The sequence below is a fragment of the Rhizobium sp. F40D2 genome, from assembly GCF_051810745.2.
In the GTDB taxonomy this organism is placed as follows: Bacteria; Pseudomonadota; Alphaproteobacteria; order Rhizobiales; family Rhizobiaceae; genus Rhizobium.
On sequence record NZ_CM131436.1, the window covers coordinates 2065001 to 2121957 of the forward strand.

Annotated in this window: 49 protein-coding genes, 1 tRNA gene, 2 rRNA genes, 1 pseudogene and 1 riboswitch (2 of these 54 running past the window's edge); of the genes and pseudogenes, 28 read left to right on the forward strand and 25 right to left on the reverse strand. The window is 61.5% G+C overall.

What is annotated here, in order from left to right; all coding sequences use genetic code 11:
• The 6 genes from ACS4RS_RS09970 to ACS4RS_RS09995 form a co-directional block, all read left to right on the forward strand.
• Positions 1 to 1279 (forward strand): 23S ribosomal RNA (locus ACS4RS_RS09970); it begins 1662 nt to the left of the window's first position.
• A 197-nt stretch (positions 1280 to 1476) separates the two neighbouring features.
• Positions 1477 to 1591 (forward strand): 5S ribosomal RNA (gene rrf, locus ACS4RS_RS09975).
• Positions 1592 to 1719: 128 nt separating this feature from the next.
• Positions 1720 to 1796: transfer RNA gene (locus ACS4RS_RS09980), tRNA-Met, on the forward strand.
• A 401-nt stretch (positions 1797 to 2197) separates the two neighbouring features.
• The gene (locus ACS4RS_RS09985; protein WP_439011097.1) at positions 2198 to 2992 is read left to right on the forward strand and encodes a hypothetical protein; all 795 of its coding nucleotides are present in this window, start codon (positions 2198 to 2200) and stop codon (positions 2990 to 2992) included.
• A 204-nt stretch (positions 2993 to 3196) separates the two neighbouring features.
• Positions 3197 to 3985, forward strand: a complete 789-nt coding sequence (locus ACS4RS_RS09990; protein WP_439011096.1) for a DUF2092 domain-containing protein — start codon at positions 3197 to 3199, stop codon at positions 3983 to 3985.
• Entirely contained in the window at positions 3982 to 4311 is a 330-nt protein-coding gene (locus ACS4RS_RS09995) for a hypothetical protein (RefSeq protein ID WP_439011095.1), read from the forward strand. The genes ACS4RS_RS09990 and ACS4RS_RS09995 overlap by 4 nt, the downstream gene beginning before the upstream one ends.
• A 14-nt stretch (positions 4312 to 4325) precedes the next feature.
• Here the strand turns inward: ACS4RS_RS09995 and ACS4RS_RS10000 are convergent, their stop codons facing one another.
• From ACS4RS_RS10000 to ACS4RS_RS10045, 10 genes are all read right to left on the reverse strand, one after another.
• Positions 4326 to 7508 carry a multidrug efflux RND transporter permease subunit gene (locus ACS4RS_RS10000; protein ID WP_439011094.1) on the reverse strand — a complete coding sequence of 1061 codons (3183 nt, stop codon included), beginning with the start codon at positions 7506 to 7508 and terminating at the stop codon, positions 4326 to 4328.
• A 41-nt stretch (positions 7509 to 7549) separates the two neighbouring features.
• On the reverse strand, positions 7550 to 8746 hold the full coding sequence (locus ACS4RS_RS10005; RefSeq protein WP_439011093.1) for an efflux RND transporter periplasmic adaptor subunit: 1197 nt from the start codon (positions 8744 to 8746) through the stop codon (positions 7550 to 7552).
• A 242-nt stretch (positions 8747 to 8988) separates the two neighbouring features.
• On the reverse strand, positions 8989 to 9753 hold the full coding sequence (locus tag ACS4RS_RS10010) for a bestrophin-like domain (protein WP_439011092.1): 765 nt from the start codon (positions 9751 to 9753) through the stop codon (positions 8989 to 8991).
• 130 nt (positions 9754 to 9883) lie between these two features.
• Positions 9884 to 11017, reverse strand: coding sequence for a calcium:proton antiporter (locus tag ACS4RS_RS10015; RefSeq protein ID WP_439011091.1), 1134 nt, complete (start codon positions 11015 to 11017; stop codon positions 9884 to 9886).
• A gap of 344 nt (positions 11018 to 11361) precedes the next feature.
• Positions 11362 to 12069 carry an SDR family NAD(P)-dependent oxidoreductase gene (locus ACS4RS_RS10020; RefSeq protein ID WP_439011090.1) on the reverse strand — a complete coding sequence of 236 codons (708 nt, stop codon included), beginning with the start codon at positions 12067 to 12069 and terminating at the stop codon, positions 11362 to 11364.
• A gap of 158 nt (positions 12070 to 12227) precedes the next feature.
• Positions 12228 to 12578: a ribbon-helix-helix domain-containing protein gene (locus ACS4RS_RS10025; protein WP_439011089.1), complete on the reverse strand. Its 351-nt coding sequence runs from the start codon at positions 12576 to 12578 to the stop codon at positions 12228 to 12230.
• 22 nt (positions 12579 to 12600) lie between these two features.
• Positions 12601 to 13197 (reverse strand): DJ-1/PfpI family protein, encoded by a 597-nt coding sequence (locus ACS4RS_RS10030; RefSeq protein WP_439011088.1) that lies wholly within the window; start codon positions 13195 to 13197, stop codon positions 12601 to 12603.
• Positions 13198 to 13335: 138 nt separating this feature from the next.
• On the reverse strand, positions 13336 to 13728 hold the full coding sequence (locus tag ACS4RS_RS10035) for a DUF779 domain-containing protein (RefSeq protein WP_439011087.1): 393 nt from the start codon (positions 13726 to 13728) through the stop codon (positions 13336 to 13338).
• 215 nt (positions 13729 to 13943) lie between these two features.
• Positions 13944 to 15452, reverse strand: a complete 1509-nt coding sequence (gene adh / locus ACS4RS_RS10040) for an aldehyde dehydrogenase (RefSeq protein WP_449313959.1) — start codon at positions 15450 to 15452, stop codon at positions 13944 to 13946.
• Between the two features lie 169 nt (positions 15453 to 15621).
• Positions 15622 to 16581 (reverse strand): helix-turn-helix domain-containing protein, encoded by a 960-nt coding sequence (locus ACS4RS_RS10045; protein WP_003590057.1) that lies wholly within the window; start codon positions 16579 to 16581, stop codon positions 15622 to 15624.
• 210 nt (positions 16582 to 16791) lie between these two features.
• Between ACS4RS_RS10045 and msrB the strand changes: the two genes are divergently transcribed.
• Positions 16792 to 17274: a peptide-methionine (R)-S-oxide reductase MsrB gene (gene msrB / locus ACS4RS_RS10050; RefSeq protein WP_439011086.1), complete on the forward strand. Its 483-nt coding sequence runs from the start codon at positions 16792 to 16794 to the stop codon at positions 17272 to 17274.
• Positions 17275 to 17319: 45 nt separating this feature from the next.
• Here the strand turns inward: msrB and ACS4RS_RS10055 are convergent, their stop codons facing one another.
• Positions 17320 to 18528, reverse strand: coding sequence for a TIGR03862 family flavoprotein (locus tag ACS4RS_RS10055; protein ID WP_439011085.1), 1209 nt, complete (start codon positions 18526 to 18528; stop codon positions 17320 to 17322).
• A 67-nt stretch (positions 18529 to 18595) separates the two neighbouring features.
• Entirely contained in the window at positions 18596 to 19018 is a 423-nt protein-coding gene (locus ACS4RS_RS10060; RefSeq protein ID WP_439011084.1) for a MerR family DNA-binding protein, read from the reverse strand.
• Between the two features lie 71 nt (positions 19019 to 19089).
• On the opposite strand from ACS4RS_RS10060, the gene ACS4RS_RS10065 reads away from it, so the two are divergent.
• From ACS4RS_RS10065 to ACS4RS_RS10090, 6 genes are all read left to right on the forward strand, one after another.
• A complete protein-coding gene (locus ACS4RS_RS10065; protein WP_449313960.1) occupies positions 19090 to 21366 on the forward strand; it encodes a heavy metal translocating P-type ATPase in 2277 nt (758 codons plus the stop codon).
• A gap of 203 nt (positions 21367 to 21569) precedes the next feature.
• A riboswitch (cobalamin riboswitch) is annotated at positions 21570 to 21796 on the forward strand.
• 262 nt (positions 21797 to 22058) lie between these two features.
• Positions 22059 to 22280, forward strand: coding sequence for a glutaredoxin-like protein NrdH (gene nrdH / locus ACS4RS_RS10070; RefSeq protein WP_439011082.1), 222 nt, complete (start codon positions 22059 to 22061; stop codon positions 22278 to 22280).
• Positions 22281 to 22295: 15 nt separating this feature from the next.
• The gene (gene nrdI / locus ACS4RS_RS10075) at positions 22296 to 22700 is read left to right on the forward strand and encodes a class Ib ribonucleoside-diphosphate reductase assembly flavoprotein NrdI (protein ID WP_439011081.1); all 405 of its coding nucleotides are present in this window, start codon (positions 22296 to 22298) and stop codon (positions 22698 to 22700) included.
• 59 nt (positions 22701 to 22759) lie between these two features.
• Positions 22760 to 24883: a class 1b ribonucleoside-diphosphate reductase subunit alpha gene (gene nrdE, locus ACS4RS_RS10080; protein WP_439011080.1), complete on the forward strand. Its 2124-nt coding sequence runs from the start codon at positions 22760 to 22762 to the stop codon at positions 24881 to 24883.
• Between the two features lie 16 nt (positions 24884 to 24899).
• Positions 24900 to 25874: a class 1b ribonucleoside-diphosphate reductase subunit beta gene (nrdF, locus tag ACS4RS_RS10085; protein WP_439011079.1), complete on the forward strand. Its 975-nt coding sequence runs from the start codon at positions 24900 to 24902 to the stop codon at positions 25872 to 25874.
• A gap of 101 nt (positions 25875 to 25975) precedes the next feature.
• The gene (locus tag ACS4RS_RS10090; protein ID WP_439011078.1) at positions 25976 to 27199 is read left to right on the forward strand and encodes an adenylate/guanylate cyclase domain-containing protein; all 1224 of its coding nucleotides are present in this window, start codon (positions 25976 to 25978) and stop codon (positions 27197 to 27199) included.
• A 125-nt stretch (positions 27200 to 27324) separates the two neighbouring features.
• Here ACS4RS_RS10090 and queE read toward each other — a convergent pair whose 3' ends face one another.
• The 3 genes from queE to queC are packed head-to-tail and all read right to left on the reverse strand — an operon-like array spanning position 27325 to position 29116.
• Positions 27325 to 28053 carry a 7-carboxy-7-deazaguanine synthase QueE gene (queE, locus tag ACS4RS_RS10095; RefSeq protein ID WP_439011077.1) on the reverse strand — a complete coding sequence of 243 codons (729 nt, stop codon included), beginning with the start codon at positions 28051 to 28053 and terminating at the stop codon, positions 27325 to 27327.
• Positions 28050 to 28406: a 6-carboxytetrahydropterin synthase QueD gene (gene queD, locus ACS4RS_RS10100; protein ID WP_439011076.1), complete on the reverse strand. Its 357-nt coding sequence runs from the start codon at positions 28404 to 28406 to the stop codon at positions 28050 to 28052. Before queD ends, queE begins: the two co-directional genes overlap by 4 nt.
• Positions 28406 to 29116, reverse strand: coding sequence for a 7-cyano-7-deazaguanine synthase QueC (gene queC, locus ACS4RS_RS10105; protein WP_439011075.1), 711 nt, complete (start codon positions 29114 to 29116; stop codon positions 28406 to 28408). The genes queD and queC overlap by 1 nt, the downstream gene beginning before the upstream one ends.
• 478 nt (positions 29117 to 29594) lie before the next feature.
• On the opposite strand from queC, the gene ACS4RS_RS10110 reads away from it, so the two are divergent.
• The 4 genes from ACS4RS_RS10110 (at position 29595) to ACS4RS_RS10125 (ending at position 34027) form a co-directional block, all read left to right on the forward strand.
• A complete protein-coding gene (locus ACS4RS_RS10110; protein WP_439011074.1) occupies positions 29595 to 30854 on the forward strand; it encodes an extracellular solute-binding protein in 1260 nt (419 codons plus the stop codon).
• A 132-nt stretch (positions 30855 to 30986) separates the two neighbouring features.
• A complete protein-coding gene (locus ACS4RS_RS10115) occupies positions 30987 to 31940 on the forward strand; it encodes a carbohydrate ABC transporter permease (protein ID WP_179610742.1) in 954 nt (317 codons plus the stop codon).
• Positions 31937 to 32908: an ABC transporter permease subunit gene (locus ACS4RS_RS10120; protein WP_439011073.1), complete on the forward strand. Its 972-nt coding sequence runs from the start codon at positions 31937 to 31939 to the stop codon at positions 32906 to 32908. Before ACS4RS_RS10115 ends, ACS4RS_RS10120 begins: the two co-directional genes overlap by 4 nt.
• 3 nt (positions 32909 to 32911) lie before the next feature.
• Positions 32912 to 34027, forward strand: a complete 1116-nt coding sequence (locus ACS4RS_RS10125; protein ID WP_439011072.1) for a sn-glycerol-3-phosphate ABC transporter ATP-binding protein UgpC — start codon at positions 32912 to 32914, stop codon at positions 34025 to 34027.
• Positions 34028 to 34033: 6 nt separating this feature from the next.
• Here the strand turns inward: ACS4RS_RS10125 and ACS4RS_RS10130 are convergent, their stop codons facing one another.
• The 3 genes from ACS4RS_RS10130 to ACS4RS_RS10140 form a co-directional block, all read right to left on the reverse strand.
• Positions 34034 to 36280, reverse strand: coding sequence for a glycoside hydrolase family 2 TIM barrel-domain containing protein (locus ACS4RS_RS10130; RefSeq protein ID WP_439011071.1), 2247 nt, complete (start codon positions 36278 to 36280; stop codon positions 34034 to 34036).
• A gap of 139 nt (positions 36281 to 36419) precedes the next feature.
• Positions 36420 to 37418 carry a substrate-binding domain-containing protein gene (locus ACS4RS_RS10135; protein ID WP_439011070.1) on the reverse strand — a complete coding sequence of 333 codons (999 nt, stop codon included), beginning with the start codon at positions 37416 to 37418 and terminating at the stop codon, positions 36420 to 36422.
• A 6-nt stretch (positions 37419 to 37424) separates the two neighbouring features.
• Entirely contained in the window at positions 37425 to 38432 is a 1008-nt protein-coding gene (locus ACS4RS_RS10140; RefSeq protein ID WP_439011069.1) for a Gfo/Idh/MocA family oxidoreductase, read from the reverse strand.
• Positions 38433 to 38636: 204 nt separating this feature from the next.
• Here ACS4RS_RS10140 and ACS4RS_RS10145 point away from each other — a divergent pair, with 204 nt between their 5' ends.
• The 5 genes from ACS4RS_RS10145 (at position 38637) to ACS4RS_RS10165 (ending at position 43704) form a co-directional block, all read left to right on the forward strand.
• Positions 38637 to 39929: an extracellular solute-binding protein gene (locus ACS4RS_RS10145; protein ID WP_439011068.1), complete on the forward strand. Its 1293-nt coding sequence runs from the start codon at positions 38637 to 38639 to the stop codon at positions 39927 to 39929.
• A 102-nt stretch (positions 39930 to 40031) separates the two neighbouring features.
• On the forward strand, positions 40032 to 40919 hold the full coding sequence (locus ACS4RS_RS10150) for an ABC transporter permease subunit (protein WP_439011067.1): 888 nt from the start codon (positions 40032 to 40034) through the stop codon (positions 40917 to 40919).
• Position 40920: 1 nt separating this feature from the next.
• On the forward strand, positions 40921 to 41832 hold the full coding sequence (locus ACS4RS_RS10155) for an ABC transporter permease subunit (protein ID WP_439011066.1): 912 nt from the start codon (positions 40921 to 40923) through the stop codon (positions 41830 to 41832).
• A gap of 18 nt (positions 41833 to 41850) precedes the next feature.
• Entirely contained in the window at positions 41851 to 42933 is a 1083-nt protein-coding gene (locus tag ACS4RS_RS10160) for a sn-glycerol-3-phosphate ABC transporter ATP-binding protein UgpC (RefSeq protein ID WP_439011065.1), read from the forward strand.
• Positions 42934 to 42954: 21 nt separating this feature from the next.
• Entirely contained in the window at positions 42955 to 43704 is a 750-nt protein-coding gene (locus tag ACS4RS_RS10165; protein WP_439011064.1) for a ThuA domain-containing protein, read from the forward strand.
• A 3-nt stretch (positions 43705 to 43707) separates the two neighbouring features.
• On the opposite strand, the gene ACS4RS_RS10170 is transcribed toward ACS4RS_RS10165, so the two are convergent.
• The 3 genes and pseudogenes from ACS4RS_RS10170 to ACS4RS_RS10180 form a co-directional block, all read right to left on the reverse strand.
• Positions 43708 to 44619, reverse strand: a complete 912-nt coding sequence (locus ACS4RS_RS10170) for an SMP-30/gluconolactonase/LRE family protein (RefSeq protein WP_439011063.1) — start codon at positions 44617 to 44619, stop codon at positions 43708 to 43710.
• Between the two features lie 93 nt (positions 44620 to 44712).
• On the reverse strand, positions 44713 to 45534 hold the full coding sequence (locus ACS4RS_RS10175; RefSeq protein WP_439011062.1) for an SDR family oxidoreductase: 822 nt from the start codon (positions 45532 to 45534) through the stop codon (positions 44713 to 44715).
• A gap of 82 nt (positions 45535 to 45616) precedes the next feature.
• Positions 45617 to 46803 (reverse strand): annotated as a pseudogene (locus tag ACS4RS_RS10180) (phytanoyl-CoA dioxygenase family protein).
• Between the two features lie 92 nt (positions 46804 to 46895).
• Here ACS4RS_RS10180 and ACS4RS_RS10185 point away from each other — a divergent pair.
• Both ACS4RS_RS10185 and ACS4RS_RS10190 read left to right on the forward strand, forming a co-directional pair.
• Positions 46896 to 47921, forward strand: coding sequence for a substrate-binding domain-containing protein (locus tag ACS4RS_RS10185; RefSeq protein ID WP_439011060.1), 1026 nt, complete (start codon positions 46896 to 46898; stop codon positions 47919 to 47921).
• Between the two features lie 64 nt (positions 47922 to 47985).
• Positions 47986 to 49203, forward strand: coding sequence for an adenylate/guanylate cyclase domain-containing protein (locus tag ACS4RS_RS10190; RefSeq protein WP_439011059.1), 1218 nt, complete (start codon positions 47986 to 47988; stop codon positions 49201 to 49203).
• Between the two features lie 18 nt (positions 49204 to 49221).
• On the opposite strand, the gene ACS4RS_RS10195 is transcribed toward ACS4RS_RS10190, so the two are convergent.
• The 4 genes from ACS4RS_RS10195 to ACS4RS_RS10210 all read right to left on the reverse strand — a co-directional run bounded on the left by ACS4RS_RS10195 (position 49222) and on the right by ACS4RS_RS10210 (position 52537).
• On the reverse strand, positions 49222 to 50001 hold the full coding sequence (locus ACS4RS_RS10195; RefSeq protein ID WP_439011058.1) for a 3-oxoacyl-ACP reductase FabG: 780 nt from the start codon (positions 49999 to 50001) through the stop codon (positions 49222 to 49224).
• An 82-nt stretch (positions 50002 to 50083) separates the two neighbouring features.
• A complete protein-coding gene (locus ACS4RS_RS10200; protein ID WP_439011057.1) occupies positions 50084 to 50479 on the reverse strand; it encodes a DoxX family membrane protein in 396 nt (131 codons plus the stop codon).
• 97 nt (positions 50480 to 50576) lie between these two features.
• Positions 50577 to 51725, reverse strand: coding sequence for a galactonate dehydratase (dgoD, locus tag ACS4RS_RS10205; RefSeq protein WP_439011056.1), 1149 nt, complete (start codon positions 51723 to 51725; stop codon positions 50577 to 50579).
• A 56-nt stretch (positions 51726 to 51781) separates the two neighbouring features.
• Positions 51782 to 52537, reverse strand: coding sequence for an FCD domain-containing protein (locus ACS4RS_RS10210; protein WP_439011055.1), 756 nt, complete (start codon positions 52535 to 52537; stop codon positions 51782 to 51784).
• A 211-nt stretch (positions 52538 to 52748) separates the two neighbouring features.
• Between ACS4RS_RS10210 and ACS4RS_RS10215 the strand changes: the two genes are divergently transcribed.
• The 4 genes from ACS4RS_RS10215 to ACS4RS_RS10230 form a co-directional block, all read left to right on the forward strand.
• Positions 52749 to 53732: an arabinose ABC transporter substrate-binding protein gene (locus ACS4RS_RS10215; RefSeq protein WP_439011054.1), complete on the forward strand. Its 984-nt coding sequence runs from the start codon at positions 52749 to 52751 to the stop codon at positions 53730 to 53732.
• 65 nt (positions 53733 to 53797) lie between these two features.
• Positions 53798 to 55303 (forward strand): L-arabinose ABC transporter ATP-binding protein AraG, encoded by a 1506-nt coding sequence (gene araG, locus ACS4RS_RS10220; protein WP_449313961.1) that lies wholly within the window; start codon positions 53798 to 53800, stop codon positions 55301 to 55303.
• 145 nt (positions 55304 to 55448) lie between these two features.
• Positions 55449 to 56399 (forward strand): L-arabinose ABC transporter permease AraH, encoded by a 951-nt coding sequence (araH, locus tag ACS4RS_RS10225; RefSeq protein WP_439011052.1) that lies wholly within the window; start codon positions 55449 to 55451, stop codon positions 56397 to 56399.
• Positions 56396 to 56957, forward strand: the 5' portion of a protein-coding gene (locus tag ACS4RS_RS10230) for an aldose 1-epimerase (protein WP_449313962.1). It continues 329 nt past the right edge of the window; the window shows 562 of its 891 coding nt (coding positions 1–562); it begins with the start codon at positions 56396 to 56398; the stop codon falls past the right edge of the window. Before araH ends, ACS4RS_RS10230 begins: the two co-directional genes overlap by 4 nt.

A 56957-nucleotide genomic window follows, 5' to 3' on the forward strand; every position in this document is an offset into this window, starting at 1 on the left:
GCTCCACCGTATAGACCGTACCCGAAACCGACACAGGTGGTCAGGTAGAGTATACCAAGGCGCTTGAGAGAACTATGTTGAAGGAACTCGGCAAATTGCACGCGTAACTTCGGAAGAAGCGTGACCCCATTTTACGCAAGTATGATGGGGTGGCACAGACCAGGGGGTAGCGACTGTTTATCAAAAACACAGGGCTCTGCGAAGTCGCAAGACGACGTATAGGGTCTGACGCCTGCCCGGTGCTGGAAGGTTAAGAGGAGAGGTGCAAGCTTTGAATCGAAGCCCCAGTAAACGGCGGCCGTAACTATAACGGTCCTAAGGTAGCGAAATTCCTTGTCGGGTAAGTTCCGACCTGCACGAATGGCGTAACGACTTCCCCGCTGTCTCCAACATAGACTCAGTGAAATTGAATTCCCCGTGAAGATGCGGGGTTCCTGCGGTCAGACGGAAAGACCCCGTGCACCTTTACTATAGCTTTACACTGGCATTCGTGTCGGCATGTGTAGGATAGGTGGTAGGCTTTGAAGCGGGGACGCCAGTTTCCGTGGAGCCATCCTTGAAATACCACCCTTATCGTCATGGATGTCTAACCGCGGCCCGTCATCCGGGTCCGGGACAGTGTATGGTGGGTAGTTTGACTGGGGCGGTCGCCTCCGAAAGAGTAACGGAGGCGCGCGATGGTGGGCTCAGACCGGTCGGAAATCGGTCGTCGAGTGCAATGGCATAAGCCCGCCTGACTGCGAGACTGACAAGTCGAGCAGAGACGAAAGTCGGTCATAGTGATCCGGTGGTCCCGCGTGGAAGGGCCATCGCTCAACGGATAAAAGGTACGCCGGGGATAACAGGCTGATGACCCCCAAGAGTCCATATCGACGGGGTTGTTTGGCACCTCGATGTCGGCTCATCGCATCCTGGGGCTGGAGCAGGTCCCAAGGGTTTGGCTGTTCGCCAATTAAAGCGGTACGTGAGCTGGGTTCAGAACGTCGTGAGACAGTTCGGTCCCTATCTGCCGTGGGTGTAGGAATATTGACAGGATCTGTCCCTAGTACGAGAGGACCGGGATGGACATATCTCTGGTGGACCTGTTGTCCTGCCAAGGGCATAGCAGGGTAGCTATATATGGACGGGATAACCGCTGAAGGCATCTAAGCGGGAAACCCACCTGAAAACGAGTATTCCCTATCAGAGCCGTGGAAGACGACCACGTTGATAGGCCGGGTGTGGAAGTGCGGCAACGCATGAAGCTTACCGGTACTAATAGCTCGATCGGCTTGATCGTTCTCATTGACTGTGCTCATCAGCCAAAGGCTGCTGAAGTCAGTAGTGAATAGATGGTAGTGAGTAGCGGGAATCGCTGCTCATATCGCCATCCACTCATCAGCCAAAGACGTGTTCAAAACTAATCACTAACGACTAGTCACTAATCACTAGTCGCCCGTGAACCAGCTTCTCAAACATAAAGTTGCGCTTTGCCGACCTGGTGGTTATGGCGGGGTGGCTGCACCCGTTCCCTTTCCGAACACGGCCGTGAAACGCCCCTGCGCCCATGGTACTTCGTCTTAAGACGCGGGAGAGTAGGTCGCTGCCAGGTCTGCAAAACGCAACTTCATAAAAAACAATCTTCTCGCACAATACTAACGGCCAAGGCCGTCAAAAGGCCGCTCGCAAAGCGGCCTTTCGTGTTACAATACTTCAGCAAGTCCAATCGACTTGCGCTGGCGCGGGGTGGAGCAGCCCGGTAGCTCGTCAGGCTCATAACCTGAAGGCCGCAGGTTCAAATCCTGCCCCCGCAACCAAATCTTCCAAACACAACACGCAAAAACCCGCCTCATGGCGGGTTTTTGCGTTCTGCGGATGTCGCGAAGGTACTCAGCGCGCGGAAGCGGGGTTCTTCAGTTGACAGAAAACAACCAAATCCTGAACCCGAAACCAACACTTCCATAATACAATACCCCAAAGCCCGCCTCATGGCGGGTGTCGGCGTTGCTGGGCGGCTGTAGCTATTCGGTGAGTTGCGAGCGATTTTCTTGCGGCGACAGGATAGTTGCTAAATGAATAATATTCTAATATACGTAATTCAGTCGCATCTTGTATTTTTGTAGTAGCAAGGAACGTCCGTCCATTCGGCGGCGCCTATTATCCTATTTAGAGGGCAGTTAGATTTCATGATGTAGATCAGAAATTTATGGGGGGAATCATGCGAAAATGGGGGTCTTCTCTAATGATGTCTCCATATAGGAGGCATCGTCTTCTATCGGCAATTTCCGCGTTGTCTGCGTTCTGTGCAGTAGTGTTCTTCGCCGGGATTGCGTCCGCGCAAGCGCCGACCTACGAGCAGCGCGATGCGATCAGGGCAGAGTGCCGCTCCGATTTCATGGCGAAATGTTCCGGGGTGACGCCGGGAGGGATCGAGGCACTCACCTGCCTGCAGCAGCATAGCGCGACACTTTCGGCAGGTTGCCAGAAAGCGGTGTCGGCGGTGAACGTCAAACCCAAATCGACATCCGCGGAGCCAGCGCCGGCTGCACCTGCAAATACTGCGGCGGCTCCCCCGGCGCCCGCGACCGGCACGCCGGCTCACCAGGCGACCCAAGCGCAGCGCAATGCGGTCAAATCGGCCTGTCAGCGCGATTTCATGGCGCAATGTTCCGGTGTCACCCCGGGCGGCGCGGCGGCCCTCAGCTGCCTGCAACAGCATAATGCCGCCCTATCGGCGCCATGTCAGCAAGCCGTTGCGGCATTGGGGGGATCGGGGGCGCCGGCGGCCGGCGATGCGGCTGCCACCGGTGCGATCACGCCGGCCCCTCGGGCAATGATGCCAGCCTTCTCCCCGCGTGAGGAAGTGATGATCCTGCGGGAAACCTGCGGAGCGGACTTCCGGGCCTTGTGCCGCATGGTGCCTTTAGGGGGAGGGCGGGGCATCGCCTGCCTGCGTGATAATCTGCAGCGGGTATCACCAGCGTGCCACCGCGTGCTGACTTCGGGATTGTAGCGCCCGCTGGTAATTCGCTCTCATTAGAAGGACGTCGCGCTCCAGCGAGAAATTCGGTGCGCGATCCTGCAAAGGCCGGCAAGCGGCCGTTTGCCCGTCTGCCTGCATTGCATCTCTCACATGTCATGTCCGGCTGCGGAACGTCCGGCAGCTGCCATCTGCAATTCGATGAAATCAATGACGACACGAACGAAAGGCATTGCCATGTCATCGACTTTCCCTTTCCCGCGACTGAAGCGGATCCTCCTCTATGCCTCGCTTGCCGCAAGCCTCGCACCGCCGACGAGTGCGTGGGCGGATGATGCGAAGGCTCTCCTGAAGACAATGTCCGATTTTCTGACGACGCAGAAGACGATCTCCTTCACCTACCAATCGTCGCTCGAAGCAGTGACTCCCGCCTTCGAGAAACTCCAGTTCGTCAGTTCGGGGACAGCCAACCTGACGCGCCCCGATAAGCTGCGCGTCACGAGGACCGGCGGCTTTGCCGATCTCGACGTGAGCTTCGACGGTTCGTCGCTGACGGTTCATGGCAAGAACCTCGACGCCTATGCCAAGATCGACGGCAAGGGTTCGCTCGATGATCTGATCGACAGGCTGATGACCGCAGGCGTCGAAGCGCCGGGTGCCGATCTTTTATCCTCCAACGTCTATGACGAACTCATGTCCGATGTGACGGAGGCCAAGCATATTTCCAGCGCGTTCGTGGATGGGGTCGAATGCGAATATCTGGCCTTCCGGACGCCTGAGATCGATTGGCAGATCTGGATACAGAGCGGCCCGCAACCGATACCCCGCCGTTACGTCATCACCAGCAAACACGTCGTCCAGGCGCCGCAATACACGCTCGAAATCAGCGATTTCAAAAGCGGAGCGGATGTCGCGGCCGTTTCCTACACGATCGAGGTTCCGGCCAGCGCAAAGACGGTCGATCTCAGTGAGCTGCAATCGCTCGACGAACTGCCTGAGGCGGCCGATATGGGAGAGGTAAAATGACCTATAGGAAGCTGTTCTTCGCCCTCGGCCTGGCCGGCGTTTTGACATTCACCGGCTTTCACATCGAGGCGCAGGGATCGATGCCTCTGTCGATCGGCTTTGCCACGCCGGCGGGCGCCGTCATCGGCAGGCCGCTGACGCCGCTCTCTTATGCCGGCGTGGCCCGTCGGACGACGCGGCGGGTCGTCACACGGACGACGACGACCATCGCCGTGCTTCCGGCAGGCTGCCGTTACGGTCCCTATTACGGCGGCTATTATTATCGATGCGGCGGTTATTATTACGCCAAGAGCGGCAACGTCTATGTGCAGGTGATCGTGCAATAATTGCCGCGATCGCCTTACCCGACGTTCGATATTTCCGCTTCCGCCACGCTCGCGGCCGTGTTTGCTGGCGCTCCGCGCCGCTTCCAGTATTCCTCGAGCCGCTGCAGCAGCACGTAGAAGGAGGGGACGAAGAGGATGGCGAGGCAGGTCGAGGCGATCATGCCGCTGAAGACCGATATGCCGATCGATTTGCGCGCGGATGCGCCGGCGCCCGTTGCCAGCACTAGCGGCAGCACACCGAGGATGAAGGCGAAGGACGTCATCAGGATCGGCCGGAAACGCAGGCGGGCGGCCTCGACGGCCGCGTCCAGAATTTCCATGCCCTCCGCCCGTTTTTCGCGGGCATATTCGACAATCAGGATGGCGTTTTTGGCCGCGAGCGCAATCAGCAGGATGAGGCCGATCTGCGTATAGAGATTGTTGGCGACGCCCGCTGCCATGAGCGCGGCCACCGTGCCGAGCAGGGCGAGCGGCACGGCTGATATGACCGCCAGCGGCAGGATCCAGCTTTCATATTGGCCGGCGAGCACGAAATAGACGAGCAGCATGGCGAGCGCGAAGATGAAGTAGATCTGCCCGCCGACCGCCTTCTCCTGATAGGAGAGCGCCGTCCATTCGAAACCGGTTCCCGTCGGCAATGTATGATCGGCGATCTGCTCCATGACCTCGAGCGACTGGCCGGAGCTGAAACCGGCCGCCGGCCCACCGACGATGGTGGCGGTGGGATAGAGATTGTAAAGGCTGATCAGCGAGGGACCTTGTGTCGTGGTGACATCGACGACCGTGCCGAGCGGCACCATCGTGCCGTCGCCGGCCTTGACCTTCAGATTGCGGATATCGTCAGGGCTGACACGGAAATCGGAAGCGGCTTGCGCATAGACCTGGAAGGTGCGGCCGAATTTATTGAACTGGGTGACATAGCTCGATCCGACATAGCCGGAGAGGGCGGAGAAGACCTGGCCCACGGTAATTCCCAGAGTTTCCGCCTTGATGCGATCGACGGAGACCGCAAGCTGCGGCACGTTCGAACGGAAAGGCGTGCTCAACCTCTGCAACGATGATTGCGCATTGCCGTTCCTGACAATCGTATCGGCAAGCGATTGCAGCAGCGGATAGTCGGCTACGCCGTTCCGGAGTTCGACCTGCATGGTAAAGCCGTTGGCATTGCCGACGCCCTGGATCGGAGGCGGCACGACGACCAGTGTTTTGGCGCTCAGCACATGCTGCAGCGCATCGTTCAAATGCTGGTAGATGGACAGCAGGTCCTGCCCCTTCTCCTTGCCGCGCTCATCCCAATCTTTCAAAACGACATAGGCGACGCCGGCATTCTGCAGGCTGGCACTGTTGTCGAGAACGGAAATGCCACTGATGGTCAGCACCTGATCGACGCCGGGCGTGGCTTCGGCGATCTTGCCGACCTCTTCCATGACGGCATCGGTGCGTTCCTTCGAGGCGCCATCGGGCAGTTGTGCACTGATCAGCACATAGCCTTGATCTTCGACGGGCAGGAAGGCGGTCGGCAGACGGGAGAGCCCCCAGACTGCGACCCCGATCAGCGCAAATGCCGCTATGGCCATGATGCCGCTGTGGCGGGTCATCGATCCGATCAGTCCGGCATAGCTGCGTTCGCCTCGATCGTAGACCCTGTTGAAGCCGCGATAAAGGGCGTTACGTTGCTCCGGCGGAACCGGCGGGCGCAGCCAAAGGGCACATTGCGTCGGTTTCAGCGTGACGGCGTTGACGGCGCTGATCAGCGCGGTCGCGGCAATGACGAGGGCGAACTGCCGATAGAGCTGGCCGGTCAGGCCAGGCAGGAAGGCGGCCGGAATGAAAACGGCCATCAGCACCAGCGTGATCCCGATGACCGGACCGAGCAATTCCTCCATCGCCTTCTCGGCGGCCTTTCGGCCTGACATGCCGGCCTCGATGTGCCGGGCCACACCTTCGACGATGACGATGGCATCATCGACGACAATGCCGATGGCGAGAACGATGGCAAAGAGCGTCGACAGGTTGACGGTGAAACCCAAGGCCGCCATGGCCGCGAAGGCGCCGATGATGGTGACGGGAACGGTGGTCGCCGGCACGAGCATCGCCCGCCAGTCCTGCAGGAAGACCAGAATGACGATGAGAACGAGAACCCCGGCCTCGATCAAGGTGACGTAGACCTCGTCGATGGAGGCCTCGACAAATTTCGTCGTGTCGAACGGCAGATGATATTCGAGGCCAGGCGGGAAGCTCGTCGAGAGCTCATCCATTTTCGCGCGCACCGCCTGCGCCACGGCAATGGCGTTCGCTTCCGGCAATTGGAATATGCCGATGCCGGCCGCCGGCCGGCCGTTCTGCATGAAGGATTGGCTGTAAGTCTGGGCGCCGAGTTCGACGCGGCCAATATCACGCACACGCGTGATGCGGCCGCCCTGTCCACTTTCGACCTTGACGACGATGTTCTCGTAGTCGGCGGCCTCGTTCAGCCGGCCATTCACATTCAGCGTATATTGGAAGATCTGCCCTTTCGGCACCGGCGGAATGCCGATCTGGCCGGCGGCGACCTCCTGGCTCTGCTGCTGCACGACACTGACGACATCCTGCGGCGTCAGGCCGCGGGCCTGGAGCAGGTTCGGATCCATCCAGATCCGCATGGCATATTGGCCGGCGCCGAACACCGTCACATTGCCGACACCAGGCAGGCGGGCGAGTTCGTTCTGCAGATTGATGACCGCGTAGTTCGACAGGAACAGGCTGTCATAGCCGCTGTCGGATGAGGTCAGGCTGACGAAGCCGAGGATCGCCGTCGATTTCTTCTGCGTCGTCACGCCTTGAAGCTGCACCGCTTCGGGAAGCGACGACATTGCGATCGCGACACGGTTCTGCACCAGAACCTGGGCCTGATCCGGATCCGTTCCGATTGCAAAGGTTGCGATCAGCGAATAGGTGCCGTCGCTGGCGCTGGTCGACTGCATGTAGAGCATATCCTGCACGCCGTTGACCTGCTGCTCGATCGGCAGCGCCACGGTGTCGACGAGGGTCTGCGCGCTGGCGCCGGGAAAGCGTGTCGTCACCTGCACCGTCGGCGGGACGACATTCGGATATTGCGCCACCGGCAGCTGGTACAGGGCAACCGCGCCGACGAGCACGAAGACCAATGCCAGGACGTTGGCGAGTACCGGCCGCTCGATGAAGAAACGCGAGATCATGCTGTTGTCCTCAGACGTTCAGATGAAGCGTGGTGACGAATTCATTGCGTGGTGGTGTTGGCCTTGGCATCGTCGGCGGCGTTGGCCGTCGGGTTCATTTCGATCTTCTCGGGCGTGACCTTGCTGGCGGGAATGGCCTGCTGGATCCCTTGGGTCACCACCCAGTCGGCCGGATCGAGGCCGGATTGGATGACGCGGAGCGCGCCTTCCCGCTGCCCGGTCTTGACCTGTTTCTGCTCGACCACATCGTCCTTGCCGAGAACGAGCACGTAGCTGCCGAGCTGGTTGGTTCCGATGGTGTCGTCGCGCACCAGCAGAGCCTTGTCGTTGTGGCCGACCGGCACCCGAACCCGCACGAAGAGGCCGGGCAGCATGGCGTGGTCCTTATTGTCGAACAGGGCGCGGACCTGAAGCGTGCCTGTTGAGGCGTCGAGCTGAGGCGATACGTAATCGAGATGTCCCTTGTGCGGGTAACCCTCTTCCGTCTGCAAACCGATCTCCGCCGGTATGCTCGGAAGGTCGGTCTGCCTGAAGGTATGCCCCTGCTTTGCCATGGTTTCCTTGATCATCAGCACCTGCGTCTCGCTGACGTTGAAATAGGCATAAAGTGGATCGGTCTGGACGATGCTGGCGAGTTTGGTGGGGCCGGACACGCCGACCAGCGTGCCGATATCGACGAGGTGATCCGTGACGATGCCGTCGAAGGGAGCGAGCACCTCGGTATAGCCGAGGTTGATCGTCGCTAGTTCGACGTTGGCCTGGGCGTTGAGGATGGCGGCATTCGCCTCGTCGAGCGTCGCCTTGGCGCTATCGACCGCGGTCTGGGTGGTAACCTGTTGTTTGGACAGATTGAGCTGCCGGTCATATTCCTGCTTTGCGCCGACCTGGGAGGCCTGTTGCGAGGCGAGCGATGCCTTTGCCTGATCCAGTTGCGCCTGATAGGTGTCGCGCTCGATGCCGAAGAGCTTGGCGCCCTTCATCACCATCATACCGTCCTGGTAGTCGATGGATTGGATATAGCCCTGGACGCGCGCCTCGATATCGACGGCATTGAGCGGCGCCGTATTGCCGGTGAGTTCGAAATAGAGCGTTACCGGCTGCTGGACCGGCTGCGCGACCCGAACCGGAGGTGGCGGCGGAGGAACATAAGTGTTGCCGCTTTCCTCGCAGCCGGCAAGAATTGCCATGCCGGCGAGCACCATCAAGAGGTGCGGACCCTGATCCAATCTCACACGCATTGCCGCCGCCCCGATGTTTACGAGCCCCAGTCTTCATGCGTGCCTCGGCGGAGACGACCCTTCTCCGAAAAGTTCCGGGCATGCGATATTATGTCGCGGCATTGATGCAAATTGCAATAGCTGCTGGTGCACAATTGAACTCAGTTCATGCATGTCGCCCGGAAGTGTGCAGCGGTTCCGGGATAACGACATGCATCAAAAACCGAGAGCTTTAGAGTTCGCCGTTCGTGGACACAAAGTGGCTATGGTTTCCCGAGCCGCTCGATGGCCGACTGCAAGGGTGCATCTGAAACATAGATCAGCCCGATATATGGATTGGCCATATCCGTAATCAGAAAGATCGCGCCCGCGACGGACAGGGCGCAAACGAGCAGAATTGATAGCACCGTGGGGTTGACCGGCGCCTGCAGTCCGAAGGTTGCAAACAGCAGCGAGAGCCAGCACACGAGAACGGTGAGGAAGGCCCAGGGCAAACCCTCTTTACCGGATTCGACGAGCAGCCAGTGGGTCTCGGCCACCATGCCGCTCACATCCAGTGCGCGTGTCTGGAGAGTACGATGTACGGCATCCCTCGGCGAGAGCGATCGAAGATCGCCCTGAACCGCTTCGATATCCTGATATTCCCCGAGCGCTTTGCCGGACGCATCGTCGGTGGTCTCGGCGGACCAGCCACGGCTTAGCCGTTTCTCGATCAATTCACGCAGCAACTGCCGCGCCTTGTCGGTTTCCGGCCCATATTGCGCCATGACGCGATCAAGCAGGAGCACCCTTGCTGCCGCCGTTTTCATCTCCACTTCGGCATTGTCGTATGTCGTCTTGGCGGATGCGATCAGAAGGCCGAGCGCCAGGGCTGACAGTGTTCCCACCACCGCGGTCGCCAGCCTGATGGCATCCTTGGATTCGGCATTAAGGTGATGATCCGGCAAGCGGCTGCGCATCATCAATCCTATCGATGCCGCCGCAGATAGAACAACAAATATTAACCCGCCATGCAATAGTGAGCTCAAGGTCCGCTCTCCATCACGCTAACCGTGTAAGCGCCACGAGGCTTATAAGTTGTGCGATCGTTACTGTCATCATAGCGGAAGAGAGACAGGGCGTGAGAGTTTTACTTTCCTATTCTCACGCGGCTGGGGATCAATGCTGGAAGATGAGCAGCACGTAGGCCAGGAAAAGCACCAGGTGGACTGCACCTTGCATGAGATGCGTGCGGCCGCTGGCGAAGGTAATGATGCTGACGGCAAGGGTGAGCAGGAGCATCACCAGATCTCCGTGCTCGAGGCCGAGCGTCACGCTGTGTCCGTAGAGCTGGCTGACAACAAGCATCGCCGGCACCGTCAGTCCGATCGTCGACAATACCGAACCAAGGAAAATGTTGACGGACCGCTGAAGATGATTGGCGATAGACGCGCGCACGGCGCTGATAGCCTCAGGGGTCGCGACGAGGATAGCCATCACAACACCGCCAAATGCGGTTGGAGCGTGCAGCGTTTCGATAACGTAATCGATCGGCCGGGCAAGCTGTTCGACCAGGAAGACGACGGGAGCCATATAGGTGACAAGCAGAATAGCGTGCGGCCAGATCGGCCCGCGGCCAGAGACATGTTCGCTGCGAGGTTCCTGACGATTGCCGTCGTCCGCGAAATAGTCCCGATGGCGGCCGGCCTGAAGAAACAGAAATGTCGCATAAAGGCCGACCGATATGACGCCCAGTATCAGTTGTCTCGGTGCCGATGGATGCTGTCCGTCGGGGCCTGCCAGAAATGTCGGCATGACGAGGCTCAGGGTCGCCAGAGGCACGATCACGCCGAGATAGGCGTTAGCGCCTTGCAGGTTATGTTGTTGTTCCGGCCGCCGCCACGCGCCGAGCAGCAATGAAAGGCCGACCATGCCGTTCAGAATGATCATGACGACTGCAAACAGCGTGTCGCGCGCAAGCGTGGGGTTGTTTTCGCCGTGAAGCATGACGGCCGATATTGCCATCACCTCGATCGAAGTGATGGCAAGGGTTAGAATGAGCGTGCCGTAAGGCTCCTTCAGTCGCTCCGCCAGGTGATCTGCGTGCCGCACGACCGACAGAGCGGAGCCGAGCACGACGGCAAACAGCCACCCGAAAATCACAGTGAACCAAAGCGGATCGGAAAGCCGCCCGAAGAGCTGCTCCCGGAAAGCAAGAAATGCGAAGCTCGTCGCGACGCTGATGCCCAGGAACCATTCCTCGCGCACCAAGCTGGTGGCGCTGACGGCACGCAATGCAGGATCGTCCGTCATCGAAACCGCCCGCCTTCAGGCAAATGCCGCCGCAATGCGATCATTACCACCATCGTGTCCGCCCGCTGTCTCTTGCCCGCCACCTGAGCCTAAAGCGTGTCGAGATCTTTCAGAGTCGCTTGTCACGCTTTAGGTCTTTGTTTCTAAGCATGTTTTATCACAAAACTGCAGCACACTTCTGCGAGGGATGCGTTAGCGGAGATAAGGCTGCCTTAAGTCGAACCGAACCTCAAGTCGGGTCGCATGTCACCTGCCAAAATTTGCAGATCCGCCGTTTCATCCCCCTCTGATCCCAGCAAAGCAATCTCGATGCAGGTTTGCGGCGCCGAGCACCACACCTGCCGTTATTCGCGGCCGGTCGCCGGGATTGCCGCGCCGGTGACGACGGCTGCGGCCGGCGATATCAGGAAGGCGATGAGGCGGGCGATCGATTGCGGCGTGACCCAGCCGTCCGTCTTCGCATTGGGCATGGCGGCGCGATTGTCAGGCGTGTCGATCGTCCCGGGCAGGATGCAGTTGGCGGTGATGCAGTCGTTGCGGCATTCGGCAGCGAGCGCTTCCGTCAGCCGGATGACGGCGGCCTTCGAGGCAGCGTAAGCGGCCTGATTAGCGCCGGCCTTCAGGCCGGGCGCGGCAGCGACATGAACGATGCGGCCATAGCCTGATGCCTTCATGGTCGGGAGAACAGCGGCGCTGATCGTCAGCGCGGTGCGGGCGTTGGCGTTCATCATCGTCTCCCATTGGGCAGGCGCATCCGGCCCGACCGGCCCCATCTGGAAGGCGCCAACCGTATTGACCAGGGCACCGACGCCGCCAAAGCGCTTGACGGCCCGTGCGACGGCGGCGGCGCAGGAGGCATAATCGGTGAGATCGGTCCCAGCGATCGACAGAAACTCGGCGGAGGCGGAAAGATCGCCGGCCAGGGCTTCCAGCTCCTGGCTCGAACGGTTCATGCAGACGAGTTTCGCGCCGCCGGCGGCGAGCTCACGGACAACGGCGCTGCCGAGGTTGCCGCCGGCTCCCGTAACGATCACGGCTTTCTGGTCGTTCATGGCAATCGATCTCCTGCCCGTCCTTGATGGCGCGCATTGTTGATCCAGGCTGCGCCGCAGCGCAAGCCCGCGCATCCGCGTCAAGGTCGGAGATCTTGCGGAACTGCCCTTTCAGGCAGTTCCGCCGTTATTGCTCCACAGTTTCGTCGGGTCGGCCGTCAGTGATATTTCGTCCGTTCGCGACCGAGAATCTCGGGCGCGTCGAGGCCGGAAATCGGGCGGGTGACATCGGCCGGGATGTCGCCGGTGAGCTGCAGGTCGAGATAGCGGGCGCAGCAGACGCGCAGGAAGGAGGTGAAGTTTCCAAGATCATGGCCGGCATCGATCGATTCATGATGCAGCCGGGTGATCAGCTGGACGACATTCATGCCGTCCCGCCGGGCGATCTCCTCAAGCTTCGACCAGAAGAAGTTCTCCAGCCTGACGCTGGTCACCATGCCGTCGATGCGCAGCGACCGGGTGGTGCTTTCCCAGAGCCGCGCATCCGCCTTAATGAACAATTCGCACATGTCATCCTCCCGGTGCCGCCCCTCAGGCGACGTTGGTTTCGAGCAGCGCTGCGGCATCGAGCACGGCCATGAACTGACGCAGCCACGACGGATGTGCCGGCCAGGCCGGCGCCGTTACCAGGTTGCCGTCCGAGACCGCATCGGTGATCGAGATATCGGCGTAGGTGCCGCCGGCAAGCTCGACCTCCGGCCGGCAGGCGGGATAGGCCGAGCAGGTGCGGCCCTTCAAGACGCCGGCGGCGGCGAGCAGCTGCGCGCCATGGCAGATGGCGGCAACGGGCTTTCCGGCATCGAAGAAGTGCCGGACCGCTTTGATGACGTCTGCATTGAGGCGCAGATATTCCGGCGCGCGGCCGCCGGGGATGACGAGGGCATCGTAATCTTCGGCCCGCACGCTATCGAAAGTGGCGTTCAGTGCGAAATTATGACCGCGTTTTTCGGAATAGGTCTGGTCGCCTTCGAAATCATGAATAGCGGTGGCGACCGTCTCGCCTGCGTTCTTTCCGGGGCAGACGGCGTCGACCGTGTAGCCGCAGGCAAGCAGCGTCTGGAACGGCACCATGGTTTCGTAATCTTCGGTGAAATCACCCGTGATCATCAGGATTTTTGAAGCTGGCATCGTATCCTCCTTTGAAACCAACCGCCGGAGATTAACAAAGAGCGGCGTATACAAGGTACTATGGGAATACTACAGCCGAAATTCCCTGAGAGTGAGAGTAGCATGATGCCGAAAACCGCGCACGGTTTTCGGCATGCTCTACACCGCCTTGACTGTCACATCCGGGACGGCGCAGGCCTCGCCACCGCCGAAGAGGCGGGAACGGGTGAGGAAGCGTTTCTCGCGGCCGTTATCGAGCGAGAACATGCCGCCGCGGCCCGGAACGACATCGATGATGAGCTGCGTATGTTTCCACGCCTCGAACTGGCTGGCGCTGATATAGACCGGCACGCCGCCGATCTCGCCGAGTTTGACGTCGCTGTCGCCGACCATGAATTCATTGGCCGGATAACACATCGGCGAGGAGCCGTCGCAGCAGCCGCCGGACTGGTGGAAGAGGATATCGGGATGATCGCGCTTGATCTCTGCAATCAGCTCAAGAGCTGCGTCGGTCGCGAGAACACGCGGTTCGCCGTTGACGGTGGTTTCCATCGGTCTTCCTCCAATGTTTGACGAGGAGAGTTCCCCTCCCCAACCCCTCCCCACACGGGGGAGGGGCTAAGATGTCGCCCCGGCAACTCTCCTCGATGACGTTTCAGCAAGGAGATGTGTGAATTCTAGAGCGAGGCGATTCAGCGGGTTAAGTCCCTCCCCCTTGTGGGGAGGGGTTGGGGAGGGGTTTGACACCCTCCCACCATTCGAGCATCTCAGAAGAAGCCGAGCGCCTTCGGGCTATAGCTCACCAGCATGTTCTTGGTCTGCTGGTAATGCTCGAGCATCATCTTGTGGGTTTCACGGCCGATGCCCGACTGTTTGTAACCGCCGAAGGCGGCATGGGCGGGGTAGGCGTGGTAGCAGTTGGTCCAGACGCGGCCGGCCTGGATCTCGCGGCCGAAACGGTAGCAGCGATTGGCGTCGCGGCTCCAGACGCCGGCGCCGAGGCCGTAAAGCGTGTCGTTGGCGATTTCGAGCGCTTCCTTTTCGTCCTTGAAGGTCGTGACCGAGACAACCGGCCCGAAGATTTCCTCCTGGAACACACGCATCTTGTTGTGGCCCTTGAAGATCGTCGGCTTGACGTAATAGCCGTTCGCCAGATCGCCGCCGAGATCGTTGCGCGTGCCACCGGCCAGCACCTCGGCACCCTCCTGTTTGCCGATGTCGAGATAGGCGAGGATCTTTTCCAACTGCTCGGTCGAAGCCTGGGCGCCGATCATCGTCGCGCTATCGAGCGGATTGCCCTGCTTGATCGCCTCGACGCGCTTGACGGCCTTTTCCATGAAGCGGTCATAGATCGATTCCTGGACGAGGGCGCGGCTCGGGCAGGTGCAGACTTCGCCCTGGTTGAGCGCAAACATTGCAAAGCCTTCGAGCGCCTTATCAAGGAAGTCGTCATCCTCGGCCATCACATCGGCGAAGAAGATGTTCGGCGATTTGCCGCCGAGTTCCAGCGTCACCGGAATGAGGTTCTGGCTGGCATATTGCATGATCAGCCGGCCAGTCGTCGTCTCGCCGGTAAAGGCGATCTTGGCGATGCGGGAGCTGGTCGCCAGCGGCTTGCCGGCCTCGATGCCGAAACCGTTGACAATGTTGAGCACGCCTGGCGGCAGCAGATCGCCGACCAGTTCCGCCCAGAGCAGGATCGAGGCCGGGGTCTGCTCGGCGGGCTTCAAGACGACGCAGTTGCCGGCGGCAAGCGCCGGAGCAAGTTTCCACGTGGCCATCAGGATCGGGAAATTCCACGGAATGATCTGGCCGACGACCCCAAGCGGCTCGTGGAAGTGATAAGCGACGGTATCGTGGTCGATCTCGCCGATCGAACCTTCCTGGGCGCGGATGCAGGAAGCGAAATAGCGGAAGTGGTCGATCGCCAGCGGAATGTCCGCCGCCATGGTCTCGCGGATCGGCTTGCCATTGTCCCAGGTCTCGGCCTGGGCGAGCAATTCCAGCTTGTCCTCCATCCGCTGGGCGATCTTCATGAGGATATTGGAGCGCTCGGCAGCGGAGGTGCGGCCCCATTTTTCCTTGGCCGCATGGGCGGCGTCGAGCGCGAGATTGATGTCCTTTTCATCGGAGCGGGGAATGTCGCAAAGCTTGCCGCCGGTGACGGGTGTCAGGTTTTCGAAGTATTTGCCCCCGACAGGCTCGCGCCATTCGCCGCCGATATAGTTGCCATATTTCAGCTTGAACGGCGATCCGACGATTTTCTGATGAAGCATGTCATCCTCCCTTGATGATCCAGGTTCCGAAGCGAACCAGTGGGAGGAAAATGTGCGTGTTTTGGCGGAGGGAACAGGGCGGCCTTTCAATACCGCAGCGCACAGTGTAGCACAGATGCGACAGCTCGCGTCACGATCGACGGTGTCGGTGGAACTGTCGGGCGCCTGGTCAGTGAAGGTCGAACTTCTTCATCTTCCGATGCAAGGTGGCGCGGCTTATGCCGAGAGCGACAGCCGCCTGCGAGACGTTGCCGCTGGTGCGCGACAGCGCCCGCAACAGGGCTGCCTTTTCCGCTTCGACGATCTCCTCCTGCTGCGAGACGCCGGCCTCATGCAGGGCATCGGCTGCCGGAATGCCGGCGGCGATCCGCTTGTCGTCCAGCTGCAGCGCGATGCGGGCAGCGCGCGTTGCTCCCAGCACCAGATCGTGCCGGTCGACCGCAAGCAGGGCGGCGGCGGAATTGGCACCGGCCGGAACCATCAGGAAACGGGCGCTGGGAAAGGCCGAGCGGAAGAGGTTGAGCTCGATGCGCATCGCCGCATCGCGCACGGTCTGCGTCAGGATCGTCAGCGTCATCTCGTTGACGTCTTCACGGCAGGTGGAGATATCGAGGGCTGCGGCCACCCGACCACGGTGATCGCGGATCGGTGCCGTCGTGCAGCTGAGGCTGGTATTGGCGCAGAAGAAATGCTGGTCGCGGAAGATGGCAACGGCACGCTCGTCGGCAAGCGCGGTGCCGATGCCGTTGGTGCCGATGCTCGCCTCGGTCCAGACGGAGCCGGTCCATAGGCCGAGTTTGTGGAACTCCTTGTCGTCGCCGGCCGCACCCCGGCGCTCCAGTGCAATGCCGTTCCTGTCTGTCAGAAGCAGGCAGCAGCCGGCCCTGCCAACGGTGGTAAAGAGACGATCGAGCTCTTCGGTCGCGCTGGCGATCAGCTGCCCGGACTGTTCGCGGGCACGCCGGAATTCCTCATCGGTGACACGCAGTGGCGCCCGTTCGTCTTCCGGAGCGAGCTGATGCATAGTCATGCATCGCCGCCAGGAGGCGACAACGGGAGAACTGGCCGCGGCGGAATCGCGCTGCGCAGAGGTGTAGACATGCTCGGCGTGTGCTGAGTGTTCGTGCATCGGCTCCTCCCACGGAACTTCAGCATAGTCTGAGGGAAAAGCGGCCGGTTTGCAATCGGCCGGTCCCGGACGGCCATCGGCCTGCGGGTTTTTCAGACGAAGGGGGCAGAAATCACATTTCGGTGTTCGAACACAGGGAGTGTAACAAAAGACCCCTCTCGCCCGTAGTTCTGTGCAGAAACAGCTTTGCAGGGCGAGGAGATCCCGACCATGTTAAACAGACGATTGTTGCTGATGGGTGCCGCTTTCGGCGCGCTTGCGGTTCGCTTGGGGGCCGGCAAGGCGATGGCCGGCGAGACGTTTGCGGTGACGCACACAGAAGATGAATGGCGCAAGCTGCTGACGCCGGATCAATTTGTCATCCTGCGTCAGGCGGGGACGGAAAATCTCTTCACTAGCGCTCTGCTGCATGAGGAGCGGAAGGGTACTTTCGCCTGCGTCGGCTGCGACCAAAAGCTCTTTTCCTCGGCAACCAAATTCGACAGCGGCACCGGCTGGCCGAGCTTTTGGGCACCACTCGACCATGCCGTCGGCACCACAAATGATACCACTTTCGGGATGGCGCGCACGGCAGTCCATTGCGGCCGCTGCGGCGGCCATCTCGGACATGTCTTCGATGATGGTCCGAAGCCAACCGGGCTTCGCTACTGCATGAATGGCCTTGTCATGACGTTTCATCCAGCCTCGGCCTAATCGAAGGAGGTCTTGCTTGCTGTTCAGTGCGGCGAGCGCTGGTGCCTATCCGTGTAGCCAGGTCTCGATGCCGCGTGCCGCGGCGCGGCCGGTCGCAAGGCAGGCGGTAAGGAGGTAGCCGCCGGTCGGCGCCTCCCAGTCGAGCATCTCGCCGGCGACGAAAGTGCCGGGCAGCGCGGTCAACATGAAGCCGTCGTCAATGCCGCTCCAGCGGATGCCGCCGGCCGAAGAGATCGCCTCGCCGATCGGCCTTGTCTCGAGAACCGGAACCGGCAGGGCCTTGATCATGCCGGCGAGATGTCCGGGATCGGCTCGGTTGCGCTCGGTCGCGAGTTCCCGCAGCAATGCCGCCTTGACGCCGTCGAGGCCGGCGCCCTTGCGCAGGCGGTTCGAGAAGCTCGATTTGGCGTCCTGCCGCGTGAGGTCACGGGTCAGCTTTTCGACTGTCCGGCCAGGGGCGAGGTCGAGCGCCAGGGCAGCGCTGCCGCGGTCCAGCAGCCGGTCGCGGAGGCTCGCCGCATGGGCATACACCAGGCTGCCCTCTATGCCGCCTGCGGTGATGACGAATTCGCCGGGAAAAGTGCCGGCTTCGGAGGTGGCGGTGACCGACTTCACCGGCTCTCCGGCGAAACGCTCGCGGAAGTTCTGGCTCCAGCCGACGACGAAGCCGCAATTGGCGGGCTGGAAGGCGTCGATCTCGACACCTTTCTCCGATAACCAGGGCAGCCAGCGCGCATCCGAGCCGAGGCGCGGCCAGCTTGCGCCGCCGAGCGCCAGCAGGGCGGCGTCGCAATGGACAATGCTGCGCCCTTCCGGCGTTTCGAAGACATAGCCCTCATCGGCAAATCCGATCCAGCGGTGGCGGGTGCGCAGCACAGCGCCCTGCGCCTCCAGTCGTCTGAGCCAAGCGCGCAGCAAGGGAGAGGCTTTCATCACCGTCGGGAAGACCCGGCCGGACGAACCGACGAAGGTCTCCGTCCCGAGCTCCGCCGCCCAATCCCTGATATCGCCAGGGGTAAAGGCATCCAGAGCCGGCCGCAGACGGGCAGCGGCGGCGCCGAAGCGCGTGGCGAAACGGGCGTAATCCTCGGAATGGGTGATGTTCAGTCCTGACTTGCCGGCCAGCAGGAACTTGCGGGCGAAGGTCGGCATGGCGTCGTAGACCGTGACCGCATGGCCGGAGAGCGAAAGCAGTTCGGCGGCCGCCAGGCCCGCCGGACCGCCGCCGATGATGGCAATTCGCTTCTGACTCATGGATGTCTTTGCCCGATTCTTTCTGCTGCCGTTTTGGCGCGGCTGCGCCTTGCCTGCAAGGGTGGGATCAGTGGCGCGTATGCGTGCACTGGCCGTGGTCGGCGAGAACCTCGATGACGCGGCATTGGTCGACGCGGCCGTGGCCGCAGCCTTCCACCATGGTTTCCAGCTCGGCCTTCAAAGCCATCAGGCTGCGGATGCGCTGCTCGACTTCGACGAGACGAGCCTTGGCGATGGCATCGGCGGAGGCGCAGGATTGGTGCGGATCATCCTGCAGGGTCAGCAGCGTGCGGATCGCTTCGATCTCGAAGCCGAGTTCGCGGGCATGGCGGATGAAGGCAAGGCGGCTGATATCGGCAGGTTCGAAGGAGCGCTGGTTGCCTTCGCTGCGGCTCGGCGCCGCAAGCAGGCCGATGCTCTCGTAATAACGCACCGTCGGCACCTTGACCCCGCTCCGGCGAGCCGCTTCACCGATCGTGATCTTTTTCATGATTTTCCTCTTGCACCTCTAGTCGCTAGAGGATGTAGGAGAGATGCTTCTGTTTGACAAGGAAGCGGATCATGGCTGAGACGAGCGAGACACGATACCGGGTCGGCGGCATGGATTGCGCCGCCTGTGCGAGCAAGATCGATACGGCGGTCAGGCGCGTGGCCGGGGTTGCCGATGTTTCCGTCTCGGTGATGGCGGGCACGATGACCGTCCGGCATGACGGCAGCAGCGACCTCCAGGCGATCGAGCAGAAAGTGACGGGGCTCGGTTATTCGGTCTCGCCCTTTGCCGGAAGCGCGGCGCCGGCGCATGAGCGCAATTCGCACGATCATCACGACCATGATCACGGCGATCACGCGGGCCACGATCACGAGGGTCATGATCATGCCGGCCATGACCATGATCATGCAGGTCACGATCATGACCATGCTGCTCATGGCGAGACGGAAATCGAAGGTCTGCATGGGCACGATCATGGGCCGATGACCGGCCCCTGGTGGCAGAGCAGGAAGGGCCGGCTGACCATCCTCTCGGGTACCGCGCTCGTTGCCGCCTATGCTATCGGCCATCTCGTGCCTTCGATCGCATCCTATGCCTTCATCATCGCGATGCTGGTCGGGCTGGTGCCGATCGCACGGCGGGCGGTCATGGCGGCTCTCTCGGGCACGCCGTTTTCGATCGAGATGCTGATGACGATCGCTGCCGTTGGCGCCGTCGTCATCAATGCGGGAGAGGAGGCGGCGACCGTCGTGTTCCTGTTTCTCGTCGGCGAGCTGCTGGAAGGTGTCGCGGCCGGCAAGGCGCGCGAAAGCATCCAGTCGCTGACGGCTCTGGTGCCGAAGAATGCGCTGCTGGAAGACAATGGTCAGACGCGGGAGGTTCCGGCGGAAAGTCTCGCCGTCGGCGCGATCATCATGGTGCGTCCGGGCGACCGCATCTCGGCGGATGGCATCATCGTATCGGGCCAGAGCGCGATCGACGAGGCGCCGGTGACGGGCGAAAGCACGCCGGTGCGCAAGGGTGTCGATGCCGTCGTCTTTGCCGGAACGGTGAATGGCGATGCGGTGCTCCGGGTTTGCGTCACGGCTGCTGCTGCCGACAATACCATCGCCCGCGTCGTCAAGCTGGTGGAAGAGGCGCAGGAATCGAAGGCGCCGATGGAACGTTTCATCGATCGGTTCTCGCGTTATTACACGCCGGGCGTGGTGGTGGTCGCCGCATTGGTCGCGGTCGTTCCGCCGCTGCTCTTTGGCGGCTCGTGGAGCGAATGGGTCTATAAGGGCCTTGCCATTCTGCTGATCGGCTGCCCCTGCGCGCTTGTCATCTCGACGCCGGCGGCGATTGCCGCCTCGCTTTCAGCAGGCGCGCGGCGCGGGCTGCTGATGAAGGGCGGCGCAGTGCTGGAAACACTCGGCAAGGTGACGATGGTCGCCTTCGACAAGACAGGCACGCTGACCGAAGGCAAGCCTCAGGTGACCGATATCGTTTCCTTCGGATTGAGTGAGGCGCAGGCCTTGTCGCGCGCGGCGGTGCTGGAGCAGGGCTCCAGCCATCCCCTAGCGCTGGCGATCCTCAACCGCGCCAAGGCCGACAGCGTCCCGGTACCGCCGGCCTTCGAGCTTGAGGCGCTGCCGGGCAAGGGCGTCAGCGGCAAAGTCGGCGGCGAGACGCTCGATCTGCTGTCACCTTCAGCCGCCCGCGAACGCGGAGCACTCGATGGCGACAAGGATGTACGCATTGCTGTTCTGAACGACGAGGGCAAGAGCGTGTCGGTGCTGCTCGTCAATGGTGTTGCGGCTGGCCTGATCGGCATGCGCGACGAGCCGCGCGAGGATGCCAAGGCCGGCCTTTCCACGCTCAAGTCGGCCGGCGTCAAGGCGATGATGCTGACGGGCGACAATAAGCGGACAGCAGCAGCCGTTGCCGGCATGCTCGGCATCGACTGGCGCGGCGAGATGATGCCTGAGGATAAGCAGCGGGTCGTCGGAGAATTGAAGCGCCAGGGCTTCATCGTCGCCAAGGTCGGTGATGGTATCAACGATGCTCCGGCGCTGGCCGCCGCCGATATCGGCATCGCCATGGGCGGCGGCACCGATGTGGCGCTGGAAACGGCGGATGCCGCCGTGCTGCATGGGCGCGTCGGCGATGTGGCGCGGATGATCGAACTGTCCAAACGGACGATGCGCAATATCCTGCAGAACATCACCATCGCGCTCGGGCTGAAGGCGGTGTTCCTGGTGACGACGATTGCCGGCATCACCGGGCTCTGGCCGGCAATTCTTGCCGATACCGGCGCCACCGTGCTGGTGACGATCAACGCGCTCAGGCTGCTTCGGGTCAGGGGATAAACCCTGTTCGCAGCGACGATTTGGGCTGATCCGAAATCGACAATCGTGGAGCCGGCTACTGGCCGGCTCTCTTCGTTCCGGCCTTCTCCACTGCCTGTTTTGCTAAGCTTTCGTTAGCCATGTTTTTCAAAGGACCGCAGTGATTTCAAACCTGTCGTAACGCAATGCACGAACCATCTGTTGACGTGATTTTGGATTCGCGTACTATATCTAGTGTTCAAGGTTCCTTCGATTCGTGTCGGATCGCGGGCTAAGACGGGAATACGGTGCGTTTCGCCATGACGGCGCAACAAGGCCGGAGCTGCCCCCGCAACTGTGAGCGGCGAGCAACTGTCCGATTTCAGGTCACTGGGGCATGATGCCTCGGGAAGGCTGGGGCAGGGTGCTTCGACCCGCAAGCCAGGAGACCTGCCTTGCACTAGATGTCCACGGGCGGGGTGTCCGGAAGGTCGCGTGCATGACAGCGGAATGATCCGCGCCTGTTACGCTGCCCCGAACGTCCGCATGAGCACTTCGGGGTTGAAGTCATGTCCAGAATATCAAGGCCGCCGCCCGCGACAGTCCCGAAAGGGATCGTCTCAGGCGTTTAAAGCGCCGATTTTCCCAGATCACCATCAAGCGTTGCCCCGGACGTCGCAAGGCGCCCGATCCCCGTATTGCGTCCTGAATTCTTTGACATCACGAGGAACATGATGAGCGTTACCGTCTACAGCAAACCCGCCTGCGTCCAGTGCACCGCCACCTATCGCGCCCTCGACCGCCTGGGCGTCGATTACGACATCGTCGATCTCTCCGAGGATGCCGAAGCGCTCGATCGCGTCCGCAGCCTCGGCTACATGCAGGCGCCGGTCGTCATTGCCGGCGAGCGGCATTGGGCGGGTTTCCGTCCCGACATGATCAGCGCACTCTCCTGACCGAGGAAAAGGGTGATGGGGCTGATCGTCTATTATTCCAGCCGATCCGAAAATACCCATCGCTTCGTCGCCAGGCTCGGACTGCGCGCGGCGCGCATTCCGGCGGGCGGTGCGGATGCGTTCCATATCCGCGAACCCTTCGTGCTTGTTGTGCCGACCTATAGCGACGGCGACGGCAAGGGCGCTGTTCCCAAGCAGGTGATCCGCTTCTTGAACGACGCGGAGAACCGAGAACACATTCGTGGCGTGATTGCCGCGGGCAACAGCAATTTCGGCGAGACATACGGGCTCGCCGGCGACGTGATCTCGCAGAAATGCCGGGTGCCTTACCTCTACAGGTTCGAGCTCATGGGCACGGAGGAAGATGTCGCTAACGTCAAACACGGAATGGAACGATTTTGGACACGGGAACAACTCTGACGCGGGATGCGAGCGCAAAACCGCATAACACTTTTGCTCATCCCGCCGGCGAACGCCCTTTGAAAGCGGCGGAAACGCTCGACTATCACGCGCTGAACGCCATGCTGAACCTCTATAACGATGAGGGCAGGATCCAGCTCGACAAGGACCGCATGGCGGCGAAGCAGTACTTTCTCCAGCATGTGAACCAGAACACCGTGTTCTTTCACAATCTGAGGGAAAAGCTCGATTACCTCGTGACCGAGGGCTATTACGAGCAGGAGGTTCTCGACCAATATTCCTTCAATTTCGTCCGCGACCTGTTCGACCAGGCCTATGCCAGGAAATTCCGTTTCCCGACCTTTCTCGGCGCCTTCAAATATTACACCAGCTATACGCTGAAGACCTTCGACGGAAAGCGCTATCTCGAGCGCTACGAGGACCGCATCTGCATGGTGGCGCTGAGTTTGGCGCGTGGTGACGAGGCCCTTGCCCGCGACATGGTCGACGAGATCATTGCCGGCCGTTTCCAGCCGGCGACGCCGACCTTCCTCAACGCCGGCAAGAAACAACGCGGCGAACTCGTCTCCTGCTTCCTGCTGCGGGTCGAGGACAATATGGAATCGATCGGCCGGTCGATCAATTCGGCGCTGCAATTGTCGAAGCGCGGCGGCGGCGTGGCTCTGTCGCTGACGAACATTCGAGAGGCCGGCGCGCCGATCAAGCAGATCGAGAACCAGTCGTCGGGCATCATCCCGGTGATGAAGCTGCTCGAAGACAGTTTTTCCTATGCCAACCAGCTCGGCGCCCGCCAGGGGGCGGGTGCTGTCTATCTCAACGCCCATCACCCCGACATCATGCGCTTCCTCGACACCAAGCGTGAGAATGCCGACGAGAAGATCCGTATCAAGACGCTGTCGCTCGGCGTCGTCGTGCCCGACATCACCTTCGAACTCGCGAGGAACAACGAGGACATGTACCTGTTCTCGCCCTATGACGTGGAGCGCGTCTATGGGGTGCCCTTTACCGAGATTTCGGTGACGGAAAAGTATCGGGAGATGGTGGCGGACGCCCGGATCTCGAAGAAGAAGATCAAGGCGCGCGAATTCTTTCAGGTGCTTGCCGAAATCCAGTTCGAGAGCGGTTATCCCTACCTCATGTTCGAGGACACCGTAAACCGGGCGAACCCGATCGCCGGGCGTATTTCGATGAGCAATCTCTGCTCGGAGATCCTTCAGGTCAGCGAGGCGAGCGAATACAATGACGACCTCTCCTACAAACATCTCGGCAAGGATATTTCCTGCAATCTGGGCTCGCTGAACATCGCCGCGGCCATGGATTCCGCCGATTTCGGCAAGACGATCGAGACCTCGATCCGGGCGCTGACGGCGGTCTCCGACATGAGCCATATCGCCTCGGTTCCCTCAATCGAAAAGGGCAACGACGAGAGCCATGCGATCGGCCTCGGCCAGATGAACCTCCACGGCTATCTCGCCCGCGAACACATCTTCTACGGCTCGGAGGAAGGCGTCGATTTCACCAACATCTATTTCTATACGGTGACCTATCACGCAATCCGCGCCTCGAACCTGTTGGCGGTCGAACGGGGCACGAGCTTCAAGGGGTTCGAGAACTCGAAATATGCGTCCGGCGAATATTTCGACAAATATACCGAGCAGGAATGGCATCCGGCGACGGAGAAGGTGCGGGCGCTGTTCGACAAATCAGGCATCCCTGTTCCGACACAGGAAGACTGGGTGGCGCTCAAGGCGGCTGTCATGGCCTCCGGTCTCTATAACCAGAATCTGCAGGCGGTGCCGCCGACCGGATCGATCTCCTATATCAACCACTCGACCTCCTCGATCCATCCGATCGTCTCGAAGATCGAAATCCGCAAGGAAGGCAAGATCGGCCGCGTCTATTATCCGGCGCCGTTCATGACCAACGACAATCTCGATTATTACCAGGACGCCTACGAGATCGGTGCGGAGAAGATCATCAATACCTATGCGGCGGCGACCCAGCATGTCGACCAGGGCCTGTCGCTGACCTTGTTTTTCCGCGACACGGCGACGACGCGCGATATCAACAAGGCGCAGATTTACGCCTGGAAGAAGGGCATCAAGACGATCTACTACATCCGCCTTCGCCAGATGGCGCTGTCCGGCACCGAGGTGCAGGGCTGCGTGTCTTGCACGCTGTAACCGACCGGGGAACATCATGAACATGCAGATCAAACCGGCGTCCCGCGTGCGCGCCATCAACTGGAACCGCATCGAGGACGACAAGGATCTCGAAGTCTGGAACCGGCTGACCGGCAATTTCTGGCTGCCGGAGAAAGTGCCGCTGTCCAACGACATTCCCTCCTGGGCGACGCTGACGGCGGCCGAGCAGCAGCTGACCATCCGCGTCTTTACCGGGCTGACGCTGCTCGACACGATCCAGAACGGTGTGGGCGCCGTCGGACTGATGGAGGATGCGGTCACGCCGCATGAGGAGGCAGTGCTTTCCAACGTCTCCTTCATGGAGGCGGTGCATGCGCGCTCCTATTCCTCGATCTTTTCGACGCTCTGCTCGACGCCCGACGTCGACGACGCCTATCGCTGGTCGGAGGAGAATGAATTCCTGCAGCGCAAGTCGGCGCTGATCATGGAGCAGTATCGCTGCGGCGATCCCTTGAAGAAGAAGGTCGCCAGCGTCTTCCTCGAAAGCTTCTTGTTCTATTCCGGCTTCTACCTGCCGATGTACTGGTCGAGCCGCGCCAAGCTCACCAACACGGCCGACATGGTCCGGCTGATCATCCGCGACGAGGCGGTGCACGGCTATTATATCGGCTACAAATTCCAGCGCGGTCTGGAGCGGCTTTCCGAGGAGAGACGGCAGGAGATCAAGGATTTCGCCTTCGACCTCTTGCTCGAGCTCTACGACAATGAGGCGAGATATACCGAGGCGCTTTATGACGGCGTCGGGCTGAGCGAGGACGTCAAGAAATTCCTGCATTACAATGCCAACAAGGCGCTGATGAACCTCGGCTACGAGGCGCTTTTCCCGGCCGAGGCCTGCAAGGTCAATCCGGCGATCCTGTCGGCGCTGTCGCCGAATGCCGACGAGAACCACGATTTCTTCTCAGGATCCGGTTCCTCCTATGTGATCGGCAAGGCTGTCGCGACCGAAGACGAGGACTGGGATTTCTGAGGCTTTATCGCAGTCGGCCCTTATCATTTGCTTCCCCATCGCCCACATTCAGCGGAAATGAAGTCGATCCTCGCCGATGATGTGGCGCAGCGGAGTTTTTAATGTCGTCTTTTCCAAACAAGGCCGGAACTGCCGCCGAAGCAGACGAAGGCGTCTGGCCGATCCGCAGGAGACGGATCCTCGACTGGCTGGTGAACGAGACGCGCGGTGAGCGCTTCATCGACAATATCCTGGTGGAGATGTGCGGGAAGCTGCTGGCGGCAGGCGTGCCGGTGGCACGGGCGACGCTGCATTTCAGGGTGAACCACCCGCAATGGATCGGTGCCCGCCTTCTCTGGAAGGAGGGACGGGCGGAGGCGAAGATCGATACATTCGCCTATGGCGTCGAAAACACGCCGGATTTCCTGGCCAGTCCCGTCAACGCGATCCATCAGGGTGCGGAGGAGGTGCGCAGGCAGCTGGAAGGTACAGCCGCAGGCGCCTTGGATTCATTCTATCAGGAGCTCCATGACGACGGCCTGACCGAGTATATCGCCTGGCCGCTCGAGCATACCTTCGGCAAACGGCATGTGGCGACATTTTCCACCAGCCGGCCGGGCGGCTTCGAGCGTGAACATGTCGATTTCCTGCGCGATCTGCTGCCGGCCCTGACCCTCGTCAGCGAAATCAGGCTGAAGAACATCATGGCGCGTACGCTGCTGCAGACCTATGTCGGGCCGCATGCGAGCGAGCAGATCCTGTCGGGCGTGACGACGCGCGGCAGCGGCGCCACCGTCGGCGCGGCGATCATGATCTGCGACCTGCGCGACTTTACGGCAATCTCCGATCTCTGGCCGCGCGACGATGTCATCCATCTGCTCAACGATTATTTCGATGCGATATCGGATCCGATCGAACGGTATGGCGGCGAAATCCTGAAGTTCATGGGCGATGGATTGCTGGCGATCTTCCCGCTGAGCAAGGAAACGGCCTGCGCCGATCTGCTGCAGGCGATCCGCGAAGGGCAGGCGTCGATGGCCGGGCTCAACGAGGAGCATGTGCGCATGGGGCGCGATCCGCTGCGCTACGGCGTCGGCGTGCATGTAGGCGACGTCATGTATGGCAATATCGGCTCACGCCGGCGGCTCGATTTCACTGTCATCGGCCCGGCAGTCAATGTCGCCTCGCGGCTGGAAAGCCTGACCAAGGAGGTCAAGCGCCCGGTACTCTTGTCGCGGGCCTTCGTCGAAATGGCGGACTGCGCCAAAGACATGGACAGTCTCGGCACCTTCCCGCTGCGCGGGCTCGGAGAGCCTGTCGATGTCTTCGCTTTCCCGGAGCGGTAGGGCTAGAGCATGATGCCGAAAAGTGTGAGCGGTTTTCGGACGACATCATGCTCTAACTCTTTAATTTAGAACAGGATTCAGATTTTAGGCCGACCGGGCCTAAAATCATCCTGTTCTAGGCAGAGTCAGACGCCGCGCTTGTTGCCCCACAGCAGCACGTGCAGTTGCGGCAGCACCCGCGGCGTAAACCATCCGTCGGCCGTCACCTTCTCGACGAGCCATTGCATGCGGTCCATCACGCCGTCGATATCGATGCGGGCATCGTCGTCATCGGGCGGCGGCGGTGTATGGTTGCCCGGCTGAAGGAACAGGGGAATATCGGGATAACGCTCGCCCACCTGTTGCGCGAAGAGGTAGTCGGCATCGTCGAAGACGACGATTTTCAAGACGATCTCCGGCCCGTCGGCGGCGAGACGAAGACAGTTGTCGACCTCATCCCAATCCGCCAGCATTCCGCTCGACGGCGGCTTGGGGCTCAAGACCAGCATGTCGAGATCGCGAAACCAGGTCCGGGCGACGCTCCCCTGCGTTTCCAGCGCGAAACGATATCCTTGCGAATGCCCGAATTCGATCAATGGCCCGAGCGGCTGGATCGCGGGATTGCCTCCGGAAAGCGAAACCGTCAGAGGCCTGCCTCCCGAGAGCTTTGTCACCTCCTGCCAGACCGCCTCGACGGACATTGGAAGCCATTGATCCCGAAAGGCGCTGTCGACCGCATGAAGGCTGTCGCACCAGGAACAGCGATAGTCACAGCCACCCGTCCTGACGAACACCGTCGGCAGCCCGATCAACGCGCCTTCACCCTGTATGGTCGGGCCGAAGATCTCGCTGACGCGAATGGTCTCTCCGCTCACAGTCTGTACTCCGCCCAGGTCTTCGGCGTCTCGCTGACGCGGACGGAGGATGTCTCCGGGAAACGCTCTTTGCACCAGTCGTAGAAATGCTTTGCCAGGAACTCGGAGGTGACTTTCGAATGGCCGAAGACCTCGTTCAGGTGGCGATGATCGAGGGAATCGTCGATATAGCGCTTGAGCGGCGACAGGTCGTGATAGTCGCGAACGAAACCGTCATCGTTCAGCCTTTCGGCGGAGAGCTCGACGACCACGATGTAGTTGTGGCCGTGGAGCCTGGCGCATTGATGGTCGGCCGGCAGATGATTCAGCTGGTGCGAGGCGGAGAGATGGAACTCCTTGGTGATGCGATACATCAACGCACCTCCGCAGCAGAATATTGCGACACCGCCGCTTTCCAGAAGTCCTGGTCTTCATATTCCGTCGGATCGGGAATACCGGCGAGATGGAAAGCCTCGCGGCGTTCGACGCAGGTTCCGCAGCGCCCGCAATGAAGCCTGCCGCCCTTGTAGCAGGACCATGTTTCCGCAAACGGCGTCGCATGTTTCTCGCCGTCCGCGACGATCGCCGCTTTCGACACATCGACATAGGGGGCAAGCAGCCTGACGCTGGCATAACCGTCCAGCGCCTCGTTCTGCATGCGCTGGAAGGCGTCGATGAAGCCCGGCCGGCAGTCGGGGTAGATGAAGTGGTCGCCGCCATGCACGGCGACGGCAACGGCATCCGCTTTCTGCGCGGCCGCCAGGCCGAAGGCGATGGCCAGCATGATGGCGTTGCGGTTCGGCACCACGGTGGCCTTCATGGTCTCCTCGGCATAATGGCCGTCCGGAACCTCGATGTTATCGGTCAAGGCCGATCCGCTGAGGTGGCCGCCGATGGCGGCGATGTCGATGATATGATGGGGAACGGCGAGGCGCGCGGCGCACCGGGCGGCGAAATCGAGTTCCTTGCGATGCCGCTGGCCGTAGTCGAAGGAGACGAGGCCAATAAGCTGTTGTTCCGCTGCAATCTTGTGGGCAAGCGAAACGGAGTCGAGTCCGCCGGAGCAGACGACGATAGTCTTCATATTTTGGATCCCTTGTTTTGACCGGGTGGGCTGCGACCGGATTACGGCGTGCTTTTAGGGCAAATCACGCGTGTTGGGAATAGCCTGGGCTTAACCGACTGGGAAATTGATCCGCGGCAGCAGCAGGTGCAGACCCTCGTGGATTGTATTGGCGATGATACCGTAATCGACAAGCGTCCGGCTGCGAATGAAATCGCGCACACGCCCGCCGGCGTATCGAGATCGACCGCTCTGGATCTCACAGGCCGTATAGATTGTGCTGACGGAAGGATCGGCTGAATAAATAAAAAATTCAATAGGATATCGGAATAACCATATTTTTCTCGGGAGTCGAGAAAGGACTTGACGATCAGCGACTTATAACGTTTTAAATTAGCAACCGCGCAGAGGAGCGCGGCCGTATGTCGACCGTCGCACCGGCGGAAAACATCGGGCGGCAGGGAAGGCCCGCCGCCGATTTTCAAATGGGAGGAAATTCATGCGCAAGTTTTTGAGCTCGGCGGCGGTTGCCGTCGTGATGATGGCTGGCCTCGGTGCGGCGCAGGCGGCCGACGTGAAAGAAGTTCAGATGCTGCACTGGTGGACGTCTGGCGGCGAGGCAGCGGCTTTGAACGTTCTGAAGCAGGATCTGTCGAAGGAAGGTTTTGCCTGGAAGGACGTTCCGGTGGCCGGCGGCGGCGGTGATGCGGCGATGACGGCGCTGAAGGCGATGGTTGCGGCCGGCACTTATCCCACCGCTTCGCAGATGCTCGGTTACACCGTGCTCGATTATGCTGAGGCCGGCGTCATGGGCGACCTGACCGAGACGGCAAAGAAGGAAGGCTGGGACAAGTCTGTTCCGGCGGCCTTGCAGAAGTTCTCGGTCTATGACGGCAAGTGGGTCGCAGCCCCGGTCAACGTGCACTCGGTCAACTGGCTGTGGATCAACAAGGCGGTGATGGACAAGATCGGCGGCACCCAGCCGAAGACCTTCGACGATCTGATCGCGCTGCTCGACAAGGCCAAGGCTGCAGGCGTCATCCCCTTGGCGCTCGGCGGCCAGAACTGGCAGGAAGCGACGATGTTCGATTCCATCGTGCTGTCGACCGGCGGGCCGGAATTCTACAAGAAGGCCTTCAACGATCTCGACGAGGAGTCGCTGAAGTCGGACACGATGAAGAAGTCCTTCGATAATCTGGCGACGATCATCAAATATGTCGATCCGAACTTCTCCGGCCGCGACTGGAACCTGGCGACCGCCATGGTCATCAAGGGCGATGCGCTGGTGCAGGTGATGGGCGACTGGGCCAAGGGCGAATTCGTTGCCGCCAAGAAGACGCCTGATACCGACTTCCTCTGCTACCGCTTCCCCGGCACCGAAGGCAGCGTTGTCTATAACTCCGACATGTTCGGCATGTTCAACGTTCCCGACGACCGCAAGGCAGCCCAGGTGGCGCTGGCCACGGCGACGCTGTCGAAGAGCTTCCAGTCGGCCTTCAACGTCGTCAAGGGTTCGGTGCCGGCCCGCACCGACGTTCCCGACACCGACTTCGACGCCTGCGGCAAGAAGGGTATCGCCGATCTGAAGGCGGCCAATGAGGGCGGCACGCTGTTCGGCTCGCTGGCCCAGGGCTATGGCGCGCCTCCGGCGATCGCCAATGCCTATAAGGACGTCGTCTCGAAGTTCGTCCACGGCCAGATCAAGAGCTCCGACGAAGCCGTCAAGCAGCTCGTCCAGGCGATCGACGACGCCCGCTGAGACCTTGGTTGATGCACACGCTTCCCCGCGCATGACGCGGGGAAGCTTCAGGCTCCGCGACGATCAGTATCGCCACGACCAGGCGGGGACGATCGGGCAGGGCCGATCATGCGGGAAGGGAGACAAGATACCATGAGCACAGTTGCGACCACCGATCCGGTTCTGACGCCGCGGCATTCGACGGCGATCTCGCTCAGAGGCCGGCTGCAGGATGCGCTGCCGAAGATCGTGCTGGCGCCGAGCTTCGTCATCACGCTGGTCTTCGTCTACGGCTTCATCGTCTGGACGGCCTATCTGTCCTTTACCAATTCCAAGACCTTTCCGTCTTATGCGCTGACCGGGGCGCGCGCCTATCAGCGGCTGTGGCGCTGGACCTTCGAGAGCGATCCGCCGTCCTCCTGGTATACCTCGATCACCAACATGGCGATCTTCGGCTTCCTCTATGTCGGCATCTGTTTGGCACTCGGCCTGTTCCTGGCGATCCTGCTCGACCAGAAGATCCGCGGCGAGGGGTTGCTCAGACCGATCTTCCTCTACCCGATGGCGCTCTCCTTCATCGTCACCGGCGTTGCCTGGAAATGGTTCCTCGATCCCGGCCTCGGGCTGGAGCAGACGCTGCATCACTTCGGCTGGACGAGCTTCCACTTCGACTGGATCAAGAACAAGGACTTCGTCATCTACACCGTCGTCATCGCCGGTGTCTGGCAGGCGTCGGGCTTCGTCATGGCGATGTTCCTGGCCGGCCTTCGCGGCATCGACGGCGAGATCATGAAGGCGGCGCAGATCGATGGCGCCTCGCCCTTGCAGCTTTATCGCCGCATCGTCATTCCGCTGCTGCGGCCGATCTTCCTGTCGGCCTTCATCGTGCTCGCCCATATGGCGATCAAATCCTACGACCTGGTGGTGGCGCTGACCTCGGGCGGGCCGGGCGGCTCGGCCTGGCTGCCGTCCAACTTCATGTATGAATATACCTTCAAGCGCAACGAAATGGCCGTCGGCTCGGCCAGCGCCATCATCATGCTGATGACCATCTCGGCAATCATCGTCCCCTATCTCTATTCCGAACTGAAGGAGAAGGCGCGATGAGCAGCGTCACCACCTCCACCGTAGCTTCGACCGTACCGCTCTCACAAAGCAGCGACAGCCGGAATAACAGCACACGCTGGATCGGCCGCCTCGCCATCTACGGGCTGCTGACGATCTTCGCCGTCCTCTACCTGATGCCGCTCTTCGTCATGCTCACAACCTCGTTCAAGACCATGGACGAGATCCAGGGCGGCAACATGCTGGCGCTGCCGCAGGCGCCGACCTTCGATCCCTGGATCAAGGCCTGGGGCGAGACCTGCGTCGGGCTGACCTGCGCCGGCATCAAGGGCTACTTCTGGAACTCGATCAAGATGGTGGTGCCGGCTGTGGCGATCTCCACCATCATGGGGGCGCTCAACGGTTATGTTCTGACCAAATGGCGGTTCCCCGGCCATACGCTGGTGTTCGGGCTGATGCTGTTTGCCTGCTTCATCCCGTTCCAGTCGGTGCTGCTGCCGATGGCGACCATTCTCGGCTCGCTCGGCCGCTTCGGCGTGACGCTGCAGAACGCCACCGGTTTTAACTTCGGCTTCGGCAATCCGACGGTCAACCTGGTCTTCGTCCATGTCGTCTATGGCCTCGGCTTCACCACGCTGTTCTTCCGCAATTTCTACGAGGCCTTCCCGACCGAACTGGTCCGCGCCGCCCAGGTCGACGGGGCCAGCTTCTTCCAGATCTTCCGCCGCATCATGCTGCCGAACTCGCTGCCGATCATCGTCGTCACGGTGATCTACCAGTTCACCAATATCTGGAACGACTTCCTGTTTGCCTCGGCCTATGCCGGCACCGGCGACTCCATGCCGATGACGGTGGCCTTGAACAATGTCGTCAACACCTCGACGGGTGTGGTCGAATACAATGTCAACATGGCTGCGGCGATGATCGCGGCCGTTCCCACACTGATCGTCTATATCCTCGCCGGCCGCTACTTCGTGCGCGGTCTGATGGCGGGGGCAGTCAAAGGGTAAGTCATGGCCTTCCTCGAAATCTCCGGTCTCAGAAAGCGTTTCGGCGCCGTCGACATTCTCAAGGGGATCGACCTCGAACTCGAAAAGGGCGGCTTTCTCGTGCTGGTCGGCCCGTCCGGCTGCGGCAAGTCGACCCTGCTCAACACCATTGCCGGGCTGGAGACGATCACCTCCGGCGATATCCGCATCGACGGGCGCGCCATCAACGGCCTGCACCCGTCCAAGCGCGACATCGCCATGGTGTTCCAGTCCTATGCGCTCTATCCGAACATGACGGTGGCAGGCAATATCGCCTTCGGCATGGAGATCCGCGGCGTACCCAAGGAAGAGCGCGCCAAGGCGATCAAGCAGGTCTCCGACATGCTGCAGATCGGCCATCTGCTCGACCGCAAGCCGTCGCAATTGTCCGGTGGCCAGCGCCAGCGCGTCGCCATGGGCCGGGCCTTGGTGCGCAATCCGCAGGTCTTCCTGTTCGACGAGCCGCTCTCCAATCTCGACGCCAAGCTGCGCGTCGACATGCGCACCGAGATCAAGCGGCTGCATCAGCGCATGGGCACCACCTTCGTCTATGTCACCCATGACCAGATCGAGGCGATGACGCTGGCGACCAAGATCGCCGTGCTGAAAGACGGGGTGCTGCAGCAGTTCGGAACGCCGGCCGAGATCTATAACAGCCCCGCCAATCTCTTCGTCGCCGACTTCATGGGATCGCCGGCGATGAACCTGCTCAACGCCACCGTCGAAAACGGCGCCGGCGGGCTGGCCGTCTCACTCGAACGACCGAATGGCGCGCCGCTCCGACTGCCGGTCGTCTCGGGCAACAACGGCCTGTCTTCCTATGCCGGCCGCCAAGTGATCTTCGGCATCCGTCCAGAGGCGCTGACCGACCCCGACGGCGCCGACCGCAAGGCGCGCTCGCTGACCGAGGACGACTGCCTGATCGAGGTGGTCGAACCGGCCGGCTCCGACACCTTCGCCGTCACCAAGCTCGGCGGCAAATCCGTCGTCGCCCGCCTGCGCGCCGATGCCGGCATCGCTCCCGGACAGAACACACGCCTCGCCTTCAATCTCGACAAGGCCGTGTTCTTCGATCCGCAGAGCCAGCTCAGGATTTCGTGACAGCCGTCAGGCGGCGGCCGTCACATTGACGGTCACCGACGCGAAACGCGAGGAGACCGCTTCGACGGTGATCTCGCCGACCATCCCCGTCGCCTCCAGCCAGAAGCCCGCGGTACCGCCCTGCAGCGGCACGTTGGCCGGGCCGACGATCCTTGCGGGCCCATGCACTTTCAGCGAAATGCTGTCGTTCATGAAAGGCAGGCGCTGGCCGCACTGATCGAGGGCGCGGATGATGACGCGGGTGCTGTCGCGTTCGCGCGCCTTCAGCGTGTGGCTGTCGGCGACGATTTCCAGCGTCGTCGGCAGAGGATCGGCGGCAAATGTCAGGCTTGTCACCGGCTCGCCGCCGATATAGCCGGTCAAGGTGCCGTCGATCCATTCCAGACCCCAGGTGCCGAGTTCATCGGGGGTGAAGTGGCGATGATCGAGCACGACGGGCGGATGCGGCAGATGCGGATAGTTCTCGCGGTCCGGTCCGATGCGCTTGCTGAGCCCGCCATATTGCAGTTCCACCTCGTCGCAATTGGTCAGGATGATCAGCGGCAGCACGCCGCCGATATTGCGCTCGCCGCGGGCCCAGAAAGTCACCGGCTTCATGACGATCTCGTCGGACGGGTCGCACTGGCTGATATAGGCATAGGCCGCGAATTTCGGCTCGCGGAACATGTCCATGACGCCGTGATAGCAGATGCGGTCGCCGGAGCCGAAATCCTTGTGGGTGTTGTAATCGAACATGCACCAGCCGATGGCGCCGGAGATATCGGGATCGCCATAGGCGGCATTTAGCACCTCCAGGTGACGGCGCACATGCTCGGCCTGGCGCTGTTCCTGGTCATAGATCTTCGTCGGATGCATGTGGCCGTTGAACTCGGTGATGAGATACGGCACCTTGCGGGACAGACCGGTATTTTCCTCCTGGCCGCGCAATGCGGTGCGCGGGCGGTTGGCGCCCGGCAGTTCCTCGTTGCCGAGGATGAAGTCGTTCATCGTGTAGACGTCTTCGAGCAGCTCGCTCTCGGTGATATAACGCACACCGCCGGTCTGGCGGGTGCTGTCGAGCTCACGGGCGAGGCGATTGGTCTCGACATAGAAATCGTGACTATCCTGGGACTCGTTGATGCGCACGCCCCAGATGATGATCGAGGGATGGTTCCAATCGCGTTCGATCATCCGGCGGACGTTCTCGATCGAATCCTTCTGCCAGTCGGCATCGCCGATATGCTGCCAGCCGGGGATTTCCTCGAAAACCAGCAGGCCGATGGCGTCGCAGCGGTCGAGGAACCATTTCGATTGCGGATAATGTGAGGTGCGGACGATATTGCACTTCAGCACCGTCTTCATGATGTCGGCGTCGCGCTCCTGGGCGGACCGGCCGGCAGCATAACCGACATAGGGGAAGGACTGGTGGCGGTTGAGGCCGCGCAGCTTCAGCGGTTTGCCATTGAGAAGGAAACCTTCCGGCGTGAATTCGGCGGTGCGGAAGCCGAAGCGGGTGGAGATACGGTCGGAGCCGTGCTCGGTCCTGAGTTCGACGGTGACCTCATAGAGGGTGGGATCGGTGATGTCCCAGAGCGTGATGCCGGTGAGGCCGCCGAAGGAAAGCCTGGTGCGGTCGCCGATCGTCTCGGTCGCTGCGGTGGCGATCACCGTGCCGTCTGCCTGCTTCAGCGTCGCGGTGACGGTTGCCGAGAAGCTGCGGCCTTCGGGATTGGCGATATCGACGCGGATGGTTGCCGATTTTTCCGGGGCAAGAACGTCTGCGGTTTCGATCTTGAGATTGCGGATCGAGACGGGGTCGGTGACCTTTAGCCAGACGTCGCGGTAGATGCCGGCATAAGTAAGATAATCGATGCGGCCGCCGAAGGGCGGGATCTCAGGGTTTTCGCTGCCGTCGATCTTGACGGTCACCAGGTTCTCGCCCTTGACGAGCTTGCCGGTGAGGCGAGCCTCGAAGGGGGTGTAGCCGTCCTTATGGGCGATGATCTCTTCGCCGTTCAGATAGACGACGCTGTCGGCCATGGCGGCGTCGAAGACGAGCGACACCTCGCGGCCCTCGAATTCCGGCAGCCAGCGCAGCACTTTCTGATAGGTGAAGGCGCGCTGATAGCTCTTTTCGTCGAAATAGTTGAAAGGCAGTTCGACGGCGGTATGGGGCAGGCTGACCGACTTGGCGGCGTCGAAGCTTTCGAGCAGACGCTGTCCGAAGCCCTCATGGAAACTCCAGCCTTCGTTGAAGAAAACGACGGAACGCATCTCAGGCTCTCCCGATCACGGCATCAGGAGCGGTGCGGCGCCTTTCGGCGCGTGAAAATGGGGTCATGGTATTCCTCCTTGATGCAATTGATAGGTGAGCCTTAGAACATGATGCCGAAAAGGCCAAACTGGCCAGATCCTAGGCGGTCGAGCCCCAGCGGGCGGTGCAGGTGAGGGTGATGCTGTGCGGGCCTTCGATCTCGGCGTCATGGCGTTCGATCAGTTCGACGACAGCGTCGATAAAGGCGACGTGGTCGAGGCTCAGCGTGGTGAGGTCGTTGCAATCCCAGGCGGCCATGGCGATGCCATCCTGGCCGACGATGGCGATATCGTCGGGAGTGTTCTTGCCGAGCACGCGGCGGGCCGCATCGCGCGCACCGATCGCCATGACGTCATTGCCGCAGATGATGGCGTCGACCTTGTCGCGGTGCAGCAGCAGCACGGCTTCCTTGAAGCCGGAATCATAGGAATAATCGCCAAAGGCCTGGGCTGCGAAGGAGAAGCCGCGCTTGGCCAGCGCATCGGCGAACCATTTGCGCCTGAGCTTGTCGATCCAGCTTGAATTGGTGCCGGAGAGATAGGCGAAGCGCTTCTTGCCGTCGCGGGCGATCTTGTCGATGATCTCGTCGGCGGCTGCGGATCCATCGATGCGGATGCTGGAGACGTTTTCGTTTTCGAGCGGCTCGAAGGAGACGATGATCGGCTTCGTCGTGTGGAAAATGTCGACGGCATCCTGCATCGACACCATGTCGGAGAAGACGACGACGTGATCGACCTGGTAGGTGGAGGCAAGCCGCATCAACTGCAGCCGGTCGGAATGATCGGCGCAGCAGAGGATGATCGGCAGCAATTGCCGCGCCTGCAGGCGGTGGACGAGAAGCTGCTGTTCCTCGGCCTCACACGGATTGCCGATGGCGTTGACGACGAGGGCAACCAGCCGCGAACGCTGGTTGTTCAGTGAACGGGCGATGGCATTCGGCTGGTAGCCATGTTCACGCGCGACGGCCAGAATGCGGTCGCGTGTCGCGCTGCCGATGCGCGAATCCGGCGAGAAGGCGCGGGAAATGGTGGCGGAGGAGACGCCGGCGAGTTTCGCCAGTTCCTTCGAGGTGATCCGCCGTCTGTTCATTCCGCTCATCTGCGCCTATTGGGCGACGATCCTGACGGAGGCGCCGCCGGCCGCTGCCGATTCCTTGATTGCGTCCCATAGCCTAGCGAATCTGAGGCCCATTTCAACGGAGCCGGAGTTTTCCATTTTTCCCGCGCGAATGGCGAGGAAATTTTTCATCGGATTGCCGAGAATCTCGGCTTCCTCGCGCGGCTCGGCGGTGCGGCCGACGCTGATCTCGCGCCAGCCGCCCCAGGCATCGATGCGCACGATCGCCTTGGAATAGAAAAAGGTGATGTGGGAGGCGCAGCCGGGAGGGCCTTCGCCGGCGGCCGTCAGCGTTGCCAGCGCGCCGTTCTTCAGCCGGGCGGAGACCGCGGTTGCTATATCGACCTTTTTGCCGTGATTGGCCATGTAGGCCGAAACGCTGTCGAAATCGGAATTGGCAAGCAGGCAGACGGTGTTCATCATATGGGCGCCGGTATCGAACATGAAGCCGCCGCCGGAGATCTCGGGCTGCTGCTTCCAATGGCCGTCGTAATTGGACGACCAGCTTTCCCAAATCATGCCCGATATGGCGATCAGCTCACCGAATTCGCCGGAAAGCGCCCGCCGGCGCGTGTCGAGCACCAGCGGCGACAGACCGCCCTGGAAGGCGGTGACGATGGTAACGCCGCTCTTCTTCTGCGCCGCGATCAGCCGCTCGGCTTCGGCGGCCGTCGTCACCATCGGTTTTTCCAGAAAGAGGTCAAGACCGGCTTCGGCGACGGCGGTCGCCTGCTCGGCATGGAAGGCGTGCGGGGTGGAGATGTAGACGATGTCGAGTTCGTCCCGGCATTGGACGAGCATTTCGCGATAGTCCTCGAAGCTTCTCGGTTCGGCCGCGCCGGCGGCGAGGCAGACGTCGATCAGGCGCTGGCGCGAGGCGGCGGTGGTGTCCGCCAGGGCAGCGAATTCGATCTCCGGCATCCCAGCCCAGCTCTCGGCATATTCCGCCGCCTTCAGCCCGGCGCCGATGACGCCGAGGCGCAATTTCTCAGCCATGAAAATGCCCTCCCTGAATGTTTGTGTACACGTTTACACAAGCGATGCGCTGATGGCAATATCTATATATCGTATTAATATCAGTATATTGAAGTGGAGATCCGGATCTTCTAAAAAACCAGCTTGCCAGTTATTGGAATACGTGTACATTTTCGCAGCCGGTGCTGGAGGGCGCCGTGTCTCGCAAAAAAGGGAGGACTTCCGTTGAAGAAGACGGTTCTTGGTGGCCTGTGCGCCATTCTGCTGAGCGCGGTTGCGACGCTAGCGCAGGCTGAAACAATTCGAATTGCCAATCATGGCCAGGCCGGCATCGATGCGATGAAGTCGACGGTCGAGCGGATCGAAAAGAAATACGGCGTGACCGTCGAGGTGATCGAATATCCGGCGCCCGACAAGGATTACCTGACCAAACTGCTGACAGAGCTCGGCGCCGGCAACGCGCCCGATCTGTTCTCCATCCCGACGACGGCTGCCGTCGCCGACATGGTGGAGGCCGGCTACCTCACGCCCATCACCAAGGAGTTCAAGGCCTGGGAGGGTTATGCCAACCTCTATGACGTCGCCAAGGAGCTTGCCGTCAGCCCGGATGGCGAGACCTATGTGATGCCGTTCATGCTCGGCATTCAGGAAATCTATTATCGCAAGGACGTTCTCGAAAAGGCCGGCATCTCCACAGAGCAGCCGAAGACCTGGCAGGAGCTTCTCGACCGTGCGGCCGAGATCAAGCAGAAGACCGGCGCCTACGGCCTGCTCTTCCCGGCCGGCGTCTCCTGGGGAAGCGGCGCCTTCGACGAGGGCTTCCAGCACCTGCTCGTCGGCTCCAAGACGCCGCAGCTGGTCGATGCCGACGGCAAGCTCGATCTCAACGGCGAGGGCATCAAGGATGTCTTCAACGTCTACAAGGAACTGATCGACAAGGATCTGATGCCGACGCAGCCGCTGCTCGGGCCGGAGCCCTGGGTCGTGCCAAAATACCAGATGTTCCCGGAAGGCAAGCTCGCCGCGACCACCTGCGGCTCCTGGTGCTATATTTTCGACTGGGGCCGCGAAAGCAAGAACCCGATCCCCGAAGTGACCAAGGTTGTGGGAACCTGGACAGTTCCGGGCCAGAGCAGCGGCCAGTATGTGCTCGCCAACCTTGCCGCGCCGTGGGCCGTCAATTCCAAATCGGCCAATACCGAACTCGCGATCAAGGCGCTGATGGAGATCGGCTCGATCGAGACGCAGGTTTCCTACGCCGCCCGCATCGGCAACATTCCCGCCAGCAAGGATGCGGCTGATAATGCCGACTTCCAGAAACTGACGGAGCTGGTTCCGATCCATGCGGCGGCTGGGAACGGCGTGTTCCTGAAGCAGGCCTCCGGTTTCGGCACGGTTTCGGAAGGCGTGGCGCGGGCGACGGAAGCGCTGCTGCGCAAGGAAACCGATGCCGCCGGCGCCCAGAAGATCCTGGTCGACTACGTCAAGGAAACGCTCGGCGACGATATGGTGAAGTAAGCGTCGGCTTGCTTTCCCCGCGAACGGGGACGCGGCGCCAGGGCACCGCGTCTTCCCGTCTTTATTCGATGAGCCGGTTCATTCGTCAGGTTGCGAGCTTCCATGGCCAGAAACTCTCATGAAAAGCGCGCCGAGCGGCAATGGCTGCTGATCCTGCTGCCCTCGCTGGTGCTGCTGCTGGCCTTCGTGATCTATCCGGCCGTCTATTCCATCTATCTGAGCTTCACCAACGAGGCGCTGACCGGGGCGGCGGCCCTCCGGCCCCGCTTCGTCGGTTTCCGGAATTATGTCAGGCTGTTCAACGACGCGAAGTTCTGGAATGCGCTGTTCGTCACCTTCGTCTTCGTCATCGGCTCCGCGGTGATCGGCCAGTTCGTGCTCGGCCTGATCTCGGCAATCGCGCTGCGCCGGCCGATCCGCTTCCGGCGTGTGTTCTCGTCGATCATCCTGCTGCCCAATGCCGCCCCCGAAGTCGTCGCCGGCTTCATGTGGATCTCGATGCTGGCGGGCGGCGACAATGCCACGCTCAGCCGCATCGTCAGCTTCTTCGGCGTCACGCCGGCCGACTGGCTGCAGGTCTTTCCGCTGTCGATGATCATCATCGTCAACACCTGGCGCGGCATCGCCACGGCGATGATCCTGCTGACGGCCGGCCTCAGCACCATCCCGGCTGAGATCTACGAGGCGGCGCGCATGGACGGCGCCACGCCATCACAGATGTTCCGCCGCATCACCCTGCCGCTGATGATGCCGACGATCCTGCTCTACATGCTGATTTCGGCCGTCTCGACCATCGCCGTTTTCGGTCTCGTCTATGCGCTGACACGCGGCGGGCCTGGCGGGGCGACCGAGGTCGTCAGCATTTATATCTACAACCAGTCCTTCACGGCGTTCCAGCTCGGCTATGGCGCCGCGGTCGCCGTCGTCGCGCTGGTTATCTCGCTGATACTGGGCATCGCCTATGTCCGAGCCATGAAGGTGGAGGTCTGACATGGCCGTCGTCTCCCCGAGCGAGACCGCCAACAAGAGCCGTTCCGACCTGATCGCCTATGCGACGCTGTCGCTGATGTCGATTTTCTGCGCCGTGCCTTTCTTCTGGGTGCTGCTCGCCTCTTTCGACGGCAATGCGCAGCTCTTCCTGCATTGGCCGCAACAATGGACATTCGCCAATTATGTCAGAGTCTTCACCAAGGAAGACGGGGCCAAGTGGCTGTTCAACTCGCTCTTCGTCGTCGGCAGCGCCACGCTGCTCGTCATGGTACTGGCGGGGCTCGGCGGTTACGCCCTGTCGCGTACCCGCGCACGGTGGAAGCTGCCCTTCCTCTATGCGATCCTGCTCATCCGCGTGCTGCCGCCGACGGCGCTCGTCGTGCCGCTCTATAAATTCCTGCTGACGCTGAACAATGTCGAAGCGGCGATGCTCAGGCCGATCTTTGGCAGCTATGCCCGCGGCATCATGCGCTGGACCGGCTTCATCGACGGTTATCTCGGGCTGATCCTGGTGCTGGCGACGATGCAATTGCCACTGGCGCTCTGGATCATGAAGACCTTCTTCGACGGGCTGCCGAGGGATTACGAAGAGGCGGCGCTGATGGACGGGGCGACGCTGATCCAGCGCATCCGCCGGGTGCTGATCCCGCTGGCGCTGCCGGGGCTGGCGGCGGCCGGGCTGTTCGCCTTCATGTCGGCCTGGGGCGATTTCCTGCTGCCGCTGATCTTCCTGTCGTCGCCGGAGCTGCAGACGCTGCCGCTCGGCCTCTTCCGCGCTTTTCTCCGCATCAACGAGATCGACTACGGGCTGCTGACCGCGCTGGCCTTCATCTATCTGCTGCCGGCCGTCGTCGCCTTCGGCTTTGCGCGGCGCTTCCTCGTCCAGACATTTTCGGGCGGCGTGAAGGGTTGAGATCAAGAAGAGAAACGGATGATCAATCTCAGAAACGTTCGCAAGTTCTATGGCGCGCTCGAGGTCATCAAGGGCGTCGATATCACCGTGGAAGACGGGGAATTCGCCGTCTTCGTCGGTCCGTCCGGCTGCGGCAAGTCCACGCTCCTGCGCATGATCGCCGGCCTCGAAGGCATCGACGAAGGCGATCTTGTCCTCGACGGCAAGCGCATCAACGACGTGCCGCCCGATAAACGCGGCATCGCCATGGTGTTCCAGTCCTATGCGCTCTATCCGCATATGACCGTTGCCGAAAACATCGGCTTTTCCCTCAGCCTGAAAAAGGTGCCGGAGACGGAAATCCGCCGGCAGGTGGAAGGCGTCGCCGAGATCCTGCAGCTCACCGACTATCTCGACCGCCGCCCGGCCGCCCTTTCCGGCGGCCAGCGCCAGCGGGTGGCGATCGGCCGCGCCATCATCAAGAAGCCGTCGCTGATCCTGTTCGACGAGCCGCTGTCGAACCTCGATTCGGCGCTGCGCGTGCAGATGCGCGCCGAGCTGCAGCGCCTGCACCGCGAGCTGAAGGCGACCGTCGTCTACGTCACCCACGATCAGGTGGAAGCGATGACGATGGCCGACCGGATCGTCGTGCTGAACAAGGGCCTGGTGGCACAGGAGGGCGCGCCGATGTCGCTCTACCATCAGCCGCGGAATGAATTCGTCGCGACCTTCATCGGCTCGCCGAAGATGAACGTCATCCCGGTCACCGCGACGCGGGCCTCGGCGGGTGCGCTGCATCTCGACAGTCCGATCGGGCTGTCGCTCGATCTTGCCGATGCCAATGGCGCGGTGCCGCAGGGCGAGGCCAAACTCGGCATCCGGCCGGAGCATCTGAAGATCGCCCCGGAGGGGCAGGGCCATTTCACGGCAGAGGTGGTCATCGTCGAGCGGCTCGGCGTAGAGACCTACATGACCGTCGGCTCCGGGCAACAGCCGATCGTCGTGCGTGCCGAGGGCGATATCGCGGTGCGGCCGGGCGACCGCGTGTCGCTGACCGCCGATCCCGCCGCCTGCCATCTGTTCGATTCCGCCGGCCGGGTGATCCGTCCGGCAACCGCCTGACAGCAAACATCGAGGAATGCCATGACAATCAAGGTCACCATCTGGAACGAGGGACGCCACGAGCAGCTCCATAAGGAGGTTCAGGACATTTATCCCGATCGTATCGACGGCGCGATCGCCGCCGGCATCGCCCATCCGGATTTCGAAATCCGCCGCGGCACGCTCGACGATCCCGATGAAGGCCTGCCGGACAGCGTGCTCCATGATACCGACGTGCTGCTCTGGTGGGGGCACATGGCGCATGAGGAGGTCAGCGACGGGCTGATCGAGCGCGTGCAGCAGCGGGTGCTGAAGGGCATGGGCCTGCTGGTGCTGCATTCCGGCCATCATTCCAAGCTCTTCCGCCGGCTGATGGGCACCAATGCCAATCTTTCCTGGCGCGAGACGCCGGATGGAGACCTGGAGCGCGTCTGGGTGGTCAATCCCTCACATCCGATCGCCGAGGGACTGCCGCCCTATTTCGAGGTCAATGCCTCGGAAATGTATGGCGAGCCCTTCGGCATTCCGCAGCCGGACGAGCTGGTGTTCATCTCGTGGTATTCCGGCGGCGAGGTGTTCCGCAGCGGCTGCACCTTCCAGCGCGGGCGAGGGCGCATCTTCTTCTTCAGCCCCGGCCACGAAACCTACCCGATCTATCACGACAAGACCGTGCACAAGGTGATCTCGAACGGCATCCGTTGGGCGCGGCAGAAACATAGTGACGGCCGCATCCTGGAAAACTGGCACCGTGCCGAGCCTCTGCACGGCAGGCCGGACGCCGCGAAGACCTGATCCTCACGGATATTGGGCGCCGTTGGTCTTCGTATAGATCGTATAGACCGAGCGCGTCGCGGTGATGAAGAGCCGGTTCTTCTTGGGGCCGCCGAAGGTGAGGTTGGACACCGTCTGCGGCACTCTGATCTTGCCGAGCAGGGTGGCGTCCGGCGAAAAGCAGTGAACGCCGTCGGACGCACTTGTCCACAGATTGCCGTCGACATCGAAGCGGAAACCGTCAGGGTTGCCGACGTCGAGGCTGCAAAAATAACGGCCGTTCGTAAGCCTTCTGCCGTCGACGACGTCGAAAACTCTTATATGGCGCGGCACTTCATGTTTTGCCGAGCCGGAATCGGCAATGAAGAGCTTCGTCTCGTCGGGCGAGAAGGCAAGGCCGTTCGGCTGGATGAAATCTTCGATGACGGCCTCGATCGCGCCGCTGGCGGGATCAATCCGGTAGACGTTGCGGGTCGGCTGCTCGGGCTCGGCCTTGTGGCCTTCGTAATCCGAGAGGATGCCGTAGGTCGGATCGGTGAACCAGATCCCGCCGTCGGAATGCACGACGACATCGTTCGGCGAGTTCAGCCGTTTGCCCCTGTAGCTGTCGGCAAGAACGGTGATGGTGCCGTCCGGCTCGGTGCGAGTGACGCGGCGGCCGCCATGTTCGCAGGAGACAAGCCGGCCCTGCCGGTCACGGGTATTGCCGTTGATGTAGTTGGAGGGCGAGCGGAAGACCGAGACCGTGCCATCCGGTGTCCAGCGCATCATGCGTTCGTTCGGGATATCGCTCCAGAGAAGGCAGTTCAGGTCAGAAAACCAGACCGGGCCTTCCGTCCAGCGGCAGCCGGAATAGAGTTCTTCGAGCGCGGCGCTGCCGATGACCAGAGCGCTAAAACGTTCATCGCGGATGTCATAAAGCGGATTGTCGGCCACGCCAGTTTCTCCCTGAATGCTGCCGCATCTTCCTAGCGGCAAATCCTGGGAGGTGCCAGAGCCCGGCATGGGAAATGCCGGGCTCCCGACCTATCAGAGTGCGGCCACCGGATGCGGCGAGCCGTCGTAGGCACCCCAGATCGACTGGTCGAAGCAGATGACCGAGCCGGTCATCAAGCCGGATTCGGCCGATGACAGGTAGGCGCAGGCGCGCGCCACCTCGTGCGGATCGACGAGGCGGCCGAAGGGCTGGCCTGCTGCCGCCTTCTCCAGCCAGTCGGCGGGGGCGTCGTGATATTCGCGCTGGATGCGATCCTCGCCTTCGGACGCCATCCAGCCGATGTTGAGGCCGTTGACGCGGATGCGGTTGCGCAGCAGCGCATAGGCGGTGTTCTTCGTCAGCGTTTCGAGCGCCCCCTTGGAGGCGCAATAGGCGGCGATGAAGGGCTGGCCTGCCTTGGCCGACATCGAGCCGATGTTGACGATCGTGCCCTCGGTCTTTTCGCGGCGCATGACCTTGACGGTCTCCTGCATCAGGAAAAACGGTGCGCGCACGTTGACGGCGAACATGGCGTCGAAGAGTTCAGGGCTGGTGTCGAGGATGGTGCCGCGATCGGTGATGGCGGCCGCATTGACCAGCGCGTCGACCCGGCCGAAGGCCTCATCGCAGGCGTGGACGACATTCCTGGCGTCCTCGACCTTGCCGAGGTCGGCCCTGACGTAGACGACCTTCACGCCGGTCGCGGCCGAAATCTCATTGGCCTTCGCCTGGCCCTTGGCTTCGTTGCGGCCGCAAATGACGATGCCCCCAGCACCGCGTTCGGCGAAAAGACGGGCGATAGTTGCGCCCAACCCTTGCGTGCCGCCGGTGACGATGGCGATCTTGCCGTCGAGGCGGCTGTGATCCGTGCTCATGTGGTTCCTCCTTGGTGGTGATATGCGAATGGCCTCCCGCGGGTGCGGGAGGCTTTATGTGGGGTCGGCTCCAGATCCTTAGTCAGCTCAGCTTCTTCTGCGCCTGCTCTGCAAGTGCCGCCGCAAAGGCTTCGTCGCTTAAGCCTTCCTTCAATGCCTCGCGCATCAGCTGCGCCTGCGTCTTCGGCGCCAGGCCGCCGAGCGGGGGTCTCGGTCGAGATTGGTCGGGAAGGAATAACCTTCGGCGCAGGCGGCAACGGCGTTGGCGATCTCATCGGTCGATAGCCTGTCCTGCAAGGTCTTCAGGGCGGGAAAGAGCCTTGCGCTCATCCTCTCGCGGTTGACGGTTTCCATCGCCCGGCCGAAGGCGGAGGAGACCTGCAACAGGTTGGCGACGCGCTTGATATCGGCCGAACGGTTGGTGCCGGCGGCGTGGAAGAGGGCGGGATTGAAGAAGACGACGTCGCCTTTTTCGAGCGGCAGCTGGATATGGTTGGCCTCGAAATAATCCCGGAATTCCTGGCGCTTGAGCGCGAGATAACCCGGCACATAGGTCTGGCTATGCGGCAGGAAGAGCGTCGGGCCGCTTTCGAGCGGCATGTCGCAATGGGCGACCGCCCCCTGCAGCGTCAGCACCGGCGAAAGCCGGTGCACATGCACCGGAAACTGCTCGATCACCGCAGACGATTGGAAGCCGAGGTGGTAGTCGCGATGGGCCGACTGTGCCGCGCCGCCCGGATTGACGCGGTTGACCTGGGCCGTCATCTGGTAGCTCGGGCCGAGCCCGGCTTGGCTTGCGAGTGCGACGATGGCATTGCCATAATATTCGGCAAAATTCGCAGGATCGGCGAGGCAATGTTTCTCAAGCGAATTCCAGATGCGGTCGTTGGCGCCGGGTTTGGCGAAGTGATCGCCGCCGCCGGTCGAGGTGCGATGCTGCTCCTCGATGATCTGATCGAAGACCGCGCTGGCGCGGTCGATAATGGCGGTATGCTCGTAAGCATGCTTGAAGACGGCGACACCAGGACCGTCGCCGAAGGCCTCGCAGATCTCGGCCAGCACGGCGCGCCGGCCCTCCGGCGTTGCGGCCGCCGCCGTCACCTTGCGGCTGTCATAGATCAGCACGTTTTTTTCGACGGCAGAAGCCGTGGGGTAATCGGCAAGCGCGGTGGTCTTTTCCGCCAGGCGGCGAAAATCGTCGAGATCGCAGCTGTCTTCGCTGAGCCAGACACGGTCGGCGCGCAATTTCTGCTGATTGTCGGTTTTCATGGTGGCCCCTCCTCTTTCGATGAAGGCACTATACGCCGCGATGCCGGGTGATATAGATCAGGAATCCATCAAAAAACCATCAAGTGGACTCCATGGCCCATTTCTTTCTCGTCAAGGACATCGCCTTCCAGGCCGGATTGAGCACTGCGACGGTTGACCGGGTGTTGAACGGGCGGCCGGGTGTGCGCCAGCAGACGGAAATGCGGGTGAAGGCGGCGATCGCCGAACTCGAAAAGCAGCAGGCCGGGGCGGTGGCCAGTGGGCGCATGCTGGCGATCGACATCGTCATGGAGACGCCTCAGCGTTTCAGCGATGCGGTGCGCGCCGCCTTCGAGGCTGAGATGGCGGCCTTCCTGCCCGGCATCGTCCGATGCCGGTTCCATTTCGCCGAGGTGATGAAGCCGGCCGAGATGGTGCAGCTTCTCGACCATGTCCGGTTGCGCGGCACACACGGCATCGTGCTCAAGGCGCCTGACGTCGCCGAGGTGACCGCTGCCGTCGCGCGAGCGGATGCGGCCGGCATTCCCGTGGTGACGCTGGTGACCGACCTGCCGAATTCGGCGCGCATCGCCTATGCCGGCGCCGACAACCGGGCGGCGGGCGAGACCGCCGCCTATCTCATCGGCGAAGTGCTTGCGAGCGGTGGCGGCAAGGTGCTGGTGACGCTGTCGAGCGGGCGGTTCCGCGGCGAGGAGGAGCGCGAAATCGGCTTTCGCCGCATCATTCGCGCCCGTTATCCCGGGATCGGCATCACCGAAATCAGCGAGGGGCATGGCACCGATACGGCGACGGGAACGCTTGCGGCGGCTGCCCTTGCCGTCGATCCCACCATCAATGCCGTCTATTCGATCGGTGGCGGCAACCGCGCTGTGCTGGCAGCCTTCGATGCGGCCAAACGTCCGGTCCACGTCTTCGTCGCTCATGATCTCGACGTTGACAACCGCGCCCTGCTTGCCGCCCGCCGGATCGGCTTCGTGCTGCATCATGATCTCCGAACCGATGCGCGTTCGGCCTTCAGGGCGATCATGGGCCGGGCGACGTCACCGGGGCGGGTGGTTCCCGCCGCGCTCTCATCGGTCGAAATCATCACGCCCTACAACATGCCCGTCGACGATTGAGCCAATTGGCTTCCTTCGATGCCGAATTCGGACTACAGCTTGGGCGAGAGTGAAGGTGAGTGGCATGGATTATAGCGACGTCAGCACAATTGCAGCCTGGATCACGGAGCAGGGCCTGAAGGGCGCCTCGGAAGCCGAGCTCATGACCGGTTTCTGCGCGGCCTGCCGCAATGCCGGCCTACCGCTCGACCGCGGCCTGGCGCTGATGGATACGCTGCACCCAGTGCATGAGGGCCGAGCCTTCCGCTGGGACAGCGAGGAGGAGATCGAGACGGAGTTCGAATATGGCTCGACGAGCTCCGGGGAGGCAGCAGCGAACTGGCAGCGCTCGGCCTTTTATTATCTCTGGTCCAACAATGAACGGGAGATACGCCGACGTCTCGGCTTTGGCGATCCGATTGAATTCAGCATGCTCGACAAGATCGCTGAAGCCGGCCACACGGATTTCATAGCGATGGTCCATCGTTTCAGCGAGGCCGGAACGATCGGCGAAATGGATTGTTTCTTCTCCCATTTCGCCACCAAACATCCCGAGGGTTTTTCCGATCACGACCTCGCCATCCTGCGCAAGCTGGTGCCGGTACTGGGGCTGGCGATCAAGTGCATCGGGCTCGGGCGCATCGCGCGTACCATCGCCGAAGTCTATCTCGGCGAGGACGCGGCGCGTCAGGTCATGGAGGGCAAGATCAGCCGTGGCAAATCGGAGCGGATTTCGGCCGCACTCTGGTTTTCGGATCTGTTGAACTACACCAAGATCTCCGACAGCGTACCGCCGGAGGAGATCATCCCGTTGCTCAACGACTATAGCGAGGCGGTGATCACGGCGATCCACGAATCCGGCGGCAATGTGCTGAAGCTGATCGGCGACGGCGTGCTGGCGATCTTCAAGGGCGAAGTGCCGGCGGAGACCTGTCGTGCGGCGCTCCACGCAGAAGCGCTTCTGCGGGAAAAGCTCGCCAAGCTGAACGCCGAACGCAATGCCGATGACCGGCCAACGACCGATGTCTATATCGGCCTGCATATCGGCGACGTCTTTTACGGCAATATCGGCAGTCAGGACCGGCTGGACTTCACGGTCATCGGCCCTGCCGTCAACGAAGTCAGCCGCATCGCTTCGATGTGCCGATCAGTGGATCTCAACCTGTTGATCTCCTCCGATTTCGCCACAGCGATACCGGAGGAACAGCGCGCCGCACTTGCCTGTGTCGGACGTTATGCGTTGCGCGGCGTGCAGCGCGCGCAAGAACTCTATACGCTCGATAACGCCCGCCTGACCGCCTGATCGTCGCAGGACGCAGGCCTATCGCAGCAGCCCCTGGCCGCCGTCGATCCAGATCGGCGTCCCGGTGATGTGTCGAGCCCTGTCGGAGGCAAGGAAGAGAATGGTTTCAGCGACATCCTCGCTCTTGCCCGCCTTGCCGCCGGCGATCGGGATATCTCCCTGTGGCCAGATGACCGGCACCTCGGTCTCCTCGCGATGGCGGCTATTGGTGTTGGCGCCGATATTGGTCTCGATCTCGCCGGGGCAGACGGCATTGACGCGGATGCCGTGCCGGCCGAGTTCGAGGGCGAGCTGCTGAACCATGGCGACCTGGCCGGCCTTGGTTGCGGTATAGGCGGTGGCGCCCGGCGTCGTGAATGTCCGGGTGCCGTTGATCGAGGAGACGACGACGATCGAGCCGCCATTCCTCTTCAGGTACGGGACCGTCAGATGCAAGGTCAGATAGGTGCCACGCAGGTTGACGGCGATGGTCTTGTCCCATTCATCCGGCTTCAGATCGTCGATCGGCGCCCAGACGCCGTTGATGCCGGCATTGGCGACGACGATGTCGATGCCGTGGAACGTATCGGTCAGCTGCTCCACGGCGCTGCGCATCTGCGCCTCGTCGCTGGTGTCGGCGATCAGCGCGATCGATTCGCCGCCCGCCGCCTTGATCTCGGCGCAGGTCTTTTCGACCTCGTCGTGGGTGCGGCTCAGCACAGCGACCCTCGCGCCTTCAGCGGCGAGCCTGAACGCGGCCGCTTTGCCGATGCCGGACCCGGCGCCTGTCACCAATGCGATCTTTCCCTTCAGCTCCATGGGCGGGCTCTCCTTGCCATTGTAAGCCAATGTTCCGCACGGCTCTTGGTTCCGGAGGGAAGGGGGAAGGGGGCCGGTGGCGCTATTTGAGGAGATTATACCGAAGCGCCCATTTCTCCGGCCCGTGGACGGCGGCAAAGAGCAGGCCGGCGAGGAAGGTGAAGTGATCGACGAAGAAGCCGAATTCGGCCTGGTTCTGCTGCCAATGGGATGGCCCGTGGAAGGCAAAGGCAAGGAAGATCACGTAGATGCCCGCCAGCAGGCTGGCCTCGGTGAAGAGGGTCCCGGTTATGAAGGCGAGCGCCAGGGCGATCTCGAAGAAGGCTGCGATCCAGGCAAGGAACTTCGCCATCGGAAAACCGGCAGCGGCGATGTAACCCGCCGTCGCGCCGATATCGGCGAATTTGAAGCCGGCGGCCATGAAGAAGATGAAGCTGAAAATGATGCGGGCGACGATGATTGCGATTGCTCTGGCCATCGTAAGATCTCCTGTTTGAGTTTCCACCATGACGGACGAGACGACCGATATGCTACACGGCGAATGAAAAAAGGGCCGCTGGCGCGACCCTTTCCTCTTACCATTCGGCGAAACTGCCGTCGGCGTGGCGCCAGATCGGGTTGCGCCAGCGGTGGCCTTCCCTGGCGCGCTCGATGACATAGGCCTCGTCGACCTCGATGCCGAGACCAGGCCCCTGCGGGATCGAGACGAAACCATCAGCATATTGGAACACCTCCTTGTTGGAGATGTAATCGAGGATGTCGTTGCCTTTGTTGTAATGGATGCCGAGGCTCTGTTCCTGGATGAAGGCATTATAGCTGACGGCATCGACCTGCAGGCAGGCGGCGAGTGCGATCGGGCCCAGCGGGCAATGCGGCGCCAGCGCCACATCATAGGCTTCGGCCATCGCCGCGATCTTGCGGCATTCGGTGATGCCGCCGGCATGCGACAGATCCGGCTGGATGATATCGACATAACCGTCCGACAGCACCTGCTTGAAGTCCCAGCGCGAAAAGAGCCGCTCACCGAGTGCAATCGGCGTCGAGGTGTGATTGACGATGTCGCGCAGCGCTTCCTTGTTTTCCGAGAGCACCGGCTCCTCGATGAACATCAGCTTGTAGGGCTCGAGTTCCTTGGCGAGAACCTTGGCCATCGGCTTGTGCACGCGGCCGTGGAAATCGACGCCGATGCCGATATGCGGGCCGATCGCCTCCCGGATGACGGCGATGGTCTCGACCGCCTTCTCCACCTTCTCGTTGGTGTCGACGATCTGCATTTCCTCGCAGCCGTTGAGCTTGATCGCCTTGAAGCCGCGGGCGACCACCTCCCTGGCATTGTTGGCGACATCCACAGGACGGTCGCCGCCGATCCAGGAATAGACCTTGATGCGGTCGCGCAGCTGGCCGCCGAGCAGGGAATGGATCGGTTGACCGAGGGCCTTGCCCTTGATGTCCCACAGCGCCTGGTCGATACCGGAAATGGCGCTCATATGGGCGGCACCGCCGCGATAGAAGCCGCCGCGATACATCACCGTCCAGTGGTCCTCGATCAGGAAGGGATCCTTGCCGATCAGATAGTCTTCCAGTTCGTGGACGGCGGCCTGGACGGTCAGCGCTCGGCCTTCGACGACCGGTTCGCCCCAGCCGACGACGCCCTCGTCGGTCTCGATCTTCAAAAACAGCCAGCGCGGCGGAACGATATAGGTGGTGAGTTTGGTGATCTTCATCGCTGCTCTTCAGTCTCTCTTCAGTTTTCTTGACCGGCGGCCCAGCCGCGAATTGCTTATTTCGTTCTGCCGATCGCCTTTTCGGCGGCGGCAAGGTCGCGCACCGCAAGATCGAGCATGCGGTTGGCGCAGTCGCGGGCGCCTGTCTTGTCGCGCATGCGCAGGGCCTCGACCAGTTGGCCGTGAACGAGCACCGCATCCTCGCGATTCTCGACGCCGATGTTGGAGGCATGCAGCGCATATTTCAGCGCCGCATGAATGGCGCTCGACAGACGGCGGAAGACCTGGTTGTGGCTGGCGGTCAGCAGCACCGTATGGAACATGACGTCGGCATCGGTGAAGCTTTCCGGGTCTCGGGCACTGTCGCGCATCTGCCGCCAGGCATTGTCGAGGTCGGCAATCTCCTGGGCGCTGGCACGCTCGGCGGCATATTCGGCCGCTGCCGGCTCGATGGTGCGGCGGGCTTCGAGAATGCAGCCGAGCAGGTCGAAATCCTTGATATAAGGACCAATCCAATCGAGCACGTCGGCATCCAGAATATTCCAGTCGTCCCGATCGCAGACGGTGGTGCCGATGCGCGGCTTTCCGCGGACAAGACCCTTGGATTCCAGCACTTTCAACGATTCGCGGATGACCGTGCGACTGACGCCGTAGAGTTGGCAGAGATCGTTTTCGCGGGGCAGCGGCGAGCCCGAAGGATACCGCTCCGCGCAGATATCCTGAGCGATCGCCGCCGTGACGTTGCGGCGTACACGCGGACGGCGCTCGATGCCGGGGCTTTCGGCCCCGCCCTGTCGCTCGTTTGTTTCCAACTTACCTCTCCGCTCTATCTCCGGCGCCAGGCAATCGAACCTCATTATCCGAATTCGATCGGCTTTGCGACGCTTCCTCCAGCGCCTCGTCGAATATCGTACTATTGCAATCATCATACATTGGCAATTGACTGGTATGATGATTTATCTTAATTCATGGGCGCTGCCTGGGAGGCGGCTGCATGATTTTTTAGAATTTCGGGAGAGAGACATGCGCTTGTTCAAAGCAGCCATCCTGGCTGGCACCTTCGCCATTCTGGCAGCCGGCTCGGCATTTTCCGCAGACGTGAAGATCGGGTTCATCGTCAAGCAACCTGAGGAGCCGTGGTTCCAGGACGAATGGAAATTCGCCGACCAGGCCGCCAAGGAAAAAGGCTTCACCGTCGTCAAGATCGGCGCCGAAGACGGCGAGAAGGTTCAGTCGGCGATCGACAATCTCGGCGCCCAGGGTGCGCAGGGCTTCATCATCTGCACGCCCGACGTCAAGCTCGGCCCCGGCATCGTTGCCAAGGCCGAAGCCAACCAGCTGAAACTGATGACCGTCGACGACCGCCTCGTCAGCGCCGACGGCAAGCCGCTGGAAGAGGTGCCGCACATGGGTATTTCGGCCACCAAGATCGGCGAGACTGTCGGCCAGGCCATCGTCGACGAAATCAAGAAACGCGGCTGGGACATGAAGAATGTCGGTGCGATTCGTGTCTCCTACGATCAGCTGCCGACGGCCGTCGACCGCGTCGAGGGCGCCATTTCGGTGCTGAAGTCCGCCGGCTTCCCGGCCGAGGACATCTATGACGCGCCGCAGGCGAAGACCGATACCGAAGCGGCGCTGAATGCAGCGACCACCGTTCTCAACAAACATGCCGACGTCAAATACTGGGTCGCCTTCGGTCTCAATGACGAAGCCGTCCTCGGCGCCGTCCGCGCTTCGGAATCTGTGGGTATTCCGGCTGCCAATGTCATCGGCGTCGGCATCGGTGGCGCGGAATCGGCTATCAATGAATTCAAGAAGCCGGCAGCGACGGGCTTCTTCGGCACCGTCATCATCTCGCCGAAGCGTCATGGCTATGAGACGGCGCTCAACATGTACGACTGGATCGCCAACGACAAGGCGCCGGAAAAGCTGACGCTGACCTCCGGCTCGCTGGCGCTGCGCGGCGATTACGACAAGGTCCGCAAGGATCTCGGCATCGAGTAAACCTTCCAGGGTGATATAGACGGCGGCCGCTCAGCGTGCCGCCGGATCCTCTCGGCGGAGCGGTGATGGCTTTCCTCGAATTCAACAATATCTCCAAGGGTTATCCCGGCGTGCAGGCGCTGGCGGATGTTTCCTTCTCAGTCGAGAAGGGCGCCGTGCACGGCCTGATGGGCGAGAACGGCGCGGGCAAATCGACGCTGATCCGCGTGCTATCAGGTGATCAGGCCGCCGATACCGGCCGCATCCTGATCGGGGCGGAGGAGCAGAAATACGAATCCGTGCGTGACGCCTTTCATGCCGGTATCGTAGTCATCCATCAGGAATTGCAGCTCGTTCCGGAGCTGACAGTGGCCGAAAATCTCTGGCTTGGGCGTTTTCCGGCCAAGGGCGGCATCATCCATTCGAACAGGCTGATCGAGACGGTGCGGGGAAAGCTCGAAGAGATCGGCATCGACGTCGATCCGGCGGCCAAGGTCGCCACGCTTTCGATCGGCGCGCGGCAGATGGTCGAGATCGCCAAAGCGGTCATGCTCGACGCACGGGTGATCGCGCTTGATGAGCCGACCTCCTCGCTTTCCTCGCGCGAGAGCGAGATCCTGTTTTCCCTGATCGACAGGCTGAAGGCGACGGGAACGGTCATTCTCTACGTCTCGCATCGTCTCGACGAGATTTTTCGGCTTTGCGACAGCCTAAGCGTGTTGCGCGACGGCAAGCTTGCCGCCCACCATCCCGACATCGCCGAGACGACGCGCGAGCAGATCATCTCGGAAATGGTCGGGCGCGAGATCAGCAATGTCTGGGGATGGCGCGAACGTCCGCTCGGCGACATCAGGCTGGAGGTCAAGGGCCTGTCGGGGCCGAGGCTGCGCAATCCCATCGGTTTCTCCGTCCGCCAGGGCGAGATCCTCGGCTTCTTCGGCCTGATCGGCGCCGGCCGCAGCGAGATGGCGCGGCTGCTCTACGGTGCCGATGTCAGGCATCAGGGTCAGGTCGCGATCGATAGCGTTGTCGTCTTACCGAACAGTCCGAAGGCGGCGATCAAGGCCGGCATGGTGCTCTGCCCGGAGGACCGCAAGTTCGACGGCATCGTCCAGGGCCGGTCGATCGAAGAGAATATCGCCATTTCGTCACGCCGGCATTTCTCGCCCTTCGGCATTCTGAGCCCTAGAAAAGAGGCTGCACTGGCCGATCGGTTCATCGCCCGGCTTCGGGTGCGAACCCCGTCGCGCAAGCAGGACATCATCAATCTCTCCGGCGGCAACCAGCAGAAGGTCATTCTGGGCCGCTGGCTTTCCGAGCAGGGGATCAAGGTTTTGGTCATAGACGAGCCGACACGCGGCATCGACGTCGGGGCGAAATCGGAAATCTACGAGATCCTTTACGAACTTGCGGCCGGCGGCATGGCGATCGTGGTGATATCAAGCGAATTGCCCGAGGTCATGGGCATCTGCGATCGCATCATGGTGATGTGTCAGGGCAGGGTGGCGGCCAATGTCGCCCGTCAGGATTTCAACGAGCGCGCCATCCTGACGGCAGCACTCCCTGACAAGAATGCCGCAGGCCCCATCTAGAGCGCGTCACGATTCTTCAAATCGCTCCGCGCGCTTTAGGTCATTGTTTTTACACATGTCATTGCGGCAAAAGCGCTTCGCGCTTTGCCAGGCAAAACCGCTGCACAGTTTTGCGTGACATGCTTTAGCATCAGGAATAGGGACGATGAATTCGTTGAAAAAAATCCTTCTCGGCGAACAGGGCTTGGTGGTGATCTTCGCCGCTGCCTTCGTGATCGTCTCGCTCTTCGTGCCGAATTTCCTGACCGAGCGAAACATGCTGGGGCTGCTGCAGTCGGTGGTCACCATCGGTATCGTCGCCTGCACGATGATGTTCTGCCTGGCCTCGCGCGATTTCGATCTTTCGGTCGGGTCGATCGTCGCCTTCTCAGGCATGATCGCCGTGATGGTCTCGAACGCCACGGGCTCCATCCCTCTTGGTTTGCTCGCTGCCCTGCTGTGCGGCGCCGTCGTCGGCTTCGTCAACGGCATCGTCATCGCCCGGTTCCGCATCAACGCGCTGATCACCACACTTGCGACCATGCAGATCGTGCGCGGGCTGGCGCTGATCGCCTCGGATGGCCGTGCCGTCGGCATCAATGATCCGGCCTTTTATCAGCTGGCCCTGTCGCGCTTTCTGACGGTGCCGATGCCGATCTGGATCATGCTGATGCTTTTCATCCTTTTCGGTTTCGTGCTCAACCGCACCGTCTTCGGCAAGAACACGCTGGCGATCGGCGGCAATCCCGAAGCCTCGCGGCTTGCTGGCGTCAATGTCGTCAACATGCGCATCTGGATCTTTGCACTGCAGGGGCTCGTCTGCGGCATTGCCGGCATCCTGCTTGCCTCGCGCATCACCTCCGGCCAGCCGAATGCGGCGACGGGACTTGAGCTGTCGGTGATTTCGGCCTGCGTTCTCGGCGGCGTTTCGCTGGCTGGCGGCCGGGCGGCGATGAGCGGCGTCATCGTCGGCGTGCTGATCATGGGCATTGCCGAAAACGTTATGAATCTCTTGAATATCCAGGCATTCTATCAGTATGTCGTGCGCGGGCTGATCCTGCTGATTGCCGTGCTGCTCGACAATTTGCGATCTTCGGCTGCGGGACGACGCGGATGAGTGAAGGACAGACCGGACACGATATCGAACTGAGGCAAGGCGATCTCGCCGTCCGGGTCAGCCCTCGGGGTGCCGCGGTTACCGCCGCGATGTTTCGAGGCATCCCCTTTCTCGTCGCGACCGGTGGGCCTGACGGCGCGATGGCGAATTTTGCGATGGTGCCGTTCGGCAATCGCGTCGAAGGCAACAGCATGTCCTTTGCCGGACGCGACTACGCCTTCCAGCCGAACACTTCAGATCCGCTCTATCGACACGGCGACGGCTGGCTCGGCCTGTGGCAGTTCGAAGACTCCAATTCAGAACATGCGCGCTTTACCTTTTCCCGGCTCGCCGACAGGGTTTCACCCTATGCCTATCTCACCCGGCAGGAGATCCGGGTCGCCGGCGATGCGCTGATACTGACGCTCTCCGTCGAAAACCGCGGCGAGGCGGCGCTTCCCTTCGGGCTCGGGCAACACCCTTTCTTCGTACGGACGCCGAAGACGCGGCTGACGATTGCGGCCGACCGCTATTGGAGCGAGCGGCCGGACCATCTCCCTGATAGGCCCGGTGCTGTGC

What these genes read in the sequence shown, in the direction of transcription:
- ACS4RS_RS09985 (WP_439011097.1), top strand. Translation starts at nt 2,198, where the DNA reads ATGCGAAAATGGGGGTCTTCTCTAATGATGTCTCCATATAGGAGGCAT.
- ACS4RS_RS09990 (WP_439011096.1), top strand. Translation starts at nt 3,197, where the DNA reads ATGTCATCGACTTTCCCTTTCCCGCGACTGAAGCGGATCCTCCTCTAT.
- ACS4RS_RS09995 (WP_439011095.1), top strand. Translation starts at nt 3,982, where the DNA reads ATGACCTATAGGAAGCTGTTCTTCGCCCTCGGCCTGGCCGGCGTTTTG.
- ACS4RS_RS10000 (WP_439011094.1), bottom strand. Translation starts at nt 7,508, where the DNA reads ATGATCTCGCGTTTCTTCATCGAGCGGCCGGTACTCGCCAACGTCCTG.
- ACS4RS_RS10005 (WP_439011093.1), bottom strand. Translation starts at nt 8,746, where the DNA reads ATGCGTGTGAGATTGGATCAGGGTCCGCACCTCTTGATGGTGCTCGCC.
- ACS4RS_RS10015 (WP_439011091.1), bottom strand. Translation starts at nt 11,017, where the DNA reads ATGACGGACGATCCTGCATTGCGTGCCGTCAGCGCCACCAGCTTGGTG.
- ACS4RS_RS10020 (WP_439011090.1), bottom strand. Translation starts at nt 12,069, where the DNA reads ATGAACGACCAGAAAGCCGTGATCGTTACGGGAGCCGGCGGCAACCTC.
- ACS4RS_RS10025 (WP_439011089.1), bottom strand. Translation starts at nt 12,578, where the DNA reads ATGTGCGAATTGTTCATTAAGGCGGATGCGCGGCTCTGGGAAAGCACC.
- ACS4RS_RS10030 (WP_439011088.1), bottom strand. Translation starts at nt 13,197, where the DNA reads ATGCCAGCTTCAAAAATCCTGATGATCACGGGTGATTTCACCGAAGAT.
- ACS4RS_RS10035 (WP_439011087.1), bottom strand. Translation starts at nt 13,728, where the DNA reads ATGGAAACCACCGTCAACGGCGAACCGCGTGTTCTCGCGACCGACGCA.
- adh (WP_449313959.1), bottom strand. Translation starts at nt 15,452, where the DNA reads ATGCTTCATCAGAAAATCGTCGGATCGCCGTTCAAGCTGAAATATGGC.
- ACS4RS_RS10045 (WP_003590057.1), bottom strand. Translation starts at nt 16,581, where the DNA reads ATGCACGAACACTCAGCACACGCCGAGCATGTCTACACCTCTGCGCAG.
- msrB (WP_439011086.1), top strand. Translation starts at nt 16,792, where the DNA reads ATGTTAAACAGACGATTGTTGCTGATGGGTGCCGCTTTCGGCGCGCTT.
- ACS4RS_RS10055 (WP_439011085.1), bottom strand. Translation starts at nt 18,528, where the DNA reads ATGAGTCAGAAGCGAATTGCCATCATCGGCGGCGGTCCGGCGGGCCTG.
- ACS4RS_RS10060 (WP_439011084.1), bottom strand. Translation starts at nt 19,018, where the DNA reads ATGAAAAAGATCACGATCGGTGAAGCGGCTCGCCGGAGCGGGGTCAAG.
- ACS4RS_RS10065 (WP_449313960.1), top strand. Translation starts at nt 19,090, where the DNA reads ATGGCTGAGACGAGCGAGACACGATACCGGGTCGGCGGCATGGATTGC.
- nrdH (WP_439011082.1), top strand. Translation starts at nt 22,059, where the DNA reads ATGAGCGTTACCGTCTACAGCAAACCCGCCTGCGTCCAGTGCACCGCC.
- nrdI (WP_439011081.1), top strand. Translation starts at nt 22,296, where the DNA reads ATGGGGCTGATCGTCTATTATTCCAGCCGATCCGAAAATACCCATCGC.
- nrdF (WP_439011079.1), top strand. Translation starts at nt 24,900, where the DNA reads ATGAACATGCAGATCAAACCGGCGTCCCGCGTGCGCGCCATCAACTGG.
- ACS4RS_RS10090 (WP_439011078.1), top strand. Translation starts at nt 25,976, where the DNA reads ATGTCGTCTTTTCCAAACAAGGCCGGAACTGCCGCCGAAGCAGACGAA.
- queD (WP_439011076.1), bottom strand. Translation starts at nt 28,406, where the DNA reads ATGTATCGCATCACCAAGGAGTTCCATCTCTCCGCCTCGCACCAGCTG.
- queC (WP_439011075.1), bottom strand. Translation starts at nt 29,116, where the DNA reads ATGAAGACTATCGTCGTCTGCTCCGGCGGACTCGACTCCGTTTCGCTT.
- ACS4RS_RS10110 (WP_439011074.1), top strand. Translation starts at nt 29,595, where the DNA reads ATGCGCAAGTTTTTGAGCTCGGCGGCGGTTGCCGTCGTGATGATGGCT.
- ACS4RS_RS10115 (WP_179610742.1), top strand. Translation starts at nt 30,987, where the DNA reads ATGAGCACAGTTGCGACCACCGATCCGGTTCTGACGCCGCGGCATTCG.
- ACS4RS_RS10120 (WP_439011073.1), top strand. Translation starts at nt 31,937, where the DNA reads ATGAGCAGCGTCACCACCTCCACCGTAGCTTCGACCGTACCGCTCTCA.
- ACS4RS_RS10125 (WP_439011072.1), top strand. Translation starts at nt 32,912, where the DNA reads ATGGCCTTCCTCGAAATCTCCGGTCTCAGAAAGCGTTTCGGCGCCGTC.
- ACS4RS_RS10130 (WP_439011071.1), bottom strand. Translation starts at nt 36,280, where the DNA reads ATGCGTTCCGTCGTTTTCTTCAACGAAGGCTGGAGTTTCCATGAGGGC.
- ACS4RS_RS10135 (WP_439011070.1), bottom strand. Translation starts at nt 37,418, where the DNA reads ATGAGCGGAATGAACAGACGGCGGATCACCTCGAAGGAACTGGCGAAA.
- ACS4RS_RS10140 (WP_439011069.1), bottom strand. Translation starts at nt 38,432, where the DNA reads ATGGCTGAGAAATTGCGCCTCGGCGTCATCGGCGCCGGGCTGAAGGCG.
- ACS4RS_RS10150 (WP_439011067.1), top strand. Translation starts at nt 40,032, where the DNA reads ATGGCCAGAAACTCTCATGAAAAGCGCGCCGAGCGGCAATGGCTGCTG.
- ACS4RS_RS10155 (WP_439011066.1), top strand. Translation starts at nt 40,921, where the DNA reads ATGGCCGTCGTCTCCCCGAGCGAGACCGCCAACAAGAGCCGTTCCGAC.
- ACS4RS_RS10160 (WP_439011065.1), top strand. Translation starts at nt 41,851, where the DNA reads ATGATCAATCTCAGAAACGTTCGCAAGTTCTATGGCGCGCTCGAGGTC.
- ACS4RS_RS10165 (WP_439011064.1), top strand. Translation starts at nt 42,955, where the DNA reads ATGACAATCAAGGTCACCATCTGGAACGAGGGACGCCACGAGCAGCTC.
- ACS4RS_RS10175 (WP_439011062.1), bottom strand. Translation starts at nt 45,534, where the DNA reads ATGAGCACGGATCACAGCCGCCTCGACGGCAAGATCGCCATCGTCACC.
- ACS4RS_RS10185 (WP_439011060.1), top strand. Translation starts at nt 46,896, where the DNA reads ATGGCCCATTTCTTTCTCGTCAAGGACATCGCCTTCCAGGCCGGATTG.
- ACS4RS_RS10190 (WP_439011059.1), top strand. Translation starts at nt 47,986, where the DNA reads ATGGATTATAGCGACGTCAGCACAATTGCAGCCTGGATCACGGAGCAG.
- ACS4RS_RS10195 (WP_439011058.1), bottom strand. Translation starts at nt 50,001, where the DNA reads ATGGAGCTGAAGGGAAAGATCGCATTGGTGACAGGCGCCGGGTCCGGC.
- ACS4RS_RS10200 (WP_439011057.1), bottom strand. Translation starts at nt 50,479, where the DNA reads ATGGCCAGAGCAATCGCAATCATCGTCGCCCGCATCATTTTCAGCTTC.
- dgoD (WP_439011056.1), bottom strand. Translation starts at nt 51,725, where the DNA reads ATGAAGATCACCAAACTCACCACCTATATCGTTCCGCCGCGCTGGCTG.
- ACS4RS_RS10215 (WP_439011054.1), top strand. Translation starts at nt 52,749, where the DNA reads ATGCGCTTGTTCAAAGCAGCCATCCTGGCTGGCACCTTCGCCATTCTG.
- araG (WP_449313961.1), top strand. Translation starts at nt 53,798, where the DNA reads ATGGCTTTCCTCGAATTCAACAATATCTCCAAGGGTTATCCCGGCGTG.
- araH (WP_439011052.1), top strand. Translation starts at nt 55,449, where the DNA reads ATGAATTCGTTGAAAAAAATCCTTCTCGGCGAACAGGGCTTGGTGGTG.